Genomic DNA, 55,624 nt, shown 5'->3' on the forward strand with positions numbered 1-55,624 from the left:
GAAGATGAAGATGTAGGCGATCGGCACCAGCAGGTACACGAAGGCCAGGCCGCCCAGCACGGGGATGGCCCACCGGCCCAGGAACCGCCCGAGGCGGGCGCCGGCGGTGTCCGGGCGGACGCTGGTGGCACTGGAGTCGGCGCCCGCGGAGGTCCGGGGTGCCTGCTGGGTGGTGCTCATCGAGGATGCTCCTGTGGTCTGATCGGACATCGGGCTCACACCAGGTCCTTGGTGCCGAACCGGCGGACGTACAGGCTGACCAGGATCAGGATGGCCACCATGAGGATGAAGGACAGCGCCGCGGCACCCGGGTAGTCCAGCACGCGCATGAACTTCGAGTCGATCACCTGACCGATCATCGTGGTGTTGCGGTTGTTGCCCAGGATCGCGGCGTTCACGAAGTCACCGGCGGCGGGGATGAACGTCAGCAGCGTTCCGGCCAGCACGCCCGGCAGCGACAGCGGGAAGGTGACCTTGCGGAACGTGGTCACCCCGTTGGCGTACAGGTCCTGACCTGCCTCCAGCAGCCGTCCGTCCAGGGCCTGCAGGTTCGCGTAGATCGGCAGCACCATGAACGGCAGGAAGTTGTAGGTCAGGCCGGCCACCACGGCCACCGAGGTGGTGGTCAGCGAGGCCCCCGCCGGCATGAGGTGCAGGGTCTTGAGCGCCTGCACCACGAATCCCTCGTCCGCCAGGATCTGCTTCCAGGCCTGGGTGCGCAGCACGAAGGACGTGAAGAACGGGGCGATCAGCAGCACCAGCAGCAGCCCTTGGAGGAAGGAGTGCCCGCGCAGCCGGACCGCGATCAGGTAGGCCATCGGGTATCCGATGATCAGACACAGGATGGTGGCCAGCAGGGCGAACCAGAACGACCGCAGCAGCTCAGTCCAGTAACCGCTGATCACCACGGCGTAGTTGCCGAACTCCAACGCGGGGGCGAACTGCCCGATGTCCGCTCCCGGCGGCTTCACATACAGCGAGGTCGCCAGCAGGGTGAAGACCGGCAGGATGAAGAACAGGGCCAGGTAGACCAGGCCGGGGGTGACCAGACCGTAGCCGGCCTTGCCGCGCCGACCCTCAGGTTCGGTGACTGCGTTGGTCTTCCGCCGCCGTCGGGAACCGCCTCCGCTTGGCTGCGAGGAGGCGGCCTGGGCCTGGGCCACGCGTGCCAAGGCGCGGGTCTCGGTGCCCGCACTCATGCCGCATCCTCACCGGCGGCGGCATCCTCCGCGCCGTCCAGCCCGAAGGCACGGGACGGATCCCAGCTGAGCTCCACAGCGTCACCGGGGCGGATCCGGGTGGCGTCCCGGTTCTGGGCGAAGACGCCCAGCTCGCCCAGTCCTGGCACATCCACGCGGTATTCGGTAGAGACGCCGGTGAAGGAGACGTCGGTGACGGTCCCGTCCACCTCGTTGACCACTCCGGAGGTCCCGACGACGACCGGCTCGCCTCCAGCGCGGGTCCCGGCCGGGCGCAGGGCGATCTTCTCCGGACGGACGCCCACCAGCACGTCACCGGTGGTGGAGACGGCCCGGGAGGAGTCCAGCAGCAGCCGGTGCCCGGAGGCGTCGATCTCCAGCATGCCGTCTGCTCCGGACCCGCCGGTCACGCTGCCGGCCATCAGATTGGACCGGCCCAGGAAGTTGGCCACGAACGCCGTCTGCGGCAGGTCGTAGAGGTCCTCAGGAGCGCCCATCTGCTCGATCCGCCCTGCGTTCATCACGGCCACGGTGTCAGCCATGGTCATGGCCTCCTCCTGGTCATGGGTGACGTGGATGAAGGTCAGGCCCACATCGGTCTGGATGCGCTTGAGCTCGGACTGCATCTGCCGACGCAGCTTCATGTCCAGAGCACCCAGCGGCTCGTCCAGCAGAAGGATCTCCGGCTGGTTGACCAGGGCGCGGGCCAGAGCCACACGCTGCTGCTGACCACCGGAGAGCTGGCCGGGCTTGCGGTCGGCCAGGTGGGTCAGCTCCACGAGTTCGAGGAACTCATCAGCCTGGGCCTTCCACTCCTTGACCTTGCGCCGACGCAGGCCGAAGGCCACGTTCTCCCGCACTGACATGTGGGGGAACAGGGCGTAGGACTGGAACACCGTGTTCACCGGACGCTTGAACGGCGGCAGGCTGGTCACGTCCGTCCCGCCGATCCGGATGGATCCTCCGGAGGGCTTCTCCAGCCCGGCGACCATCCGCAGCGTGGTGGTCTTCCCGCAGCCGGAGGGCCCCAGCAGGGCGAAGAACTCGCCGGCCGGGACGGTCAGGTCCAGCGGCTGCACCGCATGGAACTCGCCGAAGGTCTTGCTGATCTGGTCCAGGGTCAGCTCGGAGCCGCGCGACTCCTCGGTCTGGGTCCCGGACTCCGTGGTGGACGCGGTGGTGGGGGTGGTGTCCTGTGCAGTCATGGATTCAGTTGCCGATCGCCTGCTGGAAGGCCTGGTTGTAGCGGGTGTCCTCTTCAGGGGTGAGCGAGCGGATGATCTGGACGTTCTCCAGGTACTCGTCCGTGGGGAAGATCAGCGGATCCTCGGCCAGCTCCGGATCGATCTTCTCCATCTCCTCGCGTGCGCCCTCCACCGGGCAGATGTAGTTCACGTAGGCGGCCACCTCGGCGGCCACCGCCGGATCGTAGTAGTAGTCGATGAGTGCCTCGGCGTTCTTCTTGTGGGTGGCGCCCATGGGCACCATCATGTTGTCCGCCCACATGTCGCCGCCGGACTCCGGGAGTCCGAACTGCCAGCGGTCGCCATTCTCGAAGTTGAGCTGGGTGATGTCCCCGGACCAACCGATCACGGCCAGCGCGTCCCCGGAGATCAGGTCCTCCTTGTAGGAGTTGCCCTTGACCTGGCGGATCTGCCCGCTGGCGATGTGCCCCTTGAGCGTCTCCAGGGCGTTGTCGAACTCGTCGTCGCCCCAGTCCCCGGCGATGTCCACACCGTCGGCCATCATCAGCAGGCCCATGGTGTCCAGCATCTCGTCCAGGACCACCACGCGGCCCTTGAGCTCGGGCTTCCAGAGGTCGTCCAGGGTCTTCAGTCCCTGGGGGACCTCCTGCTTGTTCCAGGCCAGGCCAGTGAATCCGCCCTGCCAGGTCATGGAGCGGCTGCGTCCGGAGTCCCATTCGACGTTGCGGTAGTTCTCCAGCAGGTTGGCGGTGTTGGGCATGTTCGCCGAGTCCAGCTCCTGGACGTAGCCCAGGCGGATGAGCCGGGCGGCCATCCAGTCGGTGAGGGTGATGATGTCCGCACCGATGTCCTGCCCGCCGGAGAGCTGGCTCTGGTACTTGCCGAAGTAGGAGTCGTTGGAGTCGATGTCCTCGGTGTAGGAGACGTCGATCCCGGACTGCTCCTTGAAGGCCTCCAGAGTGGGGTAGGTCCCGGCCTCGTCGTCATAGTCCAGGTACAGGGTCCAGTTGGACCAGCGCAGGGTCTTCTCGGAGTCGGAGAGGTCCTGGGCCGCGGAGAGCGCCGCCGACTCTCCGCCTCCGCCGGAGGGGGTGGTCCCGCCGCCGGTTCCGCAGGCGGCCAGCAGGGAGGCCAGTCCCAGCCCGCCGGCGCCGGCCAGCAGCGAACGGCGGCTCAGCCGTGAGCCCGAGGCTGTGCGGGAGAGCCGGACCAGGGCCTGGACGGCCGGATCCTGCGGCCCTGGCCGCAGCGCTGCGGAGTTCTGACGGGGATCGGTGTGACGACGGGACATGACGGCTCCTCGAGACGGATGGGGACGACGGTCCGTGGCCGAGGGCGGCACACGGTGTGTCGGTGCGAATCCAGCATTCGTGTGGACACGAGTGTGTCAGAGGGCACATCAGGGCACAAGGGTTTTCGTTGTTACATTCTTGTTTCACCTCGAAATCCGTCTCTTGCAATCCCCTCTGGCTCAGGATTCAATGGGGACACCCGCGAAGGGTGACGGAGATCGCATTCCGTTGCGTCGTCGTCGGGATGTCCTGGAGCCGGCCCGCCTGCTCACCGCCGCTGAAGAACCCTCGGAGGTCCGATGACCGATCCGGCACGCAGCCTGGCCGTTGCAGGTCAGGAATCCCACGAGCCCACGCACCTGGACGAGCGGGCCAAGGCGATCATCGAGCAGCTGCAGCAGGACGGGCGGCGCTCGTACTCCGCGATCGGCCGGGCCGTGGGCCTCTCCGAGGCGGCGGTGCGCCAGCGGATGACCCGCCTGCTCAACGACCAGGTGGTCAAGATCGTGGCCGTCACCAACCCCATGCAGCTGGGGTTCCCGCGTCAGGCCATGGTCCACGTCAAGACCGGGCCGGACCTGACCGAGACCGCCGACCGCCTCGCCGCCATCCCCGAAGTGGACTACTGCGTGGTGGTGGCCGGGCGCTGGGACGTGCTGCTGGAGGTCGTCTGCGAGGACGACCAGCACCTGCTCGACGTCCTCACCACGATCCGCGCCACCGACGGCGTGGTCGAGACCGACACACTGACCTATCTCTCACTGCGCAAACAGGAATACGACTGGGGAACACGATGACCGAGAACAGCTACGCCACCACGCCCGCCGGCACCTCCCGCCAGGACGCCGCCCGTGACCACCTGTGGATGCACATGACCGCCATGGGGCCGATCCAGCGCGGCGCGAACGTGCCGATGATCGTGCGCGGTGAGGGCCACATGATCTACGACGACGCTGGCAAGGGGTACATCGACGGCCTCGCCGGGCTCTTCACCACCCAGGTGGGACATGGCCGCGAGGAGCTGGCCGAGGCCGCCGCACGGCAGATGCGCGAGCTGGCCTTCATGCCCCTGTGGTCCTACTCCCACGCACCGGCGATCGACCTGGCCGAACGGCTGGCCGCCTACGCACCGGGCGACCTGAACCGGGTGTTCTTCACCACCGGCGGCGGCGAGGCCGTGGAGTCGGCGTGGAAGCTGGCGAAGAACTACTTCAAGGAGGTGGGCAAGCCGATGAAGCACAAGGTCATCTCCCGCGCGGTGGCCTACCACGGCACGCCGCAGGGCGCCCTGTCCATCACCGGCATCCCCGATCTGAAGCAGCAGTTCGAACCGCTGACCCCGGGCGGGTTCCGGGTGCCCAACACCAACTTCTACCGGGCACCGGAGTTCTGCGCGGACAACGAGAAGGACTTCGGTCTCTGGGCTGCGGAACGGATCCGGGAGGCGATCGAGTTCGAGGGTCCGGAGACCGTGGCGGCCGTGTTCCTCGAGCCGGTCCAGAACGCCGGCGGCTGCTTCCCGCCGCCCGAGGGGTACTTCCAGCGGGTGCGCGAGATCTGCGACGAGTACGACGTGCTGCTGGTCTCCGACGAGGTGATCTGTGCGTTCGGGCGCGTGGGCGAGATGTTCGCCTGCAACGACTTCGGCTACGTGCCGGACATCATCACCTGCGCCAAGGGCATGACCTCCGGCTACGCCCCGATCGGCGCGATGATCGCCTCCGAGCGCCTGTTCGAGCCCTTCGGCAAGGACGCCACGTTCTACCACGGCTACACCTTCGGCGGACATCCGGTCTCGGCTGCGGTGGCCATGGCCAACCTGGACCTGATGGAGCGCGAGGGACTGAACCAGCGCGTGCACGAGAACACCGACGCGTTCCGGGCCACCCTGGAGAAGCTGCTGGATCTGCCGATCGTGGGCGATGTGCGCGGCGCCGGCTACTTCTTCGGGATCGAGCTGGTCAAGGACAAGGTCACCAAGGAGACCTTCGAGGGCGAGGAGGCCGACAGCCTGCTGCGCGACTTCGTCACCCCCAAGCTGTGGGACGCCGGACTGTACTGCCGCGCCGACGACCGCGGCGACCCGGTCATCCAGCTCTCCCCCGCGCTGACCATCGGACAGTCCGAGTTCGACGAGATCGAGCAGATCCTGCGTGGCGTGCTCACCGAGGCCGCGAACCGGATCTGATCGAGGCTGCTGTCCACCGGCGGCACGCGGACGGACCGGTTCAGTCCGCGTGCAGCCGGTGCACCAGCAGGGCCACCTGCAGCGAGGCCAGCGACTCAGGGCCCTCCAGGGACACCCCGAGCCTGCGCTGGAGCCGCGCCAGCCGGGCATAGAGGGCCGGGCGGGACACGTTCAGGCTCTGCGCCAGGGCGCTCTTGTTGCCGCCGCTGGCGAGCAGTCGCTCGAGCAGCTCGAGATCCGCGGTCCGCTCCGGTCCCAGCACCGGCTCCAGTTCGGCCGCCGCGAACTGACGCACCCGTTCATCCCCGCGCAACGAGGCCAACAGTCCGCGCAGTCGGACATCCCGTGCCCGGTAGTAGGTCCGCCGCGCACCGGCCCTGGCATCGTCTCCGCCCACCGGCCCGAGGCCCGGCGCGGACCCGAGCGCCTCCGCCGCCTCGGCCACCATGGCCGCCTCGTCCAGTCGCGCCGCCGCGGTCAGCAGCAGTGGCTCGGCAGGTCCGGCGCCGGCCACCGACCCCGCCTCCGCGCCGAGACGTCGACGCACTCCACCCAGCACCCGTTCCAGGACCGATCCCTCCAGGGCCCGTGCAGCCACCGGGATCAGCAGGGCCAGTCCGGCGGCGTTCAGCCGGCCGGCCAGCGCCGTGGTCCGCGCCTGGCGCAGCGACCAGGTCAGCGCGTCCAGCACCTCCCGGTCCGTGCGCCGTCCGGCATCCCACCGCAGCACCACCGGGACCCACGCCGCCGCGACCGGACCGTCCTCCGGCCGGCCGCGCACCACCCCGATCCCCAGAGCCCGCGCCCGCCGCAGGGCCTCGTCCTCCTCCAGATGCCAGGGCCGGCGCAGCTCGTGCAGCAGGGTGGACTCGGCCTGCCGCGCCTGGTCCTGGCGGCTGCGCTCGGTCAGCAGGCCCAGGGCCACCGCCTGGGCGGCGCGCTCCAACACGGTGGAGCACAGCTCCCGCGGCGGCACCGGCCCCCGTTCCGGCACCTCCACGGCCAGCACTCCCGCAGGCTCGCCGGCCACCACCACCGGCACCTGCGGGACCGCCGGTCCCCCGTCTCGGATTCCCGACGACGGCCCCTCGGCGTCTCGATGCCAGTGCACCCGGGTGCCCAACAGCTTCCCCGCCTCCTCCACGATCCGCGGAGCCGGTGCGGCTTCCAGGGAGAGGTCGGTGAAGACGTCGTGGATGCGCCGGTCGGTGGTGAGCTGTTCGAGCTGACGCTCAGAGATCCGGCGGTGCACCTCCTGGGTGATGGCCACGAACCTGACCTGACGGCTGAGCCGATAGACGGGCAGGCTCCGGTGTGCGGCCGCCTGTGCCAGCGCCCGAGCCACCTGCTCACGTTCAGGCAGGACCTCCACCGCCACGGCGGCCACCTGCGCGGCCTCCAGCTCGTCCAGCATCCGCTCGGCCTCGCGCACCCCCTCCTCGGCGGAGGCCGGTCCGTCCAGCAGCCGCCCGGTGGACAGCACGAACTCCCCGCCCTCCAGCAGGGTGGTGGCCTCCAGGGTCTCGGCCACGTGGATCCACCGCACGGGGACGGGGTCCGAGCGCTCCGCCACAGGCCGCGCTGCGGAGATCAGTTCGGGGGCGCCGGCCTGGAACGCCTCCATGGTGAGGATCTCGTCCAGGATCAGGGCCGCACGGGGCATCGGTTCAGGCGCACGGGGAGCGGTCACGGCGCCAGTGTAGCCCTGATCTGACACTGTGTCAGAGATCAGCCAGCCGAACGTGACACTGTGTCTCTGGCCGTCGTCGTGGTCTGCCTCCAGCATGGAGGAAGAACGCCTGCGCACCCGAGGCGCAGTGCCCCCAGCCCTGCCGACGAGAGGACACACTCCGTGGAGACCATCCGCCACTGGATCGACAACGCACCCGCCGCCGGAGCGGACTCCGATCCCACCGCCGACGTCACCAATCCCGCCACCGGTGAGGTGACCGGCCAGGTCACGCTGGCCTCCGCCCAGACGGTGGATCAGGCCGTGGCAGCGGCGAAGAAGGCCTTCCCCGGCTGGCGGGACACGTCCCTGTCCAAGCGCGTCCAGGTGCTCTTCCGCTACCGCGAACTGCTCAACCAGCGCAAGGAGGAGCTGGCCGCGCTCATCACCGCCGAGCACGGCAAGGTCCTGGACGATGCCCTGGGCGAGGTGAACCGTGGCCTGGAGGTCGTGGAGTTCGCCTGCGGCATGCCACATCTGCTCAAGGGGGCCTACACCGAGAACGCCTCCACCCAGGTGGACGTCCACTCCGTGCGCCAGCCCCTGGGGCCGGTGGCCATCATCTCCCCGTTCAACTTCCCCGCCATGGTGCCGATGTGGTTCTTCCCCATCGCCATCGCCACCGGCAACACCGTGGTGCTCAAGCCCTCGGAGAAGGTGCCCTCGGCCGCCAACTGGGAGGCCGAGCTGTGGAAGGAGGCCGGCCTGCCGGACGGCGTGTTCAATGTGGTGCACGGCGGCAAGGAGTCCGTGGACCGGCTGCTGGAGCACCCGGACATCGCCTCGGTCTCCTTCGTGGGCTCCACCCCGATCGCCCAGCACGTCTACCGGACCGGCACCGCGCACGGCAAGCGCGTGCAGGCGCTCGGCGGGGCCAAGAACCACATGCTCGTGTTACCCGACGCCGATCTGGACCTGGCGGCGGACAATGCCATCAACGCCGGCTTCGGCTCGGCCGGTGAACGCTGCATGGCCATCTCCGCCCTGGTGGCCGTGGGCGAGATCGCCGACGAGCTTGTGGAGAAGATCGCCGAGCGGGCACGGGCCCTGCGCACCGGCGATGGGCTGCGCGGCTGCGACATGGGTCCGCTGGTCACCTCCCAGCACCGGGAGAAGGTGGCCGGCTACGTGGACGCCGGCGAGCGGGAGGGTGCCACCGTGGTGGTGGACGGCCGCACCGGCGAGTTCGACGCCGACGGCTCGGGCTTCTTCCTCGGCCCCACCCTGTTCGACCATGTCACCCCGGAGATGAGCATCTACACCGATGAGATCTTCGGTCCGGTGCTCTCGGTGATCCGGGTGGACTCCTACGACGAGGGCCTGGAGCTGATCAACGCCAACCCGTACGGCAACGGCACCGCGATCTTCACCAACGACGGCGGCGCGGCCCGGCGGTTCCAGAACGAGGTCACCGTGGGCATGATCGGCGTGAACGTGCCGATCCCGGTGCCGATGGCCTACTACTCCTTCGGCGGATGGAAGAACTCCCTGTTCGGGGACTCCCACGCCCACGGCGTGGAGGGCGTGCAGTTCTTCACCCGCGGCAAGGTGGTCACCACCCGCTGGGCCGATCCCTCCCACGGGGGCATCAATCTGGGCTTCCCGCAGAACGACTGACCCCACGCTGCACCTGCACCATCCCTTCCCTGTCCGTCCGCGTGCCGGTCTGGCACAGTGGTCAGCAACGACCTCCAAGGAGAGATCATGAGCATCGAGCCCATCACCCCTGACCCCGAGATCGGCGAGGAGCTGCTCTCCGCCGGACGCAAGGCCCGCGACCTGGACCGTGCGCACGTCTTCCACTCGTGGAGCGCGCAGGCCAGCCTGGATCCGATGACGGTGGTGAAGACCGAAGGGCCGCACGTCTGGGACGGCGAGGGGCGGAAGCTGATCGACTTCTCCTCCCAGATGGTCAACACGAACATCGGGCACGGCCACCCGGCGGTGGTGGCGGCGATCCAGGAGCAGGCCGCGCGGATCGCCACCATCGCCCCGGCGCACGTCAACGACGCCCGGTCGGAGGCGGCCCGGCTGATCAGCGACCTGACGCCCGGGGATCTGAACCACGTCTTCTTCACCAACGGCGGCGCGGACGCGGTGGAGCACGCCGTGCGCATGGCCCGCGTGCACACCGGCAAGACCAAGATCCTCTCCGCGTACCGCTCCTACCACGGCGGGACCGACCTGGCGATCAACATCACCGGCGGTGCCCGCCGCATCCCGGTGGACCGGGCGGCCGCAGGCACTGCACACTTCCTGCCGCCGTTCACCTACCGCAGCAGCTTCCATGCGGAGGATGACGCGCAGGAGGGCCAGCGCGCACTCGAGCACCTCGAGCAGGTGATCACCCTGGAGGGTCCGTCCACGATCGCCGCCGTGATCCTGGAGTCGGTCCCCGGCACCGCCGGCATCTTCGTCCCCCCGGCGGGGTACCTGGAGGGCGTGCGGGAGCTGACCCGCCGGCACGGGATCTTGTTCATCGCCGACGAGGTCATGGCCGGCTTCGGCCGGACCGGCCGCTGGTTCGGCGTGGACCACTGGGGTGTGGAGCCGGACCTGCTCACCTTCGCCAAGGGCGTGAACTCCGGCTACGTCCCGCTGGGCGGCGTGGCGATCTCGGACGAGGTCTACCAGACCTTCGCCGAGACCCCCTACCCCGGCGGACTGACCTACTCCGGCCACCCGCTGGCCTGTGCGGCGGCCGTGGCCACCATCACCGCCATGCAGGACGAGGGGATGGTGGAGAACGCGGCCCGGCTGGGCACCGAGATCTTCGGCCCCCGCCTGCGGGAGCTCAAGGACCGCCACCCCTCGGTGGGGGATGTGCGCGGCCTGGGCGCATTCTGGGCCGTGGAGCTGGTCAAGGACCGCACCACCAAGGAGCCCCTGGACATCGGCGAGCTGGTGGCCGAGTGCAAGAAGCTGGGCCTGCTGCCGTTCGTGGCCGAGAACCGCCTGCACCTGACTCCGCCGCTGAACACCCCGGACGAGGTGGTCCGTCAGGGACTGGACATCCTGGACCAGGCTCTGGAGGTCGCCGACCGCGCGGTGCAGGGCTGAGCGGCAGGGTCACCGCCGCGTCAGGTCACCCGGCCAGAGATTCCCGACGACGGCCCCTCACCGCCCGCTGATCAGGTCGGCCAGGGTGGCCAGCGGGTGGGTGTTGGGCCGTCCCGCTGACTCGCGCGCGTCCGCCAGGTGATAGGCGCGGTACAGCCCGTGGACCCCGGCGTAGCGCAGGGGTTCGGGCTCCCACCGGCGCACGGTGTGGCCCACCCACGGGTGCCGCGTCCGGGCGGTGCCCTCCCCCAGGACCAGGTCGGCCAACGTGCGTCCGGCCAGGTTCGTGGCGGTCACTCCTGTGCCCACATAGCCCCCGGCGTGGCCGTGCCCCGTGGCGGGGTCATAGGTGACGGTGGGCCGCCAGTCCCGCGGGACGCCGAGCACCCCTGACCAGGCGTGCGCCACCGGGACGCGGCCGTCGTCGTGCCTCACCGCCGGGAAGAACTCGGCGAGGATCCCGCTCAGCGCGGCCACCGTCTCCGGAGCGGTGCGGCCGTCGGCGTCCACCCTGGAGCCGTAGCGGTACGGGACTCCGCGCCCGCCCAGGGCGATCCGCCCGTCCGAGGTGCGCTGCAGGTACACGTAGGCGTGGGCCAGGTCCTCCACGGTCTCCATGCCGTCCCACCCGATCCGGTCCCACACGTGGCGCGGCAGCGGATCGGTGACGATCATCGAGGAGTTCATCGGGATCCAGTCACGCCGGTGCCCGGGCAGCAGCGCGGTGAAACCCTCCGTGCAGCGCAGGATGTGGCGCGCACGCACGGTGCCGTGGTCGGTGACCAGCCGGTCCCCCTCGATCCGCCGGACGGGGGTCTGCTCGTGGATGCGCACGCCCAGCCGGCGCACGGTCTCGGCCAGTCCGCGCACCAGTTTGGCGGGGTTGAGCCGGGCGCACTGGGGCAGATGGATGCCGCCGAGCGCACCGGCCACCCGGATGCGGTCGGCGAGCTCATCGGCGTCCAGCACGCGGTGCCGTTCAAAGGGCCAGTCCTGCAGCTGCGCGTCCAGGGCGTGCAGACGGGAGAGCTGCGCGGGATTCCGGGCCACCAGCAGCTCGCCGCCCTTGACGATGTCCGCCTCGATCCCCTCCGCTGCGGCCACCGCGATCACCTCATCCACCGCCGCGTCCAGATCATGCTGGAAGGCCTCGGTGGCTGTCCGGCCGTGGGCCTTGACGTACCGATCGGTGCCTCCGGTCATGGAGTTGGCCAGCCATCCGCCGTTGCGTCCGGAGGCACCGTAGCCGGGGAACCGCGCCTCGAGGATCTCGATCCGCAGGTCCGGGCGGGCCTGGGCCAGGTAGTAGGCGGTCCACAGTCCGGTGTATCCCGCGCCGATGATCGCCACGTCCGCGTTCCGGTCTCCCTCCAGCGGCGGGCCGGGCTCGGGCTGACCGAGCTGGGCATGCCAGAAGGAGACCTGCCCGTTGGCGGGTCCGCGCAGAGGGGTCTGGTCAGAGTGGCGGGTCATGGTGCTCTCTCCAGTTCGGTGGCCAGCCCGGCCAGTTGCAGCTGGAGTGCAGTGGCGAAGGCTTCCTCCAGCTCCACGGCAGTCATCGGGCCAGCGTGGGTGGCAGAGAAGGGGTGGGTGCGTGGATCAGCGGCACGGTAGGTCTGCTCCCACTTGCGCTGATCCGCCTCGGCCTCCGGGTGCAGCTCCACGGCGGCGCGGAATCCCGTCCAGGCCAGCACGGTGTCCTCCAGTGCGCGGTAGACCAGCACGGCACGGGGCTCGTCCAGGCCGGCCCGGGTGAGGATGCGCAGGAGGGTCTCGGTCAGGTCCATCTCTGCCGGCAGCCGGGTCACACGGGGGGTGGCGGCCACGGCGACCTGCGGATGGTCCAGATACGCCCGGTGCACCCGGTGCAGCAGCTCGGTCAGGTCCGCCCGCCAGTCCCCCGTCTCGGCGAACCCGCTCATCGCCTCGCCGATGATCCCGTCCGCCACCGCCAGCAGCAGCTCGTCCTTGGACGCCACGTACCGGTACAGCGCCGAGGGGTCCACCCCCAGGCGCGCCCCCAGGGCACGGAAGGTGAGCGGCTCGCCCTCCGCGGTGGAGGTCATCCCGACGGCGGCCCGCACCACGCGCTCTCGGTCCAGGGGCGCGGCCCCGGACTTGGCAGGGCGCCCCCGGCGTCCGGCGCCGGCTGGCACCGGCCCAGGTGCGGTGTGCGGTGCGGTCGGGTGGACGGTCATGCAGGCAGTCTGACGCCGGAGGGGTCGATAGTCAACACCGTTGACAACGCCTTGGAGGGACCGAGAGAATGAGGCCATGACCGACTCCCTACTGCTGCACTCCGGCCACGTCTTCACCGGCACGGAGCTGCATCCCACGGCCACGGCCGTGCTGGTGCAGGACGGACAGATCGCCGCCGTGGGCACGGACGCGGAGCTTGAGGACGCCTGCCCCCGGGCCGTCCGCCGCATCGACCTCCAGGGAGGGCTCATCACTCCCGGGTTCGTGGATGCGCACGTGCACCTGGTGATGGGCGGCGTGGAGCGAAACGCCTGCGACCTCACGGAGGCCGACGGACAGGATGAGGTCCTGGAGACTATCCGCGCCTACGCCGAGGCCCACCCGGTCACCGACTGCCCGGGTTCCGAGTGGATCGTGGGCGGGGGCTGGACCAACGGGGACTTCCCGCCGGGCGCAGCCACCGCTGAGCTGCTGGACACCGTCACCGGCGACCGCCCCGCCTACCTGATCAACGCCGATCACCACGGTGCCTGGGTGAACACCGCCGCCCTGCAGCGGGCCGGTGTCACGGCGGACACCCCCGATCCGGCGGACGGGGTGATCGAGCATGCCCCGGACGGTTCCCCCAGCGGCATCCTGCACGAGGGCGCCATGAACCTGGTGGGCGACCACCTGCCCGAGAACACCCCGGAGGAACTCGCAGCGGGACTGTCCGCAGGCGTGGAGTACCTGCACTCGGTCGGCGTGACCGGTTGGCAGGAGGCCATCCTGGGCGACTACGCCGGCTACTCGGACGTCTCCACCGCCTACCGGCGGGCACGGGAGCAGGGCGTGGTGACCGAGACCGCCACGGGAGCCCTCTGGGTTCCGCGGGAGATCACGGTGGAGTCCGTCCCCGCCCTGGTGGAGGACTTCGTGCGACGCCGCGAGGAGAACGCCCGCGCCGGATTCACCAGCCGCGCGGCCAAGATCATGGTGGACGGCGTTCCGGAGAACCGCACCGCGGCCATGCTGGAGGCCTACTGCAGCTGCGAGCGCCTGACCGGCGGCTCCACCAACGCCGGGCCGGACGGGCGCGGCCTGGCGTACCTGGACCATGAGGTCCTGCTGGCCGTGGGCACCGCCCTGGACGCCGCCGGATTCGACCTGCACTTCCACGCGATCGGCGACCGCGCCGTCCGCTGGGCCCTGGACACGGTGGAGGCGGTGCACGCCGCGAACCCGGACACCACCGCTCGGCATCACATCGCCCACATCCAGATCGTCCACCCGGATGACGTGCCCCGCTTCGCCAGCACCGGCGCCGCCGCCAATCTGCAGGCACTGTGGGCGTGCAACGACGCCCAGATGCAGGACCAGACCGTCCCGCTGATCGGGCAGGAGCGCGCCGGGTGGCAGTATCCGTTCCACTCCATCCAGGCCGCCGGCGCCCGGCTCTGCATGGGCTCGGACTGGCCGGTGAGCACCCCGGATCCCTGGCAGGCCCTGCATGTGGCCGTGAACCGGACCTATCCGCCCACCCTGGACGCCGCCGTCGGGAAGAATCCGCCGCTGGAGCCGGGCGAGGCGCTGGAGCTGACCACCGCGCTGGCCGCCTACACCGCCGGCTCCGCCTGGCAGCTGCACCTGGAGGACCGCGGCCGGATCGAGCCGGGGATGGTGGCCGACCTCGCGGTGGCCGACCGCAACCCGCTGGCGCCGGACGTCGACCCTCTGGAGATCTGCCAGACCCGCACCGTCCTGACCCTGAGCAACGGAGAGGTGGTCCATGATGGCCGCTGACCAGACCGACACAGACCGAGCAGACCGCGCCGACCAGCAGACCGTCTACGAACGGGCTGAGCAGCAGGTCCCCACTGCGGTGGTGGACGCCGCCCTGGCCGGGGCTCGTGACACGTCCTACTGGCTGGACTCTCCTGACCGGCCCAGCCCCGAGCCCCCGCTCACCCAGGACACCACCACGGACCTGCTGGTGGTCGGCGGCGGCTACACGGGGCTGTGGACCGCCCTGATCGCCAAGGAGCGCGACCCTGCCCGGGACGTGTTGCTGCTGGAGGGCAACGAGGTCGGTTGGGCCGCCTCCGGACGCAACGGCGGGTTCGTCTCCACCTCCCTCACCCACGGGCGCTCCAACGGCCTGCAGCATGTCCCGGACGAGGTGGACCGGTTGGATGAGCTGGGCCGGCAGAACGTGGAGGAGATGCGCCAGACTCTCGAGCGCCACGGGATCGACTGCGACTTCGAGTGGAACGGCACCCTGACCGTGGCGATCGAGGACCACCACGTCCAGCAGCTGCGGGCCGCGCACGCCGAGGACCCGGACACCACCTACTTCGACCAGGAGCAGATCCAGGCCGAGATCGCCTCCCCGCTCTACCGCGCGGGGCTCTGGGACCACCACGAGTCCGCCCTGGTGGACCCGGCCCGCCTGGCCTGGGGCCTGAAGCGCGCGTGCCTGAAGCTGGGTGTGCGGATCCACGAGCACACCACGGTCAGCGGACTCCAGCGCACCGGCTCCGGTTCGGCCGCCCGCATGGTCGCCACCACCGGGGGCACGGTGGAGGGCATCCCCGCTCCCCCGGCCCCGCTGCCGGAGGAGACCTACGACGGCGGCCACCAGACCCCGCAGGGCGCCGCCCCGGACGCGGTGGTCACCGCGCGCCGGGTGGTGCTGGCCACCAACGTGTTCCGTTCGCTGCTGCCCACCACCGGCCTGTTCACGGTGCCCGTCTACGACTACGCGCTGATGACGGAGCCGTTGACCGAGGAGCAGGAGCGGGCGATCGGGTGGGACCGCCGGCAGGGACTGGATGACCCCGACTCGCGGTTCCACTACTACCGGCTCACCACGGACCGGGAGACCGGACGGCAGCGCATCCTGTTCGGCGGATACGACGCCGTCTACCACTATGGTCGGCGGGTGCTGCCCGAGTACGACCAGCGCCCGGAGACCTTCCGCCGGCTCGCCGCGCACTTCTTGGCCACGTTCCCGCAGCTGGAAGGCATCCGCTTCACCCACCAGTGGGGCGGGGCGATCGACACCTGCTCTCGGTTCTTCTCCTTCTTCGACACCGCCCACGGCGGACTGACCGCCCGGGCCGCCGGGTTCACCGGACTGGGCGTGGGAGCCAGCCGCTTCGCCGCCCAGGTGCTGCTGGATCTGGTCTCCGGGGAGAAGACGGAGCTGACCGAGCTGCAGATGGTGCGCAAGCGTCCCCTGCCCTTCCCCCCGGACCCCATCGCCTGGGCCGGGATCGAGCTGACCAAGCGGGAGATGATCCGGGCGGACCGCCAGGGTGGCAAGCAGGGGCTGTGGCTGAGGTTCACCAGCGCCCTGGGGATGGGCTTCGACTCATGACCGGGTGGAAGGCACTGCCTCCGGGCGTGCCCGTGGACCTGAGCGCCCTGCCCCTGGACCAGGACCACGAGGCCGTGCCGGACGCTCAGCTGGGGTCCCCCGGGACCACCACGGCAGCCCGTCCACTCGGCTCAGCCGCCGGACTGGACGAAGCCGGCGTGTGGGAGATGTCCGTGGGCGTGATGACGGACACCGAGGCCGATGAGCTGTTCCTGGTGGTGGCCGGCGAGGGCACCGTGGAGTTCCTGGACCCAGACCTGCCTGCGGCCGAGCTCCGTCCAGGGACCCTGATGCGACTGGCCCAGGGCATGCAGACCCGGTGGACCGTGCGCAGACCGCTGCGCAAGCTCTACCTGGCCTGAGCATCGAGCGATTCCGTCCACCCCAGACCACCACTGACCCAGCCATCTATCCCGGAGGACACCACGATGACCGAGCAGACCGGATTCCAGTACATCGACGGCGAGCGCCGCACCGGACGCGGCGGGACGCTGGAGCGCCGAGACCCCGCCACCGGGGACACCGGATTCACCGTGGACCTGGCCTCGGCGGAGGACGTGGCCGAGGCGGTGGCGGCGGCACAGCGTGCATTCGCTGACTGGTCACGCACCACCCCGGTGGAGCGCTCGGAGCTGATGCTCGCCTGGGCCGGTGAGCTGGAGCAGGTGGCCGAGGATCTGGCCGCGCTGGAGTCGGCCCAGACCGGCAAGTCCCTGCGCCTGGCCACCGAGTTCGACGTCCCGGGCTCCATCGACAACGTCCGCTTCTTCGCCGGGCAGGCCCGCAGCCTGCAGGCCGTCTCCGCCGGCAGCTACATCGAGGGCACCACCTCCATGGTCCGGCGCGATCCGATCGGCGTGGTGGGCTCGATCTCCCCGTGGAACTACCCCCTGCAGATGGCCGCCTGGAAGATCCTGCCCGCGGTGGCCGCCGGCAACACGATCGTGCTCAAGCCCTCCGAGATGACCCCGGGGACCTCGGTGATGTTCGCTGAGGCGGCCACCCGGGCCGGGATCCCGGCCGGGGTGATCAACATCGTGACCGGCACCGGCCCGGTGGCGGGTGAGGCCCTGGTGCGCCACCCCCAGGTGCGGATGACCTCCTTCACCGGGTCCACGGCAGTGGGCCGGCACATCATGGGGATCGCCGCGGAGCAGGGCAAGCGAGTGCACCTGGAGCTGGGCGGCAAGGCGCCCTTCGTGGTGTTCGACGACGCCGACCTCGAGGCCGCCGCTCGCGGTGCGGTGGCCGGCTCCCTCATCAACGGCGGTCAGGACTGCACCGCGGCCACCCGCGCCTACGTCCAGGGCGATCTCTACGAGCCGTTCGTGGCCCGTGTGGCAGAGCTGATGGCCGGTGTGCGTATGGGAGTCCCCTCCGACCCGGAGACGGACCTGGGCGCCCTGATCAGCCACGAGCACCGGGACCGTGTGCATGGCATGGTGACCCGCGCCGTGGAGGCCGGCGCCACCGTGGTGACCGGAGGGATGCTCCCCGGAGCCGGCCAGGCTGGGTCCGCACCCGGACAGCCGGGTGAGGTGCCGTCGTCGGGGGCGTTCTACCCGCCCACCCTGGTGACCGGGGCCGCTCAGGACTCGGAGATCGTCCAGGACGAGGTCTTCGGTCCGGTGCTGGTGGTGCTGCCCTTCCAGACGGACGACGAGGGCATCGAGCTGGCCAATGACACCCCCTACGGTCTGGCCGCAAGCGCGTGGTCGAAGGATGTGAATCGCTGCTTCCGCGCTTCAGCGGAGATCCAGGCCGGCTGTGTGTGGCTCAACGACCACATCTCGATCACCTCGGAGATGCCGCACGGCGGGTACAAGGCCTCCGGGTTCGGCAAGGACATGAGCGTGTTCTCCCTGGAGGAGTACACCCAGGTCAAGCACGTGCTGGCGAACCACGACCCCCACCCCACCCGGTTCTGGCACGAGGCCGTGTTCCGGGGCTGAGGCGGCTGATCCGCGCCTGCGGTCAGGCGGTGAGGTCCCGGGCCCGGGTCTCGGGGAGGGTGAGGGCGACCCCCGTGGAGATCAGCAGCAACCCGATCACGTACATGGAGAAGGCGGTGACCGAGTAGGTGATGCTGATCCAGTTCTGCAGGTACGGGGCTGTCCCGCCGAACACCGCCACCGCCACAGTGCGGTCACTATGCTCATCAACGAGCACCGATCGTCTCGAAGGAGTCCCCCATGCCCGATCCGGCCGCCGAACTGCCGGAGCTGAGCCCTCTGGACCTCTCCCTGATCAACCTCCTCCAGTTCGCACCGCGCATCACCTGGGGTGAGGCCGGCGAGATCCTGGGCACGCACCCCACCACGCTGGCCGTGCGCTGGGACCGGCTGCGCGAGTCCGGCGCGGCCTGGATGACCGCCCAGATCCAGATCGACCCCGGTCCGGCGGGACTGGCGTTCATCGAGCTGGAGAGCCGTTCGGATCTGATCCCGGAGACCCTGGCGGCCCTGGTGGCCATGCCCGAGGTGGTCTCGGTGGAGTCCTTCTCCGCTGAGCACAATCTGGGCCTGACGGTGACGGCCTGCAACCTGGCGGAACTCAGCACCCTGGTGGAGGAGAAGATCTCACGGGTCCCGGGGGTGAAGGGCCTGCGCGTGCTGCTCGCCTCGCAGCTGCACTCCACCGGGGACAGCTGGCGTCTGAAGGTGCTCTCTCCCGAGCAGGTCGAACGGGCTCAGGCCGCCGCCGCTGCCGAGGCCAAGTCCCTTCCGCGCCGGTCGGGGCTGACCGAAGAGCACTGGGCGGTGGCCCAGGTGCTGATGCGTGACGGCCGCGCCTCTGCCGCGGAGATCGCCCGCTCCACGGGACTGCACCCGGCCACGGCCCGCCGTCACCTGCAGAAGGTGCTGGCCAGCGGGGCGATCCGTCTGCGGTGCGACCTGGCCCAGTCACTCTCCGGGCATCCGCTGACCGTGCAGTGGTTCACCCGGCTCAGCGCCGCCGATCACGCCGCAGCGGCGGCCCGGCTCTCCGAGGACTCCCGCACCCGAGTGGTCGCCTCGATCACCGGTGACGCCAACTTCCTGGTGGTGATGTGGCTCAAGAACGTCGCCGAGATCATGGAGGCCGAGCAGTTCATCCAGTCCTGCGCGCCGGAGATCTCCATCCAGCAGTCCGTGGTCTCGCTCCGTCCGGTCAAGCGCATGGGATGGGTCCTGGACCAGCAGGGACTGAACAGCGGCGAGTTCGTCCTGCCGCAGCTGCCGCTGGACTGAGTCCGACACCTCGTGAGGACACCAGGGGTTCCCGTCGACGGCCCGTCACCTTCTCAGCGCCCCGCGCCATCGCGTGGGGTGGGCAGACGGGCCGGGCTGGCCTTGGCCGCAGTGGTGACGATCGCACTGGGGCTGGGCATCCGCACGCTCGTGGATGCCGCGTGGGCGGGGCCGGCCGGGGATGTGCTGTACGCCGTGATGGTCTACCTGGCCGTGGCGTTCCTGCTGCCCAGACGGCCGCGGTGGGTGACCGTCGTCGTGGCATTCTGCCTGTGCGCGGCCATCGAGCTGTTCCAGGCCACCGGGATCCCCGCCGAGCTGGCCCAGCAGTGGCCGCTCGTCCGCCTGGTCCTGGGCACCACGTTCGTGCCTGTTGACCTGCTGGCCTACGCCGCCGGAGTGGTGCTGGCGGCGCTGGCGGACGCGGTGCTCAGCCGAACCCGGCCGGCTGGTCAGCCGCCGAGGAGCTGACGCAGCTCGGTGGGAGGCTCAGTGCCCTGTTCGCGGTAGCCGTCCATCAGCCGGCGGGCCCGCTCCTGGCGCAGTTGGCTGCGGGGGTCCAGTGTGCCCTGGCGGTCGGCGGAGCCGTAGATGGACGTGGCGATGTAGGACAGCCGCCACCCGATCCGGTATCCGAGCCCGAGTCCGGTCCGGTCGCTGGTCACGCTGTACGCCTTCTGACTCATCTCACTCCTCATTCCTGCACCGGCACGCTGCTGCGCGGGGGCAGCAGGGTCATCACCGCGATGATCACCACGGCCGTGGCGCCGGCCACGATCCACCCGATCACGTCCGGCAGCACCAGGTGGGTGATGAAGGTGACGCAGCCGATCAGCAGCAGGGCCAGTCCGGCCAGGCAGATCTTCACGAACAGGTTGCCCCAGGCCACCGTCTGGTTCTTGATCTGCCGCCCGAAGTAGCGGCGGTGAGCCACCACGGGCATCAGCATCAGCACCGTGAGCAGCACGGCGCTGATCAGCAGGGCCACGTACCAGCCCTCCAGTCCGCCCACCAGCTCCTCGAACCGGGACTGGAACGGCAGGATGATCAGGAACGCGGTGACGATCTGCGTGCCGGTCTGCATCACGCGCAGCTCCTGCAGCAGGTCGCCCCAGTTGCGGTCCAGCTTCTCGAACGCGGTCTCGTTCCGCCGGGCCTCCGGATGCCCTTGGACCGTCTCGATCACGCCGGTGTCCGGCACGTCGGCCTCGCCGGCCAGGACCTTCTTCAGTTCTCCCACGCCACGTCCTCCACGCTCAGGTCCGGGCGCCAGCCGCGCCAGACCGCCTGCCGCAATCGTCCCTCACGAGTGCGCCCGGCCAGGGACACCTCGCCGACCAGCTGCGGTCTGACCCACCAGGCATCGGCCTGGTCCTCCACCGGGACATCCTCCACGGGCGGGGTCTTCCGTTCCAGCCTCCGCAGCTCCTTCTCGATCTGCTTCAGCTGCGCGGCACTGAAACCGGTCCCCACGCGCCCGGCGTACCGCAGCTCACCGTCGTCCCCCGGGACGGCTGTGAGCAGGGACCCGATCCCTCCGGCCCGTCCGCCCTTGCCTTCCCGCGCCCCGATCACCACCACGGACTGGTGCGCCTGGGTCTTGAGCTTGACCCACGCGCTCCCCCGCCGCCCGGGCAGGTAGACGGCGTCCATCCGTTTGGCCACCACGCCTTCCAGCCCCAGCTCGCGGCTGGCCCGCTCCGCCTGGGCGAGGGTCCCGGTGTGGGCCGGTGGCACGGCCACGGTCCCGTTCCCTGCCCCGTCCTCCACCGCCTTCCCGACGACGTCACGCAGGATCTCCCGACGCTCGCCATAGGGGGTGCGCAGCAGGGATCGGCGATCACCGTCCGTAGCACCGGGAGGTCCCAGATACAGGATGTCGAAGACCATGTAGCGCAGCTCGGTCTCTTCGCGGAGGCGATCGAGTTCGGCCTGCTCGGCGGCAGTGCGTCGGGCGCGGGACCGGGTGCGGCCTCCCGGCCCGTTGCGGAAGCTGTCCCCGAGCACCGCCTGCAGCAGTCCGAAGTCCGGCCGGCCCTGCTCGTCCAACGCCACCAGCTCCCCGTCCAGCACGGCCCCGCCCAATTCGCGCGCCTCCCCGGTCAACACCTCGGCCAGCCCGCCGGGGCCGCTGAGGGCCGGGATGCGGTTCGTGAGGTCCTGGCCGTTGCGGCTGGAGAGCACCACGGTGCCGCCCGAGTCAGGACCCAGGCCGATCCCGGCGATCACCCGGTAGCCGTCCCACTTCATCTCGAACGCCCAGTCCTCACCATCGCGCACGGCGTGCTGGACCTGCGCGGGTGTCCCTGCAGTGGCGAGCATGGGTGCGGGCAGGTCGTCGAGTGTGAACGCGGCGGGGGTCTTCGCTGCCGACGTGTCCTTCCGCTGCTTCTGCTTCCCCCGCGTCCGCTGGGAGGTTTCCTGGGGCACCGGTGGCGAGGGGCCGTCGTCGGGCTCTGGCTGGTCCTTCATCAGGTGGAGCAGCCAGTTCTTCTCACCGCCCATCCCAGGAGCGTTGATCAGCGCGTAGCGACGCGGGACGCCGCCCAGGCCACCGTCCGGACGGCCGTGCAGGACGCCGATGACCTCCTTGCCCTCGCGCCACTTCTCCCGCTCGTAGACCCCGGAGTCCCAGATGGTGACCTCGCCGGCACCGTACTCGCCCTTCGCGATGGTGCCCTCGAACGTGCCGTACTCCAGGGGGTGGTCCTCGGTCATCACGGCCAGGCGGTTGGTGTCCGGGTCCAGCGGTGGTCCCTTGGGCACTGCCCAGGAGACCAGCACACCGGAGTGCTCCAGGCGGAAGTCCCAGTGCAGCCGCCGGGCGTGATGCTCCTGGATGACGAAGGTGGGCAGCTCCCCCTCGGCCTGCTCGCGGGGTGCGGGGGGCTCGGCGGGGACGGGTTCGGCGGTCTTGGCCGGGTCGCGCATGGAGCGGTAGGTGGCCAGGCGGTCCAAGGTCTGGGCGGGGACGGCGTCCGGGGCGTCTGTCTCCCCATCCGCGTCAGAGTCAGCGTCCGCATCACCGTCCGGCGTCCAGCCCAGCGGGCCGATGGGATCCAACCCGCTGGACACCCGCTCGAGCACCTGGTCCAGCTCCAGCTGGGTCAGGTCCGGGTCCTCCAGCTCCTCCCAGGTGCGCGGGGCGGCCACCCAGGGACGGGATCGGCCGCGCAGGGAATAGGGACTGACGGTGGTCTTGGCGCCGCTGTTCTGGCTCCAATCCAGGAACACCTTGCCGGCGCGGTCGGCCTTCTTCATGCTGGAGATGACCAGGTCCGGGTGGTCGGCCTCCAGGGCGCGGGCCAGTTCGTGTGCGACCTTCGAGATCGCCTCCGCGTTGTGCTTCCCGTCCAAGGCGGCGTACAGGTGGATGCCCTTGGAGCCGGAGGTCACCGGGAAGGACTCCATGCCCATCCCGTCCAGGACCTCCCGGCACCATCCGGCCACCTCGGCGCACTCGGCCAGGCCCACACCCTCCCCGGGGTCCAGGTCCAGCACCAGCCGATCCGGGTTGCGGGGCTGGCCGTTGCGGCCGAACCGCCACTGCGGGGTGTGCAGCTCCAGGGCCGCCACCTGGGCGAACCAGGCCAGCACGGCCGGCTCCTGCGCCAGCGGGTAGGTGTTGGTGCGCTCGGAGTGCTGGATCCGCCCGGTGGGGATCCAGTCCGGCGCCGAGTCCTCCAGGTCCTTGCGGAAGAACACCTCGCCCGGGTTCTCCTCGGTCCCCACGCCGTCCACCCACCGCTTCCGGGTGACCGGCCGCCGCGCGACCTGCGGGATCAGCACCTCGGCCGCAACCAGGTAGTAGTGCATGACATCGGCCTTGGTGGTCCCCGTCTCCGGGTAGAGCACCTTGTCCAGGCTGGACACGGACAGCGTCCGCTCCCCCACCTGGAACCGCTGCCTGCCGGACCTGTCTGCGCGCGCCATGCTCGGAACACTAGCCCCGCACGCCTGCGTGGTCAGCCCCGTCTGCGGTGCGCGTCCCCACACCGTCCGCCCCAGCCTCTCCCACCGCTGGCCGCCGGGGCCTAGGCTGATCGCCATGCGCGCAGTGTGGTCAGGATCCATCTCCTTCGGTCTCGTCAACGTCCCCGTGAAGGCGTACAGCGCCGTGGAGGACCATGACATCCACTTCCATCAGGTCCACAACGCCGACGGCGGCCGGATCCGGTATGAGCGACGCTGCGAGGTGTGCAACAGGAAAGTCGAGTACGAGGACATCGACAAGGCCTTCGAGGAGGACGGGGACACGGTCGTGATGACCGACGAGGACTTCGAGGCCCTCCCCGAGTCCGACAACGATGAGATCGAGGTGGTCCAGTTCGTCCCCTCGGAGCAGGTGGACCCGATCATGCTCGAGCGCAGCTACTACCTGGAGCCCGAGGGCAAGTCCCCCAAGTCCTACCTGCTGCTGCGTCAGACCCTGCAGGACACCGACCGCACCGCGATCGTCACCTTCGCCCTGCGCCAGAAGACCCGGCTGGGAGCCCTGCGGGTGTGCGGCAAGGTCCTGCTGCTGCAGGCCATGCTCTGGCCGGACGAGGTGCGGGACGTGGACTTCCCCGGGACCAAGTCCCGCGCGAAGATCGGCGATAAGGAGCTCAAGCTCTCGGCCGCGCTGGTGGAGCAGTACGCCTCGGACTTCACCCCGGAGGCGTTCGAGGACGAGTACCAGGTGGAGCTGCGCAAGCTGATCGACGCCAAGCTCGAGGTCGGCGACACTCTGGACACCGCCGCCACCTTCGGCGAGACCGTCGACGCCAAGGACGGCTCCGGTGACGGGGACGGCGAGGACGCCGATGTCATCGACCTGATGGAGGCGCTCAAGGCCTCCCTGGACCGCAAGCGCGGGAAGAGCGAGAAGTCCAGCGAGAAGACCGAGGTGGGGACGTCGTCGGGAACCAAGAAGCCGGCGGCCAAGAAGTCCGGAACCTCCGCCAAGAAGTCCGGAACCTCCGCCAAGAAGCCGGCCAAGAAGAAGAGTGCCTGATGCCCCGCAGCGTGGGCCTGGTCTCGGTCACCCCCGGTGAGGGCGGGTACACGCGGCGCCGCGCGGGCAAGGGCTTCACGTACCAGGGCGCGAACGGACGCCGCATCACCGACGAGAAGATCCTGGAGCGGATCCGTGCGCTGGTGATCCCGCCGGCGTGGAGTGATGTGTGGATCGCGCGGGAGGAGAAGGCGCACATCCAGGCCACCGGCGTGGACGAGGCCGGGCGCACCCAGTACCTCTACCACCCCGACTGGCGTCGCAAGCAGGATGCGGCCAAGTTCGAGAAGTCGCTGGCGTTCGCCGCCACGTTGCCCGCGCTGCGCAGTGCCGTGACCAAGGACCTCAAGGCCCCCAGCGGCAAGAGAAAGCACGACGACGGCCCTCGCCGGCGCGCCCTGGCGGCGGCGGTCCGGTTGATGGACAAGGGCTCCCTGCGCGTGGGCGGATCCGAGCAGAAGGGGCAGCTGGAGGCGTTCGGGGCCTCCACCCTGCAGCGGCGCCACGTGGAGGTGGATGCCCCGCACGTGCATCTGAGCTTCCGGGGCAAGTCCGCCAGCGAATGGGACCTGGTGCTCAAGGACGCGGCCCTGGCGCAGTTCTTCTCCGAGGCGCCCCAGACCCCGCGCACGGCCCCGGCAGTCTGCTACCCGGTGCAGAACGGACGGCGGCGGGAGTGGAAAGGCGTCTCCGCGCAGGACATCAACGACTACCTCACCGAGATCGCCGGGCTGGAGTTCACCGCCAAGGACTTCCGCACCTGGCAGGGCACCCTGGCCGCCGCCCGGTCACTGGCCCGCGCCCACAAGAGCGGGAGTTCCTCGCCCGAGGCCGTGAAGGTGGCGGTGGAGGCCGCCGCCGAGCTGCTGCACAACACCCCCACGGTGGCGCGGGAGGCGTACGTCAACCCGCGCGTGATCGACCTGTTCGAACAGGGCAAGGTGGTGGAGCTGCGCGGGCAGCCGGACCAGGCACTGCTGAAGCTGCTCGGCGGGGACTGAGCGGGTTCGGGCGTTCGCGACCGTACCCCGTTCCCCGTCCCACCCCACACACACGCCGAGCCAGAAGCAGTGGTGACCATCAGGGCCGATGCTCACCACTGCTTCTGGCTCGGCGTTGAACCGGAGTGCGCCGCCAGGGCGTCAGTGGTTGCGCAGCTTCTCGATCAGCTCGTCCTTGGTCAGATCGGAGTAGCCGGTCAGGTCCAGCTCCTTGGCCCGGTCCTTCAGCTCCTCGACCGTCCAGTCCTCATAGGACTCGGACTCGCCCCCGCGCTCGCCGATCTTCTTGCGCCCGTCGCGCGCGGCGGCATTGGCGATCCGGGCCGCCTTCTCCTTGCTCGCACCGTCTTTGCGCACCGCCTCGTAGACCTCCGGGTCCTTGATCTGCGGTGCGTCGGAGTCCTTGCTCGATGAGCTCTTCTTCTCAGCCATGGGGTCAGTCTTCTCGCGCGCCGGCGGGCCTGGCAAGGGGTCGGGGCGGAGGGGTCAGTCGACCAGGCTCAGCACGCCGTTGACCAGGAACCCAGCCCCGATCAGCACGAACGCCCACGAGGTCAGCTGCTCGATCAGGCTCCAGTGCCGCCCCAGCCAGCGTTCGGCCGCGGCACTGGTCACCAACAGGGCGAACCCGCAGAACCAGGCCACCCCGATCACCATCAGCACGCCCAGCAGCAGCGCGACCTCACCGAGCGGCCAGCCCGCACTCATGAACGGGGCGAACAGGGCGGTGAAGAAGATCAGCGCCTTGGGGTTGGCCAGGTTCGTGGCGACTCCGGTGGCGTAGGCGGCCCCGAGGCCTGCTCCGCTCCCGGTCAGAACACCCCCTCGGTGTCTGTCAGCATCTCTGCGACTCGTCATCACGGTGTCCGGTCTGACGGGTCGCAGCAGGTCTGACGGGTCGCTGCCCCCGCCGGAGGCGGCCTGCGCAGCTGACGTCCGCATCGCCCCGCGCAGCCCGGACACGCCCATCCACACCAGGAACGCCCCGCCCAAGATCTTCAGGACGGGCAGCGCCGCCGGGAACAGTGCCACCACGGCTCCCAGGCCCAAGGCGGCACCGGTCATCCACAGCAGGTTGCCGGTCATGATCCCCAGCGCGGCGGCCAGTCCGCGAGCGCGTGCGGCCGCTCCAGCATCCTCGCTCCCGCCACCGTTCCGCACGGAGGTCAGCCGCAGGATCATCAGCAGGTCCGGCCCCGGGGAGGCGATCGCCACGATCCAGGCGGCCACGATCGGCAGCACCGCTGTGAGCGTCATGGTCCTCCTCCCGAGTCGCTGATGATGGGTGCTCGCCCATGATGCCACCGCTGCAGGGGGCGTCCGCGCACTCGTCCCCTGCGTTGAGCCAGAAGCAGTGGCGGGCATCAGGGGTCATGGTCGCCACTGGTTCTGGATCAACGATGGGGGGTGAACCGCACGCGCGCACCGGGCGGCAGCTGCGCGGCCAACGGCAGGTCTTCCGGCACCACCACCGCGATCACGGGGTAGCCGCCGGTCACCGGATGGTCGGCCAGGAACAGCACCGGTTCCCCGGACGGAGGCACCTGCAACGCCCCGAGCACCATCCCCTCGCTGGCCAGCTCGCCGCCCCGCGAGCGCTCCAGCACCGTCCCGCCCTCCACCGGGATCAGCCGCACGCCCACCCTGTTCGAGGCACTGGACACCTCCCATTCCTGCCCCACGAACGCCTCCCGGCTCCGTTTCGTGAACCAGTCCTCCCGCGGCCCCAGCACCACGCGCAGCTCCGTGAGTTCCCCGGCCGCCGGCAGGTCCGGCATCGGCTCGGGATGCCCGACGGCGGCTCCCTCACCGAGGGTGCCCACCGGCAGGCGGGTGCCCCGCATCAGGGGTGACGGGCCGATGCCGGAGAGCACGTCCGTGGACCGGGAGCCGAGCACGGGCGCAGCCTCCACTCCCCCGCGCACGGCGAGGTACGTGCGCAGCCCGGCAGCGGGCACCTCCAGCATCAGGCGCTGCCCGTCGGCCAGGACGAACGGCTCACCGTGCGGGGCCCACTGGTCCGGCGACTCCTCCGCTGAGACCACGGTGGCGGCAGCGGGCGCACCGGTCAACGCCACGATCTGCTCTCCCACCGCCTGCACCTGCAGTCCGCCCAGCGTGCACTCGATCAGCGCCGGACCGGAGGGATTGCCCACCAGGCGGTTGGCCAGCGCGGCCGATCGGGAGTCTGCCGCACCGGAGGCTCCCACACCCAGGTCGGCCAGGCCGGACCGCCCGCGGTCCTGGACCAGCGACTGCAGCCCCGGATCCTCGACCACCAGCGCTCCCGCCGCCCAGGCACCTGGGGAGGCGGCCGTCGTCGGGACGTGGGGGGTCTGAGGCGGGGAGCTGATCTCCACACGCTCGCGGACGGCCGTGTACCGCACGAGATCGCCGGGACGGATGAGGGCGGGCGGGTCGCGGTGCAGGTCCCAGAGCACGGCATCCGTGTGTCCGATCAGCTGCCATCCGCCAGGCGAACGGCTGGGGTAGACCGCGGAGAAGCCGCCGGCCACGGCCACGGACCCGGCGGGCACGGCGGTCCGCGGGCTGGACCGGCGGGGCACGTCGATCCCCTCCCACGGGCTGCCCGGCTCCGGCGTCAGGTAGGCGAACCCGGGTGCGAAGCCGCCGAACGCCGCACGCCAGATGGTGCCACTGTGGGCGGCGATCAGCTCCTCGCCGCTGCGGCCGGTCAGGTGGGTCAGCTCGGCGAGGTCCTCACCGTCGTAGACCACCGGAATCTCTACGGCACGGGCGTCCTGGTCGCGGGCGGCGTCCGGGGTCAGCTCGCGCAGCGTCCCGACGGCGGCCCTGGCACGTTCTACGGACTCGAAGGTGACCAGCACGGTCCCCGCGGCGCCGGTGGCCTCGAGCTGACCGCGCAGGGGGTGGGCCGCGAGATGGGCGTGCAGGGCGAGGACGTCGGGCAGGCCTACGCACTCGACGAGCAGGGCGCGGGTTCCCGCCCAGCGGACGCTACGCGGCTCGGGCCCACTCACGGGACGAACGAGCGGACGGCCACCCCGGCGTCCTCCAGCCCGGATCTCACCGCTGCCGCCAGGGACACGGCTCCAGGGGTGTCCCCGTGCAGGCAGATGCTCTCAGCCTCCACCCGGACCTCGGACCCGTCCACCGCGGTCAGCGTCCCCCCGGACACCCAGCGAACCATGCGCCGCACCACCTCGGACTCGTCCTGCAGGAGCGCTCCGGGATCACGCCGAGGGACCAGGGTGCCCTCCGGGGTGTAGCCGCGATCGGCGAAGACCTCGCCCACCGCTCGCAGCCCGGCGGACCGGGCACGCTCGGCGGCCACCGAGCCGGGCAGCACCAGCAGGGGCAGGTCCCCGCCGAAGGCCTTGACCCCGTCCACCACGGTCTGAGCCTGTGCCTCATGGTGGACGATCGCGTTGTACAGGGCACCGTGCGGCTTGACGTAGGAGACCCGTCCGCCGGCGGCCCGGGCCAGGGCGTCCAGGGCCCCGATCTGATAGAGCACCTCGTCGGCGAGCTCGGCCGGGTCCACGTCCAGGAACCGCCGTCCGAACCCAGCCAGGTCCCGGTACCCCACATGCGCCCCGATGCCCACCCCGGCGGCCACGGCCTCCCGGCAGGTTCGGGCCATCCCGTGGGGGTCACCGGCGTGGAACCCGCAGGCGATGTTCGCACTGGAGATCGAGCGCATCACGGCGGCATCGTCCCCCAGAGTCCACGTGCCGAAGGACTCACCCAGGTCCGCGTTCAGGTCGATCTGCTGGGCCATGTGCTCCTCCTGGGCGCTGTGACGACGCCTCTGAGCGTAGTCTGCGGTGCCAAGCCTCACTGATGTGCGTCATGCCTGAGATAACAGTGACTGAGGCCCGCGCCCACCTGTGGGAGGTGAGCGGCCGTCGTCGGGCCCCTCACCTCCCTCACCTCAGCGTGCCTCAGGAATGAGGGACGACGACGGCCCGGCCGGAGATCTTCCCGTCCACCAGTGCCTGGTAGGCCTCCAGGGCCTGGTCCATGGTGTAACGGGTGACCTGCGGGACGATCTGGCCGTTGCGGTACATCTGAGCGACCTCGTGCAGCTCCTCGATGGTGCCCCAGTAGGTGCTGGTCAGCTCCACCTCGTAGGGGGCGGTGTAGAAGGACCAGGAGTGCGGCTGACCGGCGATGCCCACCACGGTCAGGCGACCCTGCACGGCCATCGCACCCATGGCGGCACCGATGGTGGGGGTGACGCCCACGAAGTCGAAGGCGGCGTCCACGCCACGGCCCCCGGTGATCTCACGGATCTTGGCCACCTGGTCCTCGCCTCCGGGGACGGTGATGGCACCGAGCTTCTCGGCCTCGGCCATCGCCTCCTCCTTCATGTCGGTGGCGATGATGGTGGCGCCGGTGAGGGCCTTGAGGATCTGGACCGCGATCAGACCCAGACCGCCCAGGCCGATCACCAGGGCGAACTTCCCGCCGCCGTCCAGGTGTCCGAGAGAGAGCTTGATGGCGTGGTACGGGGTCAGCGCAGCGTCCGAGAGCGGGGCGGCGTTGATGGGGTCGGCCTCGCCCAGGGGCACCAGGTTGCGCGCGGGCACGGTCATGTACTCGGCCATGCCGCCGTCCCGGCCCAGCCCCGTGGCCAGGTACGGGTTGGTGGCGGCGTTCTCGCAGTAGGTGTCCTGACCGCGCGAGCAGGCCTTGCAGCGGCCACAGCCGATGGGGCCGTAGACCAGGTAGGCATCGCCCTTCTCGAACCCGGTGACGCCCTCGCCGACCTCCTCGACCCAGCCGGAGTTCTCATGGCCGAGGGTGAACTCGGGCTTCAGGCCGGCGGGGTTGTTCTCGTCGAAGTCCTCGAAGATGGCCACATCCGAGTGGCAGGCACCGGCGCCGGCGACCTTGAGCAGGACCTCGCCGGGTCCGGGGGTGGGCTTCTCCACGTCCTTCAGGGAGGGGAAGGTCTTGAAGTTCTCGAAGACGACAGCGCGCATGGTCTCGGTCATGATCAGCTCCTTGCGAGGGGATGACTATGCCCGGCCGAACCGACCCGGCACAGTGACCCGCACCGTTCCGTGAGGGTCACTGTCTTCTCTACAGGCCGGGGCGGACACGCACAAGGACGGGCTCACAGCGGCTGCTCTCAGCCCGGTTCCCGCCCGTCCGGAGCCGGGTCAGACCACCCCGGAGGCGCCGAGCCAGGCACCCACGCCGAACGTCACGGCCAGTGCCAGCGCACCGCCCACCACCACACGGAGGGTGGCCGGCAGCACCCTGGCCTGCCCCAGCCACGCGCCCACGGCACCGGTGAGGGCCAGCGCCACGAGGGTGATGCCGAAGGTGACCGGGATGCGGATCGGCTCGGGGGTCAGGATGATCGCCAGGAACGGCAGCAGCGCTCCGATCAGGAAGGAGATGAACGAGGCTCCGGCTGCGGCCCACGCGCTGAGCACCTCGTCTTCGTGCAGGTTCATCTCGGCACGCAGATGCGCACCCAGGGCGTCCTTCTCGGTCATCTCCTCTGCGGCCGCACGGGCGGTCGGCGCGCTCAGACCCATGTCCTGGTACATCTGCACCAGCTCTTCGAGCTCACCCTCAGGGTCCTCGGCCAGCTCCTGGCGTTCCTTGGCGATCAGCGCCTGCTGGCTGTCCGAGGAGGAGGACACCGAGACATATTCGCCCAGCGCCATGGAGATCGCCCCGCCGATCACCGCCGCCGCACCGGCCACCATGACCGGTCCGTTGCCGGTGGTCGCCCCGGCCACGCCCACCACGGTGGCGGCCACGGAGACGATCCCGTCGTTGGCCCCGAGCACCCCGGCGCGCAGCCAGTTCAACTTCTGGGCCAGGTTCCTGCCGCCGTCGCCGTTGCTGTGCGGTTCGGACCGCTCTGCGTGGTCGGCTGAGGCGGGAGTGGAGGTCTGTGCGCTGCTCATGGCGATCAGTGTCCTCCCGCCGCACCAGGACGCGCCAGCAAGGTCAGGCTGTCCTCACCTGGCAGGCGGGTCCCGACGACGGCCGGCGCCTCCCAGCACCGCGGATCGGCGGGCAGGTTGTTCAGACCCGGACGGTCAGGTCCTGCCCGCCCTCCAGCCACGGCGCACGCACCTGGCCGCTGCGCTTGAGGTCCGCCACGGTGGCCTCCCCCATGAGCATCATCGCCACGCGGGTCTCCTCGGCCAGCAGCTCGATCGCCCGGGTCACGCCTGCGCGGCCACCGGCCATCAGGCCGTACAGGTACGCGCGTCCGATCAGTGTGAAGTCCGCGCCCAGGGCCAGTGCCGCCACGATGTCCGCCCCGGAGGTGATGCCTGAGTCCAGGATGATCTCCACGTCCGGTCCTGCCTCCGCGCGCACCTCGGCCAGCGCCTTGAGCGAGACCGGTGCACGGTCCAGCTGCCGCCCGCCGTGGTTGGAGACCACCAGTCCGTCCGCCCCGGCGTCCAGCGAGCGCCGCGCATCCTCGGCCGTCAGCACGCCCTTGACGAACAGCTTCCCGGGCCACACGCTGCGGATCCACTCCAGGTCCTGGATGGACAGCGTGGGGTCGAACATCGAGTTGATCAGGCTGGGCAGGTCGGTGGCGCTGCCGGAGAGGGAGGCGAAGGTCAGCGGGTCGGTGGTGAGGAAGTTGAACCACCACTCGGGCCGGTAGCTGGCATCCAGCACGGTCCGGGCGGTCAGCTTCGGCGGGATGGTCATGCCGTTGCGGACATCGCGCAGCCGCTGCCCGGCCACCGGGGTGTCCACGGTGACCATCAGCGTGCTGAACCCGGCCGCCTGCGCCCGCTGGATCAGCTCCAGGGACCGCTCCCGCTCCTTCCAGAGGTAGAGCTGGAACCACCGCGTGCCGGGAGCCCCGTACTCCTTCCCGACGGCGTCACTCACCTGGGCGACCTCCTCCAGCGAGCGGGTTCCCATGGTGGAGAGGGTGAAGGGGATCCCGGCCTGCGCCGCGGCTGCGGCGCCGCCGTCCTCCCCTTCGGCGTGCATGAACCGGGTGAAGCCGGTGGGAGCGATGCCGAACGGCACGGCCGAGGCGCTCCCGGCGATCTGCACGGAGAGGTCCGCCGCGGCGGTGCCGTGCAGGATGCGCGGGAGCATCTCAGTGGCGGCGAAGGCCTCCCGGGTGCGCTGTGCTGTCAGCTCCTGCCCGGCGGCGCCGTCCACGTAGTCGAAGGCCGGGCGCGGGGTGCGGCGCTTCGCGATCCGGCGCAGGTCGCCGATGTCCGCGGCGCCCTCCAGGCGGGCGGCTCGGCGATCCAGGCGGGGGCGGCTGAACTGCATGAGGGGACGCAGTTCGGAGAGCTGGGGCAGCTGACGCTTCATGGGGAGTGTTCAGGACCTTTCAGTGGATGGTCTTGCGGGCGGAGAGGGCCACCGGGATGGCCGAGATCAGGCAGCACAGGGCCACGAAGGCCGCCGCGGTCCAGACCTGCCCGCCGCTGACCTGGATCAGCCAGGCGGCCACGAGCGGGGTGAACCCGGCGACGATCGCCCCGTTGGCCTCACGGGTCAGGGCGATGCCGCTGTACCGCTCCCGGGCGGGGAACAGGCTGGCCAGGTACGCACCCTGGGCGCCGGAGGTGCAGGCGATGATCAGACCGTAGCCCACGGCGATGGCGGCGCCGGCCAGGAACGCGTCACCGGAGGCCAGGGCGGAGAACAGCGGGAAGGCGAACAGGGCGCCCAGGCCCGATCCCAGGGCCAGAATCCGGGAGGCGCCGAACCGGTCGGCGGCCAGTCCGCCGAAGGGGGTGCCGATGATCCCGAAGATCGAGCCGATGGTCACGGCAGCCAGGGCCGAACCACGGTCCAGTCCCACCGCCTCCGAGGTCATCAGGGACAGGGCGAACACGGCCATCGCGTAGTTCAAGGCATTGTGCCCGGTGACGGAGAGGAACCCCAGGCCCAGGGCGGCCTTGTGGCGGCGGAACAGCTCGGCGGCGGGGACGTGCTGCCGCTCGCCCCGCTCGGCGGCGCGCTGCTGGGCCTCGACGTACTCGGGGGTCTCCTCCAGGCGCCGCCGGATGAACACGGCCAGCACGAACAGCACCACGGAGACCAGGAACGGCAGACGCCAGGCCCATTCGAGCAGTGCGTCCTCGCCCAGGGAGGAGGCCCACAGGAAGGCGCCGGTGGCCAGCACGATGCCGGCCGGCGGGGTGGCCAGGACCAGGGAGGTGAGGAACCCGCGCTTCTGCTTCGGCGCGAACTCAGCCACGATCGTCATGGCTCCGGCCAGCTCGGCACCGGCGCCCAGCCCCTGCAGCAGGCGCAGCAGGATCAGCAGGACGGGGGCGGCCACGCCGATCGCGGCGCTGGTGGGCAGCAGGCCGATGCCCACGGTGGCCACGCCCATGATCAGGATGGTCAGCAGCATGGCCGGACGGCGCCCGAAGCGGTCCCCGATGTGACCGATCACCAGTCCACCCAGGGGGCGTGCCACGAACCCGACGGCGAAGGTGGCGAACGCGGCCAGTGTGGCACCAGGGCCCACGCCGGCGAAGAACAACGGCCCGATCACCAGCGCCGCCGCGGCACCGTAGAGGGCGTAGTCATACCACTCGATCACGGTTCCGGTGATGGCCGCGAACAGGGCCCGGCGAGCGCCGGGAGTCATGCGCTGCTCGGTGGAGGCAGGCGCGGAGCCGTCGGCAGGGACGACGGTCGGGGAGGTCATATCCATGAAGTATATTTCTAGCATCCTGTGATATGGTTCACAAGTGTCCAGCTCAGTCCCGTCTCGCGCTCAGCCCATCGGCGTCCGCCTGGTCGAGGAACTGCGTCAGTTGATCCTGACCGGCGAGCTGGCCCCCGGCGAGATCGTGGTGGAGCCTCGCCTGGCCGAGCGCTTCAACATCTCCAAGACCCCGGTCCGGGAGGCGCTGCGCATCCTGGAGGCCCAGGGCCTGGTCTCGGTCCTGCCCAAGAAGGGGTACCTCGTCCAGACCATGACTCCTCAGGACCTCTCGGAGGTGCTGGACCTGCGCATGCTGCTGGAGCCGCACGCGGCGGCGGAGGCCTCACGGTTCGCCGGGTCGCAGGAGGTGGCGCAGATGCGCGCCGCGGTGGAGGCCCAGCGGGAGACCGCCGAGACCGATCAGCTGGCCAGTATGCGCAGTGCCCGGGACTTCCATTTGGCCGTGGTGCGTGCAGCCCGCAACACCCGGCTGCTGGGGACCTTGACGCACTGCTATGACGAGACCGCCCGGGCCCACCACATCATCACGGAGCTGCGGGACCATATGGCCCACCCCCTGGAGGTGGAGGAGCACGAGGCGATCATCGCCCAGATCGAGTCCGGCCGTCCGGCAGAGGCGGCCGAGGCCATGCGGGCACATCTGAGGACCATCCACCGGGCCACCAGCCAGCGCCTGGCCGGCGGCTCCGGTCTCTGGTCCGACTGACCCGACTGGTCAGGCCGGATACATCGGGTTGTGGCCGGCCTCAACACGCTCGTCCTCACGGACCGGGTCCGGGGCGGTGCCGTCGCCGAACGGCGAGCCGCCCAGCTCCTCACGCCGATGCTCGGAGAGCCACCCGGACAGGTCCGGCCCCTGCGGGACGATCCCGGTGGGATTGATGTCCCGGTGGACCTCGTAGTAGTGGCTCTTGATCTGCTCGAAGTCGATGGTGTCCCCGAACCCGGGAGTCTGGAACAGGTCCCGGGCATAGCCCCAGAGGGCCGGCATCTGGTCGAGCTTGGTCCGGTTGCACTTGAAGTGCCCGTGGTAGACCGGATCGAACCGGGCCAGGGTGGTGAACAGACGGACGTCGGCCTCGGTGATGGTCTCGCCCATCAGGTACCGCTGGCCGCTCAGGCGCTCCTCGAGCCAGTCCATGGCGGTCCACAGTCGCTCGTACGCGGCGTCATACGCCTCCTGGGAGCCGGCGAATCCGCAGCGATAGACCCCGTTGTTGACCTCGGTGAAGATCCGGGTGATGACCTCGTGCATCTCATCCAGCTTCTCCTCCGGCAGCAGGTCCGGGGCGCCGTCGCGGTGGAACTGCGTCCACTGGGTGGAGAAGTCCAGGGTGATCTGCGGGTAGTCGTTGGTGACCACACCGCCGGTGGGGATGTCCACGATCGCCGGCACGGTGATGCCGCGCGGGTAGTCCGGGAAGCGGGTGAAGTAGTTCTCCTGGAGACGCTCGGTGCCCAGCACAGGGTCCGTGCCGCCCTCGTCCAGGTCGAAGGTCCAGGACCGCTCGTCATGGGTGGGTCCGGGGGTGCCCAGGGAGATGGCGTCCTCCAGGCCCAGCAGGCGGCGCACGATGATCGTGCGGTTGGCCCAGGGGCAGGCGCGGGCGGCCACGAGGCGGTACCGGCCGGCCTCCACGGGCCAGGCCTGGGCGTCCTCGGTCAGCCCGCCGTGCACGCGCCCGACCTTGTCCACCTCCTCGCGGGGCATCGCCTCCACGGCCGCCGGATCAGCCACGATCCGGTCCATGATGTAGTTCGTGTCCCGGGCGAACTCCTGGCCGTCCATCACGTAGACGCCCTGCTTCTGCGGCTGATCCTTCTGCTGCTCATCCATACACTGAGCCTATGACCTCTGCCGCCTCCACCCCAGAGCCCACCGATCTGACCCGCTGTGTCCTGGCGGACAACCCCTCCGGGATGACCCTGGCCGGGACCAACACCTACCTGCTGTCCGCACTCGAGTCCGGGACCGTGACCGTGGTGGATCCAGGCCCGGTGGAGGACTCCGAGCGGCATTGGGACGCGGTGCAGGAGGCGGCGGCCGGCAGGCGGGTGGAGCTGATCCTGGTCACCCACCACCACGGTGACCACACCGGCGCGGTGGACGTGTTCCACGAGCGCAGCGGCGCCCCGGTCCGGGCTCACAGCCCCGAGTGGTGCCGCCAGGCCGAGCCGCTCTCCCCCGGCGAGCAGATCGAGGCGGCAGGCGTGCGCGTGCAGGTCCTGCACACCCCCGGCCACACCTCGGACTCGGTGTGCTTCCACCTTCCCGACGACGGCCCGGCCGGCTCGGTCCTGACAGGAGACACCATCCTGGGACAGGGCACCACCATGCTGGACCATCCGGACGGCACCCTGGCCGACTATCTGGACTCCCTGGACCGCCTCGAGGCGCTCGGCCAGGCTCGCGTTCTGCCGGCCCATGGCCCGGCCCTGGGCTCGGTGGCGCAGGTGGCCGCCCACTACCGGGCGCACCGCCAGGAGCGGCTGGAGCAGGTCAGTGCTCTGCTGCAGTCCCGCCCGGAGGCCGAACGGAACGCGGTCACCGCCGAGGAACTGGCCGCCGAGGTCTACCCAGGCCTGTCCGGCACGGTGCAGCGCGTGGCCACCCAGACCATGGCCGCCCATCTGCGCCACCTGCGGGAGGCCCCTGCCACCGGGCACTCCGGCGCGCCGAGCGCCTGAGGTGAGTGACGTCGTCGGGGCCTCGGAGCCGGTCCTGCCGGACTTCTCGCTCAAGCCCACGCTGCGCGGCGAACGCGTGGTGCTGCGGCCGATCCGTGCCGAGGATGCCCCGCTGCTGGCGGTGATCTTCCAGGACCCGGAGGTCGCCGAGCTGACCGGGTCGGTGCACCGCAGCGGGGAGCGAGACGGGCCGTACGCCCCGCAGCGGCTGCGTCAGATCTACGCGGACTGGGCCCAGGCCACGGACCGGATGGTGTTCGCCGTGGAGGACCCGGACACCGGTCAGGTGGTGGGCGAGACCGTGCTGAACGAGCTGGACGGACCGAACCTCTCCTGCGGGTTCCGGATCCTGATCGGGCCGGAGGGGCGCGGACGCGGGATGGGCACCGAGGCCACCCGGCTGACCGTGGAACACGCCCTGCACACGGTGGGACTGCACCGGGTGAGCCTGGAGGTGTACGCGTTCAACCCGCGGGCCCGGCATGTGTATGAGTCGGTGGGCTTCCGCCATGAGGGGACCGGCCGTGACGCCCTGCGGTTCGACGACTCCTGGGTGGATGTGGAGTACATGGCGGCGCTGGCCACCGATCCTGCGTGGTCCGTGTCCAGACCGTGACCTTTCCCACCCTCAGTGCGTCCGTGCCTCGACCTAGCATGGAGGGGCATCATTCGATTCGCCGTCAGGCTGCTGCGTCAGGATCACCGCGTGCCCCAGAACGACCTTCCCCAGTCCCCCACTCCTGCTCCGCGCCAGCAGGCCCCCGTGCGTGCCCGGCGGACCGGGCAGACGGTGATGATCACGGGCGCCACCTCCGGGATCGGCGCCGAGTTCGCCCGGCAGCTGGCCGGACAAGGCCATGACCTGGTGATCGTCTCGCGCCACCGGGAGCTGCTGGCCGGGAAGGTGCAGGCGCTGGAGGCCCAGTACGGAGTCAGCGTGGAGGCCATCACCGCGGACCTCTCCACGCAGGAGGGCATCCAGTGGACGGCCGACCGCCTCACGCAGGCCGACCGGCCTGTCAGCATGCTGATCAACAATGCCGGCTCCGGCCTGGCCACGGACTTCCACGCCTCGGACCTGCAGGACGAGCTGGCCATGATGCGGCTGCTGATCGAGGCGCCGCTGGCCCTCTCGCACGCCGCCATCAACGCCTTCCTGTCCCGCGGGGGCGGACGCGTGCTGAACGTGGCCTCGGTGGCCGGACTGATCCCGGACGGCTCCTACGGGGCGGCCAAGGCGTGGGCGGTGAGCTTCAGCCGGTGGGCCAATGTGCGCTACCGCGCGGACGGCGTCACGGTGACCGCGCTGTGCCCGGGACTGGTGCGCACCGAATTCCATCAGCGCGCCGGGATCAAGACCGCCTCGCACCCCAAGTGGATGTGGATGGACGTGGATGATGTGGTCCGCGAGGGACTCACCGCCGCCGCCCAGGGGCAGAGCGTCTGCATCCCCTCGCGCCGTTACCGCTCCCTGATGCGCGCCGCCCGGTTCAGCCCGGACGCCGTGCTCGAGTGGTTCTCCCGGCACGAGGCCAAAGAGATGAAGGACTCGAAGGCATCCAAGGACCCTCAGGCGTCCACCGTGTCCACGGTGAGCGCGCAGCAGTCCGCCCCCGCTCGCCCTGCCGATCGCACCGGAGAGAAGTCCCGCTCATGACCATCCTCGTCGCCTACGCCCCGTTCGAGGAGAGCCGGGCCGCCCTGGATGAGGCCATCCGTCTGGCCCACCTCTCCCACGAGGACCTGGTGGTGGTCAATGCCACGCCCGGCGGAGACCACAAGCACGACGCCGCGGTGGACGAGGCCGAGGCCGAGCGCCTGCAGCAGGTGCTGGACGCCTCCGGACTGCGCACGGAGTTCCGTCAGTTCGCCCGCGGCCGTTCCACGGTGGAGGAGATCCGGGACGTGGCCGCCGAACTGGACCCGTCCCTGGTGGTGGTCGGCATCCGCCGCCGCGGCTCCTTCGGCAAGTTCCTGATGGGATCGGTCACCGACGACGTCCTCAAGGAGATCGACCAGCCGGTGCTCTGCGTCAAGGAGCCGCTGAAAGGCGCCCGCAGGGACTGACCCCGCCGCGGTCGGCCCGGCGCCTCCGCGAGTCAGCGCGTCAGCCGGCTCGGCCCTCGGACTCCGGCTGATGCTCCGGCCTGGCCTGCACCGGCAGCTGCCCGGTGTCCTTGCGGTCCTGCCGCTCCTGCCGCTCCTTGCGCTCCTGGTAGGCCGCCTCGCCCGGCCCGGCGAACTCCCGGTTGCGCTCCACGGCGGTGATGGATCCGGTGAACATCGAGGAGTCCTCGCTCACCTGCGCCAACGGGGAGGTCTGCGTGATCGGCCCGGGCACGGTGTCCCCGGTCCGGTCGGGACGGGTTCCGGCTCCGGCCTGTCCCGACGACGTCCCCTCACCGGGCGCGCTCGGCTGCGGCTGCTGCGAATCCTCACCGGGTGCAGCTCCCGTCCTGCCCTGCCCGCCCTGGCCGTGGGCCTGCCCGCGGGCCAGCCCGGGGACGGCCTCGAGCATCCGCTGGGCGTAGATGCCCTCCGGGTGGTCAGCGCGCAGGAAGGTCACGAAGTCCTCGCGGACCAGGCAGCGCAGGTCCCAGAGGTCACCGGAGTTGCGGGCCGAGACCACCGCGCGGATCTGGACCATGCCGCCCACGGCGTCGGTGATCTGCATGGAGCACTCGCGCCCGTCCCAGAGCTCCGTGGACTCCACCAGGGCCCGCAGCCGTTCCCGCATGGCGTCCAGGGGCACATTCCAGTCCACGTCCATCAGCACGGTCCCGGACAGCGCTGAGCCGGTGCGCGTCCAGTTCTCGAACGGGGTGGTGGTGAAGTGGCTGGAGGGGTAGATCATCCGGCGGCCGTCCCAGATCTTGACCACCACCGAGGACAGGGTGATCTCCTCGATCGTGCCGAAGGTGTCCTCCATGTCCACCACATCGCCCACGCGGATGGCGTCGGTGAAGGCCAGCTGCACGCCGGCGAAGACGTTGGTCAGGGTGGACTGCACGGCCAGGCCGGCCACCACGGAGAGCACACCGGCTGAGGCCAGCAGGCCGGCGCCGACCGCCCGCACGGAGGGGATGGCCAGCAGGATGGCGGCCACCGCGATCACGATGATCACCGCGTTGAGGATCCGCCGCAGCAGCATGGTCTGGGTGCGGATCTTGCGGTCCCGGCGGTCGTCCACTCCGGCCGCCTGGTACTTGACCAGCAGCCGTTCCTCCACGATCCGCACCACGCGCAGGGCCAGCCACCCCAGGGCAGCCACCACCCCGGCCAACAGCAGGAACCGCACAGCGTCGAACCAGGGCTCACCCTCGGCCGTCAGTCCCAGGGCCACCCGGGCGGCCAGCAGCGCCAGGGCCGTCATCACGGGGATCCGCACCCGCCGGATCTGCTGGCGCAGTTCGGGCCGGCGGCGCAGCACCACGTTGAGCACCAGGGCCACCACGGCCACCAGGGCGATGGCCGCGGCCACCCCGATCAGCATGTTGACCAGGATCCCCAGCACGGGGCCCATCGCCTCCACGGTGCCCTCAGCGGACTCCTGCACCGGGTCAGGGACGGCCTCCTCCACGGGACCGGTGGGATCGGGCCCGGGTTCGGCGAGGGCCACCGGGGCCAGGAGGGACTGAACAGGTGGGGTCAGCAGGGGCATGACCCCAGTCTGACACCGTTCACTCACCGCTCCCTGGACAGGTGGAGAATGGAGACTGAGTCACTCTCACCCGTCTCAGCACCGTCTCCGGAAGGACCCCATGCTCTCCCTCACCGATCTGCGCGGCCAGGACGTCGATCCCCTCTCCGTGCTGCCCCGGGCCGAACTGGATGTGAGCTCCGCGGTGGAGACCGTCCGCCCGATCCTGGACCAGGTCCGTGACGGCGGCGTCCAGGCGGTGCTGGACCTGGGAGAGCGTTTCGACGGTGTCCGCCCTCCCTCCCTGCGGGTGCCGGCTGAGGCGCTGGAGCGTGCGCTGGAGCAGCTGGACCCCACGGTCCGTGCGGCCTTGGAGGAGTCCATCAGCCGTGCCCGCCGCGTGCACAGCGCCCAGATGCCGGAGGACTCCACGGTCGAGCTGGGCGAGGGGGCCGTCGTCGTGAACCGCTGGGTGCCGGTGAACCGGGTGGGTCTCTATGTCCCCGGAGGCCGCGCCGTGTACCCCTCCTCGGTGGTGATGAATGTGGTGCCGGCCCAGGCCGCTGGTGTGGCCTCGCTGGCGGTGGCCTCACCCCCGCAGGCCGAGCACGGCGGGCTGCCGCACCCGGTCATCCTGGCCGCCTGTGCCCTGCTGGGTGTGGACGAGGTGTACGCGGCCGGCGGCGCCCAGGCGGTGGCCATGTTCGCGTACGGCGTGAGGGACGACGACGGCACGCAGGTCTGCGCCCCGGTGGACCTGGTGACAGGTCCGGGCAATGTGTATGTGGCCGCGGCCAAGAGGGCGCTGCTGGGGACCATCGGGATCGACGCCGAGGCCGGGCCCACGGAGATCGCCGTGCTGGCTGATGCCACCGCGGACGCCGCCTGGGTGGCCGCGGACCTGATCAGCCAGGCTGAGCACGACCCCCTGGCCGCCTCCGTGCTGATCACCACCTCCCCGGAGCTGGCGGCGGACGTGGTCCGGCAGATCGAGCAGCAGGTGCCCGGCGCGGCCCAGGAGGAGCGGATCCGCCAGGCCCTGGGTGGGGAGCAGTCCGGGATCCTGGTGGTCTCGGACCTGGACACCGCGATCACCGTGGCGGACGCCTACGCCGCCGAGCACCTGGAGGTGCACACCGAGAACGCCGCTGAGGTGGCGGACCGGATCTCCAACGCCGGCGCGGTGTTCGTGGGCGGGCACTCCCCCGTCCCGCTGGGCGACTACTCCTCCGGGTCCAACCACGTGCTGCCCACCGGCGGCTCAGCACGGTTCTCCTCCGGACTGAACACGGTGACGTTCCTGCGCCTGCAGCAGCAGATCCGCTATGCGGAGACCGGACTGAAGGAGCTCGCGGACAACATCTCCGCCCTGGCCGACTCCGAGGGCCTGCCCGCCCACGGCGCGGCCGTGCGGCTGCGGTTCAGCTGAGTGTGACGTTCTGTGGCGTGAAGGCGGCCCCCGTTTCCGGCACCGCGTTCCGGCATGTGGACGGGGCTTTGACCTGCCCCGGGCCGCTGTCCTAGCGTCATACCCAGAATCACGAGTCCCCGCCGATGCAGCCCTGGCTGGCGGGACGGCAACCCTCTCACGCAGTAGTGGGGTGCTCCAGGTGATGATTCGGTCGCTCGGACCACCCCGGGTGACAAGTACAGCGTCACTGAGTCCAGCGGTCCCGTCCGGGCCGCCGGACAGCCCGGACGGGACCGCTCAGCTGAGCAGAATCGCCCTGGCACAGCCGCGCACGTTCAGGAAGGCCTGACCATGACCGCCTTGGCCACTCACGAGTCCACCGCACTGGAGACGGACACCGTCCTCTGCACCGACCTCTCCGCGCTCTCCCTGCGCAACGCGTTCTCCCATTTCCCCTCCGGCGTTGCCGCCCTGGCCGGCTATGCCGACGGCGTCAAGGAGGGGCTCGTGGCCTCCTCCTTCACCGTGGGCGTCTCCCTCGACCCGCCGCTGGTCTCCTTCGCCGTCCAGAACTCCTCCCGCACCTGGCCTCGGCTGCGCCGCGCCGAACGGATCGGCGTCTCCGTGCTGGCCGAGGGGCATGACCAGGTCTGCCGCCAGATGGCCAGCAAGGACGGAGACCGGTTCGCCGGACTCGGCCTGCAGGTCACCGAGGACGGCGCCGTGCTGCTGGAGGGGGCCGCCCTCTGGCTGGAGACCTCCGTCTACGCCGAGCTGCCGGCCGGGGACCACCAGATGGTGCTGCTGCAGGTCCACGGCGTCTCGGACCAGTCCGGCGAGCACGAGCCGCTGGTGTTCCACCGCTCGGCCTTCCGCAACCTGCGCACGGCCGAAGGCAACCAGTGACGAATCAGTAGGACGTCCTGCATCTTTCCCAGCGACCTCCCAGCTGGCTCCAGGCCCACTCCCACACCCGACTCCTACAGTGGTGACTACCTCATCAAGGTGCGAGTGATGACATAGAGGCCCCGGGCCCGGCGAGAATGCGTTCCCCTCACGCAGCCGGCCCGGGGTCTCTCACTGTCTGCCGCCAGGGCACCGAGACACCTGTGCCTGGCCGCTGACTACGATGTCGGAGATGACTCCTCCACCTCCTGCTTCCAGAACCCCGTCCGGCCCCGTCCGCCTGGACGCCTGGCTGTGGGGCGTGCGCATGTACAAGACACGCTCTGCCGCCACCGCCGCGGTCCGTGCCGGCCACGTCCGAGTCAACGGCGCCCCGGTCAAGGCCGCACAGTCTGTGACGGTGGGAGACACCATCCGCCTGCGCCAACCCGGCCGGGAACGGATCCTGGAGGTGACCGGACTGCTCTCCAAACGGGTGGGAGCACCGGAGGCGGTCCGGCACTACATCGACCACTCACCACCGCCTGTCCCCCGGGAGATGATGGCCGTCCCGGTGCGGGAGCGCGGGGCGGGGCGTCCCACCAAACGCGACCGTCGGCAGATGGATCGGTTGCGCGGACGGGACTCCGAACCACCCCTGTGAGAGCAGACGGGTGAACTCTGGGCGAACTCCGTGTCTGCTCTTTTCGGACGGTGTCCAATCACTGAGGAAGCCAGTACCATCGATCTCGAAGTTGTAGTAGCTGTCCGTCTTGAAGCGGTCCACCAGCCGGCCCCCCGGGCCTGTCGGAGTCGTGCAAGCGGTGCAACACATCGCTTCATCCCGCCGGAACACCGGTGGGCGACACCGAATGAAAGGGGCCATCATGGCTACCGGTACCGTCAAGTGGTTCAACGCTGAGAAGGGCTACGGCTTCATCTCTCCGGACGACAACTCCGCTGACATCTTCGTGCACTTCTCCGCCATCGAGGGCTCCGGCTTCAAGGAGCTGCAGGAGGACCAGAAGGTCGAGTTCGAGTCGCAGCAGGGCCCCAAGGGCCTGCAGGCCGCCTCGGTCCGCCCTCTCTGATCTGACTCGACCGCCCGGCTCGCTCTGAGCCGGCACCGGCACACCACGGCCGCTCACCCACCCGGGTGAGCGGCCGTCGTCGTAGTATCCCTGTCCGCCAGAGCACATTAGGGTGGATCCATGGAATTCAGGTATCTCGGCAACAGCGGACTGAAGATCTCAGAGATCATCTACGGCAACTGGCTCACCCACGCCTCCCAGGTGGAGAACGAGATCGCCCACCAGTGCGTGGCCACCGCCCTGGAGCAGGGCATCACCACCTTCGACACGGCGGACACCTACGCCAACACCCAGGCCGAAGTGGTGCTGGGCGAGGCCTTGAAGGGGCAGCGCCGCGAGTCCCTGGAGGTGTTCACCAAGGTCTACTTCCCCACCGGCCCCAAGGGCCCCAATGACACGGGGCTGTCCCGCAAGCACATCATGGAGTCGATCAACGGCTCGCTGCAGCGCCTGCAGATGGACTACGTGGACCTCTACCAGGCCCACCGCTATGACGTGGAGACCCCGCTGGAGGAGACCATGCAGGCCTTCGCCGATGTGGTGCGTGCCGGCAAGGCCCTGTACATCGGCGTCTCCGAATGGCCGGCGGACAAGATCCGGGAGGCCCATGGGATGGCCCGGCAGCTGGGCATCCAGCTGATCTCGAACCAGCCCCAGTACTCCATGCTCTGGCGGGTGATCGAGCCCGAGGTGGTGCCGACCTGTGAGGACCTGGGCGTCTCCCAGATCGTGTGGTCGCCCATGGCCGAAGGCGTGCTGACCGGCAAGTACCTGCCCGGCCAGGAGCCGCCGGCCGGATCCCGCGCCACCGACGAGAAGGGCGGCGGGAAGAAGATGATCGCCGGCTGGATGCGCGACGAGGTCCTCACCGCCGTGCAGAAGCTCAAGCCCGTGGCGGACAACGTGGGCTGCACCATGGGTCAGCTGGCCATCGCCTGGGTGCTGAAGAACCCCAATGTGGCCGGCGCGCTGGTGGGCGCCTCGCGTCCGGAGCAGCTGGTCGAGAACGTCAAGGCCTCCGGCCTGTACCTGGACGACTCGACCATGGCGGCCGTGGATGCCGCCGTGGGCCACATCGTCACCGACGATCCGAGCAAGGTGGCCGTGCCGGAGGGGCGTCTGACCTGAGGCCCTGGTCACATTCGCTCACATGAGACCTTGCCGAGACGCCAGATCACAGTAAGATAACTCTTACGCCGGTGCTGTCCGTTCCGCTGGACGGAGCGGGCAGCACGGGGCCAACCCTGCAGAGGGACTCCGGCTGATCAGGGGGAGATCATGCCACGCGTCGACTCGACCGTGTCACCCAGCCCCAGCCGAGCGAGCGCGATTCGAGCGCAGTCATCCCCCAGGACCTCTCCTCGCCGCACCGCCTCCGCCCTGACCGGTGCCGCCCTGCTCTGCTCCGCCCTGGTCACCGGCGCCCTCCCGGCCGCGGCCGACACCCTGCCTGAGCCCTCCCCCTCACCGTCCGAGAGCATCACCCCCACCACGGCCCCGCCCCTGGTGAGCTGCCCGGGTCTGCTGGTGATCAGCGGCCGCACCGAATCCGCGCGAGTGGAGGTCGGCGACGCCTCAGTGACCATCACCGCCGGACGCTCCACCGCCGGCGGACAGGTGAGCGTGTCCGGGCTGACCGTCACCTACACCGCCCCCACCGACTACGCCGGAGAGGATTACATCCCGGTCACGGCCACTGACACAGAGGGCACCACGAGCAGCTGCGAGATCACGGTCAAGGTCGAGGCGGCCCCCACCCCCACACCGGAGCCGGAACCGGAGCCGACCGTCTCTCCCACGCCGGAGCCCCCCACTCCCGCCCCTGCTCCGAGCACCACTCCGGCGCCCACGTCCGCACCGCCGTCCACCGGCACGCCGTCCTCCCCGGCACCGGCGCCCACCACCACGTCTGCGCCCACCCCCACCTCGGCTCCCACGGCCACCGCCCCTGCGCCGACCACCTCACCCGGCACCCCCGGCCCCGCGCCCACCTCGGCCCCAGCCCCGTCGCCCGCGCAGCCCAGCCCCGACTCCCCTGCCGAGTCGAACCGTCAGGACGGACCCCTGCTGCCGATCGCCCTGGGCTCAGGTCCGGGGGCCGGCTCTGCAGACGGTGGCACCGCCCCGCTGGCTCCAGGCAGCCCACCGGACAGCACCATCGCCCCGGCGGCACCCACGGTCCAGGAGCCCACGCTGGCACCGGAGACGGTGATCGTGGAGACCCCTCAGGACCAGGCTGGACCGGACGCTTCAGACACCCGTGACCTGGTCTCAGACTCCCAGAGCTCGTCCCTGGTCTGGGTGGTCCCGCTGCTGCTCCTCGCCGCCCTGGCCGTGGGTCTGATCGGCCTATGGCGCAGCCGCCGCGAGGTCTAGACTGGGCGCACACGGCCGGGTTCGGCACCAGCGCCACACCCAGGCCGCCTGACCCACTGGAGGTGCGTGATGTCCCGTTACGAGGATGAGCTCGACCAGCAGTTCGTGGACGAGGTCGAGGACGATCTGGAATCGCCGGAGGACGGCCGTGACGGCTCCCCCGCCGAAGGCTCCTCGGACGATCCTGACTCTTTGGACGCCATCGATCCGCTGCGCCGAGACACCTACCTACTGGACGGGGACGAGGACTACAACCGCGTCCCGGACTATCAGGAGCGCGGCGAGTACTCCGAAGACGATGAGCCCGAGGAGGACGAGGACGATCTGGCCTTCGAGGACGACGGCTCCGAGGCGTTCCGCGACCCGGACAATCCGGACGATGACTGGACCCCGCGCGACCTCGAGGATGAGGACGAGGACGAGCGCTGAGCCCCGGGGCCGTCCCCCAGCTCACCTCACCTAGCTGCGGTCCGGACCGGTCCTGCCGCTGATCACCCGTTCCACCCCGGAGGCGGCCAGCACGAAACAGGCGAACCACACGCCGGCCGCTGGCCCCAGGGGTGCGGCCACCAGACCGGCGAGGGCCGGCAGTGCCACCTGCCCCACCCGGTTGCCCACCAGGCGCAGTGCCAGCGCCGGTCCGCGCCAGGCGTACGGGACGGCCTGGGAGATCTGGGTCATGGTCAGCGGCTGTCCCAGTCCCAGCACGAATCCGCCCGCCGCCATGAACAGCACCGCGAGCAGCATCGACTGCCACACGGTCAGCGCCACCGGCACCAGCCCGATCCCCACGGCGGAGACCAGCAGCGAGACCAGGATCAGCGAGTTCCTGGTCCACCGGCGCGAGATCCACGGCAGGAACACGCGCGAGAGCACCGAGAACCCGCCGCGCACAGCCAGCAGCACGCCCACCCAGAACGGGGCCACTCCGGCCCGCTCGCCCACCAGCGGCATGAACGCGGTGAGGATGTCCAGCATGGCAAGCAGCGCCAGGGCGGCGAACATGTGGGACGGGATCCCCGGCACCTTCAGGATGGCGAGCATCGTGGGCCTGCCTTCAGCACCGGCGGCAGACGCGGTTCCCGACGCCGTCCCCTCTCCTGAGGTGCCTCGGGTCGCCTGAGCTGCCAGGCCGTCGTCGGGGTCCGTGGTGGACCTCCGGCGGGCGGAGCCGCCGTCCGGGCGCAGGGCGAGCATGACGGGGACCGCGAGCAGGGAGATGCCGGCGCCGAGCCAGAGTGAGGCGGTGATGCGGTCGTCGAATCCGGCGTCGGTGGCGGACTCGGCCAGCGTGGTGTTGCCCAGGATGAGCCCGGAGAGCAGCGGTCCAGCCATCTGGCCCACGGAGAACGCCGCCGTGAACCAGCCGAAGGCGGCGTCCATCAGGTGGGCGGGGGCGCGCCGGCCGATGGCGGCCTGGCCGGCGATGGTGAAGACCAGGTGACCCATGCCCAGCACGGCCGAGGCGACCATGATCACCAACACGGACTGGCCCAGCGCCAATCCGACGCCGCTGATCGCCATGACGGCCGCGCCCAGAGCGATGATGCCGCGCAGGGAGGGCAGCCGTGCGGTGGACCGACCCAGCCACATGGCGGTGAACAGCGGCAGGATGGCGTAGGCGGCGGTGGCCAGGCCGATCGCGGCCTCGTCCGCCCCGATCTCGATCAGCCGGTAGCTGGTGACCGGGCGCAGCAGGTTCAGGGAGGTCTGGGTCAGGATGGCGGCCACCACCATCACCCACAGCCAGGTCAGGTCTCCACGGGCGGGCCTGCTGCTGGCGGTGGAGCCGCTGGAGCCGGACCCGGTCACCGGTGCAGTGCCGCCGAGGACGGGGGCGCGAGCAGCGCGCGGGCGGTCAGAGCGAGCATCAGCACCAGGGCGATGATCAACAGCCCGTCCACCGCGATGTACGCGTAGTGCAGGTTGGAGCCGCCGGCGAACTCCCCGGCCAGCACGGCGTCGGTGCGCTGGTTCAGGAACGGGCGGATGGCGGCGAACTTGATCAGCAGCAGCCCCCCGGAGATGAGCCCGAGCAGCCAGAGCCGGTTCGTCCCGGGTGCGGTCAGCCGGGCCCACGGAGGACGTCCGAGGCTGCGCACCAGGGCGACCAGCAGGACCAGGACCAGCACCACTTCGACGATGTTCATGGCGAAGAACACCCGGCGGCCGATGCCCAGTCCCAACGGGATGGTGATGCCCGGCGCGGTGAACTTCAGCGGCGCCTCGATCAGCGAGATCCCGATCAGCAGTCCGAGCCAGACGGCCGGGGTCACCAGCAGCAGCGCCCGCGCCCAGACCGGGCCGCCCGGCCCGGCGGGAGGGGCGGCGGCGGCATCAGCGGCAGCCGCGGTGCGGGGAGCGGACTCGGGTGCGGGGGTCATGCCTCCAGGGTAGACCTGCGGACGGGCGTTCAGCCCTGCTGGCCGCGGGCGGCCGGATGCCGCTGGCCGTAGCCGCGCAGCACCAGGGCGGTCAGCACGCACGCCACGTACACCCCCGCCACCGTGATCCAGCCCAGGGTGAAGTCCCCCGTGCCGTCCCGCAGCGCGCCCATCACCAGCGGACCCAGCGCGAACCCGGTGTACATGCCCATCGAGTTCACCCCGGAGGCCGTCCCGATCCGATGCGCGGGGACCACCTGCATCAGCCCGGCGTTGATCACCACGTTCGCGCCCAGCACGGTGATGCCGTGCAGCGCCGCCCCCACCCAGATCAGTGCGGGGGCGTGCCAGGCCGCCGCACCCAGGAAGGCGGCCACACCCAGAATGGCCCCGGCGGTGATCATCAGCAGCAGGGTGGAGGCCCGCCAGCCTGCCGCCATCCGCCGTCCCCACCAGATCCGGGAGATCACCCCGATCACGCCCGAGGCCGCCGCGGCCACCCCGCCCAGCACCAGGGAGAACCCCAGCTCCTCCACCGCGAACAGGGGCAGGTACACGTTGGTGGCCTGCATGCCGAACCCGGAGAGCATCCCGATCGCCGCGAAGATCCACACCGTGGTGGGCAGACGCGTCGGTGAGGTGGGAGCGTCAGGTGACGGAGCCGGCGTCGGGCCCTGCTGTGAAGGGGCGGCCCTGCCGCCTGCTTCCCGACGACGGCCGGTCACCTGAGGTGAATCCGGCACCACGCGCAGTCCCACGGCCAGCAGGATCAGGGCGACGGCCGCCGCTCCGAGCGCCGCGCCGGTCCAGCCCAGCCAGAGGGCCACCGCGGGGAAGAACAGGCCGGAGAACAGCTGGGAGGCCTGCACGCCGGACTGCTTCACGCCGATCACCCCGGACCGCTTCGCCGGCGGGACCTGCTCGATGATGATGCGGTTGGTGGTGGGGTTGGAGATCGACTGGGCCGGTCCGGCCAGGATCGCGGCGATGATCAGCGCCCAGTACGTGGGGGCGAACGCGCCGACCACGAGCGCGAGCGCCGTGCCCAGGAAGATCAGGATCAGCTGGGCGCGCGGGGTCATCCGGTCGGCCAGGCGGCCCAGCCACATGCTGGAGACCGCGGCGGAGGCGAACACCACGGTGACCACTAGGCCGAGCTGGCCGGCGGTGATGCCCATCTGATCGATCACCAGCGCGGAGGAGACCGAGATGCCGTAGTTGAACAGTGGGCCCACGCCCATGGCGCACAGCAGCACGAACAGCAGCGCCCCGGAGGTGCGGGTGCGCTGGGAGTGCTGCTCGTGCGGCTGGTCTGGCTCGGCGGGGCTGGTCACGGGTTCAGGGTAGCCCCGCCGGCGGACAGGTCAGGACCGGTGACCCACCCGGGACAGGATGGCGGTCAGAGCGGCCCGCGCGGCGGTCCACAGGGTGGGCTCGGGGACCGGGACGAAGCGGGGCGAGTGGTTCACCGGCATGGTGCCCGAGTCCACGGTCTGCTGATCGAACCCGCCGTAGAACCAGAACACGGACGGGACGCCGAGCGCGGTGGGCAGATGGCCGAAGTCCTCCGAGCCCATCTTCGGCTCGGTCTCCAGCACGTTCTCCTCGCCCAGGGTGCTGCGCAGGGCCTCGGTGAGCGCCTGGGTGGCCTCCGGGTCGTTGAGGTTCTTGGGAAAGGTGTAGAGCTCCTCGATCTGCGGTTCCGGGGCACCGGAGGCCTGTGCCTCGGCCAGGATGATGCGGCGGATGGCCGCCAGGACCTGCTCACGGACGTCGTCGTCCATGGTGCGCACGTTCAGGGTGAACTCCGCCCGGTCCGGGATGATGTTCTCCTTCAGGCCGGCGTGGAAGGTGCCCACGGTGACCACGGCCGAACGCAACGGGGCGACCTCACGGGAGACGATCCCCTGCAGGCGGGTGATGATGTGCGCGCCCTGGACGATGGGGTCGATCGAGTCCTGCGGCTGGGACCCGTGGGACTGCTCGCCGAACAGGGTCACCTTCCAGGAGTCGGCATAGGCCATGACCGGCCCGGAGACCAGGCTGACGGTGCCGGCCAGGCCGGGCATCACATGCTGGCCGTAGACGATCTCCGGGTGCGGGGCCTTGTCCCAGAGTCCGTCCTCCACCACGGCCGCGGCTCCGGCCCCGGTCTCCTCGCCCGGCTGGAAGATCAGCACCACGGTGCCGGACCACCGGGCGGTGTCTGCGGCCAGGACCTCGGCGGCGGTGAGCAGGGCCGTCACGTGGGTGTCATGACCGCAGCCGTGCATGACCGGGACCTCGGTGCCGTCCGGGAGGGTGCCGCGGGCCGTGCTGCGGTAGGGCACCTCCGACTCCTCCTCGATGGGGAGGGCGTCCGAGTCCGCACGGAAGCCGACCACAGGTCCGTCCCCGTTGCGCAGGATCCCGACCACGCCGGTGCCGCCGCAGCGGACGTGCTCGATCCCGAGCCGGTCCAGCTGGGTCTCGATGAACTCGGCCGTGCGGTGCTCCTGCATGGACAGTTCCGGGTGGGAGTGCAGGTGCTGGTACACCTCGAGCATCCGCTCGCGCACCTCGGCGGGGATCTCGGGGACCTGGGGGACGGAGGTCTGGGTGCTGGGTGAGGTTCCGGCAGAGGTGCTCATGGGCGCCAGCGTAACCGTCAGTTCAGCGCACCGACCAGAGGTCGATCACCACACGGTCCGGCTCCCGGCGGCCGGATCCGATCACCACGGTGGACTCCAGCCAGGACAGCTCCGCGCCGGACACCTCGAACCGGGGCGCGCAGCGGAAGTAGATGCGCTCAGCGGGCACCTGCTCGCCCCGGACCAGCGCGGCCACGTCCTCGGCGGATCCTGTGCGATAGGCCAGGTTGGTCACGAACACCCGTTCGCCGGTGTCCGACTCGATCACGTACCGGGCGTCCAGGTCCGTCACCGTCTCGGAGCGCAGCACCTGGAAGTCCGCGCCGCCGGGCAGGATGGTGCCGGTCAGCTCCGGTCCCGTGGCGCTGCCGCCGAGGATGGGGATCATCCGGCGCAGTCCCGCGTGGGTCTGCCCGACCTCCACCGGGGTGCCCACCAGGATCTCCAGGTGGGTCAGGTACTCCAGCTCTGGGGCAGCGAGCCCGCCGCTGTGCGGATCAGCCATCAGCCGCGGCGGCCCTCGGGGCGGGTGGAGTCGTCCACGATCGGGGTGGATCCGGTGTCCGTGCGGCGCGAGACCGGGTCCTGGTCCGTGCCGTGGGTGGCCGGATCCGCATCCCGCACGGGCTTGACGCCACCGGTGCGCTGCTGACCGCCGGTTCCGGACGAGCCGCGTCCGCCACCCTCCACCGCGTCGCCGCCCTGCTCAGCGACCCCTGCTCCCCCGGCCCCCTGGCCGCGGTGAGCCGAGGCACCTGCCAGAGCGTCGTCGTCGTGGTGTCCGTTCTGACCGCCCTGGGCCAGAGCGGCGCGCAGCTCATGCAGCGGCAGCGCAGAGGTCTCGGTGGAGACCGCTCGGCGGGTGCGGGTCTGCTGCCTCTCCGGGACCAGCTCGTCGCGCCACTGGGGGTTGCGGTCCAGGTAGCCGATGGGTGCGTGCTCGCCGAAGTGGTCGGCGTCGGCCTCGTCCCAGTCGGCGGCCCAGCCGCGCGGGGGCTCGTTGAGCAGCTCGTCCTCGCGCAGCCAGTGGTAGATCGAGGCGTAGGAGCGGGTGTTCAGGTGGTCCACGCGGCGGCGCAGCATGCGGGTGTTCAGCTGCGAGGGCTCGGTGACGCCCATGGACGCCATGATCTGGACCGCCTCGCGCACGGTGAGCTTGTGGTAGTTGTGCACGCGGTGGGACTTGTCCTCCACGTCCAGGGCCTTCATCAAGCGCTCATCCTGCGTGGCCACGCCCACCGGGCAGTGGTTCGTGTGGCACTTCTGTGCCTGGATGCAGCCGGTGGCCATCATCATGGCGCGGGCGGACATGGTGAAGTCCGCGCCCTGGATCAGCCGCTTGACGATGTCCGAGCCGGAGACCACCTTGCCGGCAGCACCGATCTTGATCATGTGGCGCAGACCGGCGCCGACCAGGGCGTTGTGCACCAGCATCAGGCCCTCGGTCAGAGGGGTGCCCACGTGGTCGGAGTACTCCAGCGGGGCCGCGCCGGTGCCGCCCTCGGAGCCGTCCACGATGATGAAGTCCGGGGCGATCCGCTCCTCCCACATGGCCTTGCACATGGCCAGCACGTCCGTGCGGGAGCCCACGCAGAACTTGATGCCCACGGGCTTGCCGCCGGAGAGCTCGCGCAGCTGGCCGATGAACCGGACCATCTCCCGGGGCGTGCGGAAAGCGGAGTGCGAGGCTGGGGAGACGCAGTCCTCGCCGACCGGGACTTCACGGGCCTCGGCGATCTGCGGGGTGACCTTGGCGCCGGGCAGCACACCGCCCAGTCCGGGCTTGGCGCCCTGGGAGAGCTTGATGGTGATGCCCTTGACCTCCGGCAGGGTGGCTTTCTCGGCGAACCGCGCCGGGTTGAACTTCCCCTCCGGGGTGCGGCAGCCGAAGTAGCCCGAGCCGATCTCCCAGAACAGGTCCGCGCCGTTGCCCTGGTGGTACTTGGTCAGTCCGCCCTCGCCGGTCTCATGGATGAATCCGCCCATGCCGGCGCCCTTGTTCATGGCGAGCACGGCATTCTTGGACAGCGAGCCGAAGGACATCGAGGAGATGTTCATCAGCGAGATCTCGGCCGGCTGGGTGCAGTCCGGACCGCCGATCCGCACGGTGGGGATCTGCTCCGGCGGGTTCACGGGGGCGGTGGAGTGCAGCAGGAACTCGTAGCCGATCTCGCCGGTGTCCCGTTCGGTGCCGAAGGCCTTGTGGTCGTCCTGCCCCTTGGAGCGGGAGTAGACCAGGGAGCGGGAGTCGCGGTCGAAGGGCTTGCCGTCGAAGTTGCGCTCGATGAAGTACTGCTGGATCTCCGGCCGGATGGACTCCAGCAGGTAGCGCATGTGCCCGAGCACCGGGAAGTTGCGCAGGATCGCGTGGCGCTTCTGGGTCATGTCCCAGATCCCCAGGATCAGCAGCGCCACCACCACGGCGGCCAGGATGTACCAGCCCGCAGAACCGAGGTTGGCGGCCAGCAGCGTGGCCACGGCGAGCAGGGACAGACCAGCGATGATCAGCAGACGGTTGTTCACCCGTCCATCTTGCCCCGGTTCAGGTGATTTGTCTCACTGGGTGGACGGTGTGCTCCTGGCTGCCCCGATCAGATCAGTTCGTCGCCGTCAGGTCCAGGTACGTGGGAAGAACGGCCACCAGCACACAGGCCAACCACATGACGACGCCCCACGCCAACACTCTCCACGGCACCCAGGTGCCCCGCGCCGTCGCGCGGCTGAAGTGCACCGGCAGGACCGAGTAGAGCAGTGAGAAAGCGAACAGGCCGGCCGCAGAGAACGGGAACGCCTGGATTTGGGCAGCTGCAGCCGTGGCCTGGGCGACCGTGAGGTCCAGGCCGACCCCCGTCAGGCTCCGCATGCCTTCTGACCAGGAGTCGAACAGCCCAGTCGACGAGAACATCATGCCCGCCAGCATTCCCAGCACCACTAGCCAGCCGAGCAGGCGCATGCTCATCAGCGCTCTTCGGCGTTTCGGGGACATGGGGGTCATCCGGGCGATATCGGCGCCCTGACCCGTACCCTGTGCCGCGTCCCCGAGGACCCAGGCGACGAACGCCACCGCTGCGGGGACAGAGGCCAGCTGTCCACCCAGCGTCATGGTGACCATGCTCCAGGCCGGGGCGGGACTGGCGGCGTCGGCTGGCGAGAGTCCACTGAGACCTGCCAGCATCCCCACGAACGGCACACCCCAGAGGGCGTAGGTCAGCGAGAGGACCAGCCCGATGATCAGGGATATGAATCGGCGTGCCTGCCAGGGCAGATGCATAGGTTGTGCCTTTCCGTGGCCGCCTCGGCCGGCCTGGTTCGTACGCGATGGGGAGTTCTCCCCATCGCGCTGGTCCCCCCCCCCCCCAGAGAGGAAAGGAGGTCGAACGACATGACCACGTACAACTTGATTCCTGACCAGGTCGGGGTCGTTGCAACGAACACCCAGGCGGGGCTGTCGGAGATGGAGACCCACCGCAGCTCTGCAAGCACGGGCATCGATGAGGCTGCAGCTTCGTCTGAAAGCCCCGAGGTCGCTGCAGCGTTGTTCAACGTCTGGAACGTCCTCCTCGCACCCCAGTTCGAGGGTGCTGAACAGCGGTTGTCCACCATGGTGAGCGGATTGACGAACCTGGCCTCTGAGTACGACAACGCCAACAGGGTGATGATGGACCGGGCCGTTGCCGAAACAGGTCAAGTTGTCGACGTGGTGATCGAGGACGGCAAGCAGGCATGAGCGTTGCACCCGGACCAACTGAGAGGGCACCGACATGGCATTGAAGACCGATGGCCTCTACGCAACCTGGCCGATCGGCTCTGAGGTGCGCGCAGACGGCGAGAAAATCGCCAAGGCAGGTACGGACTACTCCAACCTGATCAATGACGAACAAGGAACGTGGGATGCCGTCGAGGGCTGCTTCTTTCAACCTGCTGATCAAGTGGAGACGGTGAAGTCCGCCTATGACGACCTGATTGTCCATGGCTTGGTCGTTGCCAATGCCCCGGGCGAGATCAGGGACGCGCTGACGGCCTACGGTGACACTGTTGACGAGTTGCAGAGTGATCGTCGCCACATCACGGGGAGGGTGATCGACTATAACCAGTCGGTCAGAAACTGCGAAGTCAGTCCCGACTCTGGACCGCTCTCGGAAGCCTCCATCCAGGCTGAGATCGACCGGGTGGTGAACGCGTTGCAGACGGCCAAGGATTCTTGCGCCAAAGCAATTGCCGAGATTCAGGCCAGCGTCGACACCCAGATTCTGAACGGACCCGTTCCTACGGCTGTGCAGTTCGCAGCCGGTGAGGGCCTGGACGCCCTGGATTTCAAATCTGTCAGTTACACGACGTTCACGTCGGTCGAGACTCTGCAGAACCGCAATTGGGCCAATCGA

The 55,624-nt window shown here is 70.1% G+C and carries 54 protein-coding genes and 1 riboswitch (2 of these 55 running past the window's edge); of the genes, 26 read left to right on the forward strand and 28 right to left on the reverse strand.

The window, feature by feature from the left end; genetic code table 11:
- The 4 genes in view from ACEXHE_RS08570 to ACEXHE_RS08585 are tightly spaced (at most 35 nt apart) and all read right to left on the reverse strand, a layout consistent with a single transcriptional unit that may run on beyond the window.
- Positions 1–180 carry the beginning of an ABC transporter permease gene (locus ACEXHE_RS08570; protein ID WP_374785483.1) on the reverse strand. Its footprint begins 708 nt before the window's first position, so only the first 180 of its 888 coding nucleotides appear in the window; it begins with the start codon at positions 178–180; the stop codon falls past the left edge of the window.
- A gap of 35 nt (positions 181–215) precedes the next feature.
- Positions 216–1,199 (reverse strand): ABC transporter permease, encoded by a 984-nt coding sequence (locus ACEXHE_RS08575; protein WP_374785484.1) that lies wholly within the window; start codon positions 1,197–1,199, stop codon positions 216–218.
- On the reverse strand, positions 1,196–2,404 hold the full coding sequence (locus ACEXHE_RS08580; protein ID WP_374785485.1) for an ABC transporter ATP-binding protein: 1,209 nt from the start codon (positions 2,402–2,404) through the stop codon (positions 1,196–1,198). Before ACEXHE_RS08580 ends, ACEXHE_RS08575 begins: the two co-directional genes overlap by 4 nt.
- A 4-nt stretch (positions 2,405–2,408) precedes the next feature.
- The gene (locus ACEXHE_RS08585; protein WP_374785486.1) at positions 2,409–3,695 is read right to left on the reverse strand and encodes a PotD/PotF family extracellular solute-binding protein; all 1,287 of its coding nucleotides are present in this window, start codon (positions 3,693–3,695) and stop codon (positions 2,409–2,411) included.
- A gap of 300 nt (positions 3,696–3,995) precedes the next feature.
- Between ACEXHE_RS08585 and ACEXHE_RS08590 the strand changes: the two genes are divergently transcribed.
- Complete coding sequence (locus ACEXHE_RS08590) at positions 3,996–4,493, forward strand: Lrp/AsnC family transcriptional regulator (RefSeq protein WP_091695769.1); 498 nt, start codon at positions 3,996–3,998, stop codon at positions 4,491–4,493.
- A complete protein-coding gene (locus ACEXHE_RS08595; protein WP_277245050.1) occupies positions 4,490–5,884 on the forward strand; it encodes an aspartate aminotransferase family protein in 1,395 nt (464 codons plus the stop codon). The genes ACEXHE_RS08590 and ACEXHE_RS08595 overlap by 4 nt, the downstream gene beginning before the upstream one ends.
- Before the next feature lie 40 nt (positions 5,885–5,924).
- Here ACEXHE_RS08595 and ACEXHE_RS08600 read toward each other — a convergent pair whose 3' ends face one another.
- Positions 5,925–7,574 carry a PucR family transcriptional regulator ligand-binding domain-containing protein gene (locus ACEXHE_RS08600; protein ID WP_374785487.1) on the reverse strand — a complete coding sequence of 550 codons (1,650 nt, stop codon included), beginning with the start codon at positions 7,572–7,574 and terminating at the stop codon, positions 5,925–5,927.
- A 162-nt stretch (positions 7,575–7,736) separates the two neighbouring features.
- Between ACEXHE_RS08600 and ACEXHE_RS08605 the strand changes: the two genes are divergently transcribed.
- Both ACEXHE_RS08605 and ACEXHE_RS08610 read left to right on the forward strand, forming a co-directional pair.
- Positions 7,737–9,230 (forward strand): CoA-acylating methylmalonate-semialdehyde dehydrogenase, encoded by a 1,494-nt coding sequence (locus ACEXHE_RS08605; RefSeq protein ID WP_374785488.1) that lies wholly within the window; start codon positions 7,737–7,739, stop codon positions 9,228–9,230.
- Between the two features lie 87 nt (positions 9,231–9,317).
- Positions 9,318–10,673 (forward strand): aspartate aminotransferase family protein, encoded by a 1,356-nt coding sequence (locus tag ACEXHE_RS08610; RefSeq protein WP_374785489.1) that lies wholly within the window; start codon positions 9,318–9,320, stop codon positions 10,671–10,673.
- A 57-nt stretch (positions 10,674–10,730) separates the two neighbouring features.
- Here ACEXHE_RS08610 and ACEXHE_RS08615 read toward each other — a convergent pair whose 3' ends face one another.
- Together ACEXHE_RS08615 and ACEXHE_RS08620 are read right to left on the reverse strand one after the other, a co-directional pair.
- Complete coding sequence (locus tag ACEXHE_RS08615; RefSeq protein ID WP_374785490.1) at positions 10,731–12,146, reverse strand: NAD(P)/FAD-dependent oxidoreductase; 1,416 nt, start codon at positions 12,144–12,146, stop codon at positions 10,731–10,733.
- Positions 12,143–12,871 (reverse strand): TetR/AcrR family transcriptional regulator, encoded by a 729-nt coding sequence (locus tag ACEXHE_RS08620; RefSeq protein WP_374785491.1) that lies wholly within the window; start codon positions 12,869–12,871, stop codon positions 12,143–12,145. Before ACEXHE_RS08620 ends, ACEXHE_RS08615 begins: the two co-directional genes overlap by 4 nt.
- Positions 12,872–12,947: 76 nt before the next feature.
- Here ACEXHE_RS08620 and ACEXHE_RS08625 point away from each other — a divergent pair, with 76 nt between their 5' ends.
- From ACEXHE_RS08625 to ACEXHE_RS08640, 4 genes are all read left to right on the forward strand, one after another.
- The gene (locus ACEXHE_RS08625; RefSeq protein ID WP_374785492.1) at positions 12,948–14,654 is read left to right on the forward strand and encodes an amidohydrolase; all 1,707 of its coding nucleotides are present in this window, start codon (positions 12,948–12,950) and stop codon (positions 14,652–14,654) included.
- Positions 14,644–16,230: an NAD(P)/FAD-dependent oxidoreductase gene (locus ACEXHE_RS08630; protein ID WP_374785493.1), complete on the forward strand. Its 1,587-nt coding sequence runs from the start codon at positions 14,644–14,646 to the stop codon at positions 16,228–16,230. The genes ACEXHE_RS08625 and ACEXHE_RS08630 overlap by 11 nt, the downstream gene beginning before the upstream one ends.
- The gene (locus ACEXHE_RS08635) at positions 16,227–16,592 is read left to right on the forward strand and encodes a cupin domain-containing protein (RefSeq protein WP_374785494.1); all 366 of its coding nucleotides are present in this window, start codon (positions 16,227–16,229) and stop codon (positions 16,590–16,592) included. Before ACEXHE_RS08630 ends, ACEXHE_RS08635 begins: the two co-directional genes overlap by 4 nt.
- Before the next feature lie 66 nt (positions 16,593–16,658).
- Positions 16,659–18,182 carry a gamma-aminobutyraldehyde dehydrogenase gene (locus ACEXHE_RS08640; protein WP_374785495.1) on the forward strand — a complete coding sequence of 508 codons (1,524 nt, stop codon included), beginning with the start codon at positions 16,659–16,661 and terminating at the stop codon, positions 18,180–18,182.
- 22 nt (positions 18,183–18,204) lie between these two features.
- Here the strand turns inward: ACEXHE_RS08640 and ACEXHE_RS08645 are convergent, their stop codons facing one another.
- A complete protein-coding gene (locus tag ACEXHE_RS08645; RefSeq protein ID WP_374785496.1) occupies positions 18,205–18,399 on the reverse strand; it encodes a hypothetical protein in 195 nt (64 codons plus the stop codon).
- Positions 18,400–18,422: 23 nt separating this feature from the next.
- On the opposite strand from ACEXHE_RS08645, the gene ACEXHE_RS08650 reads away from it, so the two are divergent.
- Together ACEXHE_RS08650 and ACEXHE_RS08655 are read left to right on the forward strand one after the other, a co-directional pair.
- On the forward strand, positions 18,423–19,460 hold the full coding sequence (locus ACEXHE_RS08650) for an Lrp/AsnC family transcriptional regulator (protein WP_374785497.1): 1,038 nt from the start codon (positions 18,423–18,425) through the stop codon (positions 19,458–19,460).
- A gap of 114 nt (positions 19,461–19,574) precedes the next feature.
- Positions 19,575–19,931: a DUF2809 domain-containing protein gene (locus ACEXHE_RS08655; RefSeq protein WP_374785498.1), complete on the forward strand. Its 357-nt coding sequence runs from the start codon at positions 19,575–19,577 to the stop codon at positions 19,929–19,931.
- Here ACEXHE_RS08655 and ACEXHE_RS08660 read toward each other — a convergent pair.
- The 3 genes from ACEXHE_RS08660 to ACEXHE_RS08670 are packed head-to-tail and all read right to left on the reverse strand — an operon-like array spanning position 19,913 to position 23,393.
- Positions 19,913–20,146 carry a hypothetical protein gene (locus tag ACEXHE_RS08660; protein ID WP_091695751.1) on the reverse strand — a complete coding sequence of 78 codons (234 nt, stop codon included), beginning with the start codon at positions 20,144–20,146 and terminating at the stop codon, positions 19,913–19,915. The genes ACEXHE_RS08655 and ACEXHE_RS08660 overlap by 19 nt on opposite strands.
- 8 nt (positions 20,147–20,154) lie before the next feature.
- On the reverse strand, positions 20,155–20,700 hold the full coding sequence (locus ACEXHE_RS08665) for a DUF6328 family protein (RefSeq protein ID WP_356967255.1): 546 nt from the start codon (positions 20,698–20,700) through the stop codon (positions 20,155–20,157).
- On the reverse strand, positions 20,688–23,393 hold the full coding sequence (locus ACEXHE_RS08670) for an ATP-dependent DNA ligase (RefSeq protein WP_374785499.1): 2,706 nt from the start codon (positions 23,391–23,393) through the stop codon (positions 20,688–20,690). Before ACEXHE_RS08670 ends, ACEXHE_RS08665 begins: the two co-directional genes overlap by 13 nt.
- A 115-nt stretch (positions 23,394–23,508) precedes the next feature.
- Between ACEXHE_RS08670 and ACEXHE_RS08675 the strand changes: the two genes are divergently transcribed.
- Together ACEXHE_RS08675 and ACEXHE_RS08680 are read left to right on the forward strand one after the other, a co-directional pair.
- Entirely contained in the window at positions 23,509–24,456 is a 948-nt protein-coding gene (locus ACEXHE_RS08675; RefSeq protein WP_374785500.1) for a Ku protein, read from the forward strand.
- Positions 24,456–25,457, forward strand: a complete 1,002-nt coding sequence (locus ACEXHE_RS08680) for a DNA topoisomerase IB (protein ID WP_374785501.1) — start codon at positions 24,456–24,458, stop codon at positions 25,455–25,457. Before ACEXHE_RS08675 ends, ACEXHE_RS08680 begins: the two co-directional genes overlap by 1 nt.
- 141 nt (positions 25,458–25,598) lie before the next feature.
- Here the strand turns inward: ACEXHE_RS08680 and ACEXHE_RS08685 are convergent, their stop codons facing one another.
- The 8 genes from ACEXHE_RS08685 to ACEXHE_RS08720 form a co-directional block, all read right to left on the reverse strand.
- Positions 25,599–25,889 (reverse strand): Rho termination factor N-terminal domain-containing protein, encoded by a 291-nt coding sequence (locus tag ACEXHE_RS08685; RefSeq protein ID WP_374785502.1) that lies wholly within the window; start codon positions 25,887–25,889, stop codon positions 25,599–25,601.
- 54 nt (positions 25,890–25,943) lie between these two features.
- The gene (locus tag ACEXHE_RS08690; protein ID WP_374785503.1) at positions 25,944–26,714 is read right to left on the reverse strand and encodes a LysE family translocator; all 771 of its coding nucleotides are present in this window, start codon (positions 26,712–26,714) and stop codon (positions 25,944–25,946) included.
- 137 nt (positions 26,715–26,851) lie between these two features.
- Positions 26,852–28,459, reverse strand: a complete 1,608-nt coding sequence (locus tag ACEXHE_RS08695; RefSeq protein ID WP_374785504.1) for a 5-oxoprolinase/urea amidolyase family protein — start codon at positions 28,457–28,459, stop codon at positions 26,852–26,854.
- Positions 28,456–29,220 carry a LamB/YcsF family protein gene (locus ACEXHE_RS08700; protein ID WP_374785505.1) on the reverse strand — a complete coding sequence of 255 codons (765 nt, stop codon included), beginning with the start codon at positions 29,218–29,220 and terminating at the stop codon, positions 28,456–28,458. Before ACEXHE_RS08700 ends, ACEXHE_RS08695 begins: the two co-directional genes overlap by 4 nt.
- 163 nt (positions 29,221–29,383) lie before the next feature.
- Positions 29,384–30,427: an NAD(P)-dependent alcohol dehydrogenase gene (locus tag ACEXHE_RS08705; RefSeq protein WP_356967604.1), complete on the reverse strand. Its 1,044-nt coding sequence runs from the start codon at positions 30,425–30,427 to the stop codon at positions 29,384–29,386.
- 180 nt (positions 30,428–30,607) lie between these two features.
- Complete coding sequence (locus tag ACEXHE_RS08710) at positions 30,608–31,369, reverse strand: VIT family protein (protein WP_091695738.1); 762 nt, start codon at positions 31,367–31,369, stop codon at positions 30,608–30,610.
- Positions 31,370–31,490: 121 nt separating this feature from the next.
- Positions 31,491–32,762 carry an alpha-hydroxy-acid oxidizing protein gene (locus ACEXHE_RS08715; RefSeq protein ID WP_374785506.1) on the reverse strand — a complete coding sequence of 424 codons (1,272 nt, stop codon included), beginning with the start codon at positions 32,760–32,762 and terminating at the stop codon, positions 31,491–31,493.
- Between the two features lie 19 nt (positions 32,763–32,781).
- Positions 32,782–34,116 (reverse strand): MFS transporter, encoded by a 1,335-nt coding sequence (locus ACEXHE_RS08720; protein WP_374785507.1) that lies wholly within the window; start codon positions 34,114–34,116, stop codon positions 32,782–32,784.
- Positions 34,117–34,159: 43 nt separating this feature from the next.
- On the opposite strand from ACEXHE_RS08720, the gene ACEXHE_RS08725 reads away from it, so the two are divergent.
- Positions 34,160–34,843, forward strand: coding sequence for a GntR family transcriptional regulator (locus tag ACEXHE_RS08725; protein WP_356967277.1), 684 nt, complete (start codon positions 34,160–34,162; stop codon positions 34,841–34,843).
- 9 nt (positions 34,844–34,852) lie between these two features.
- On the opposite strand, the gene ACEXHE_RS08730 is transcribed toward ACEXHE_RS08725, so the two are convergent.
- Positions 34,853–35,974, reverse strand: a complete 1,122-nt coding sequence (locus ACEXHE_RS08730; RefSeq protein ID WP_374785508.1) for a glutathione S-transferase family protein — start codon at positions 35,972–35,974, stop codon at positions 34,853–34,855.
- An 11-nt stretch (positions 35,975–35,985) separates the two neighbouring features.
- On the opposite strand from ACEXHE_RS08730, the gene ACEXHE_RS08735 reads away from it, so the two are divergent.
- The 4 genes from ACEXHE_RS08735 to ACEXHE_RS08750 all read left to right on the forward strand — a co-directional run bounded on the left by ACEXHE_RS08735 (position 35,986) and on the right by ACEXHE_RS08750 (position 38,892).
- Positions 35,986–36,825 carry an MBL fold metallo-hydrolase gene (locus ACEXHE_RS08735; RefSeq protein ID WP_374785509.1) on the forward strand — a complete coding sequence of 280 codons (840 nt, stop codon included), beginning with the start codon at positions 35,986–35,988 and terminating at the stop codon, positions 36,823–36,825.
- A gap of 1 nt (position 36,826) precedes the next feature.
- A complete protein-coding gene (locus ACEXHE_RS08740) occupies positions 36,827–37,441 on the forward strand; it encodes a GNAT family N-acetyltransferase (RefSeq protein ID WP_374785510.1) in 615 nt (204 codons plus the stop codon).
- Between the two features lie 90 nt (positions 37,442–37,531).
- Positions 37,532–38,482 (forward strand): SDR family NAD(P)-dependent oxidoreductase, encoded by a 951-nt coding sequence (locus ACEXHE_RS08745; protein ID WP_374785511.1) that lies wholly within the window; start codon positions 37,532–37,534, stop codon positions 38,480–38,482.
- Positions 38,479–38,892 carry a universal stress protein gene (locus ACEXHE_RS08750; RefSeq protein ID WP_260061466.1) on the forward strand — a complete coding sequence of 138 codons (414 nt, stop codon included), beginning with the start codon at positions 38,479–38,481 and terminating at the stop codon, positions 38,890–38,892. Before ACEXHE_RS08745 ends, ACEXHE_RS08750 begins: the two co-directional genes overlap by 4 nt.
- A 40-nt stretch (positions 38,893–38,932) precedes the next feature.
- Here the strand turns inward: ACEXHE_RS08750 and ACEXHE_RS08755 are convergent, their stop codons facing one another.
- Positions 38,933–40,486 (reverse strand): mechanosensitive ion channel family protein, encoded by a 1,554-nt coding sequence (locus tag ACEXHE_RS08755; protein ID WP_374785512.1) that lies wholly within the window; start codon positions 40,484–40,486, stop codon positions 38,933–38,935.
- Positions 40,487–40,586: 100 nt separating this feature from the next.
- Between ACEXHE_RS08755 and hisD the strand changes: the two genes are divergently transcribed.
- From hisD to ACEXHE_RS08790, 7 genes are all read left to right on the forward strand, one after another.
- Positions 40,587–41,894 carry a histidinol dehydrogenase gene (hisD, locus tag ACEXHE_RS08760; RefSeq protein ID WP_374785513.1) on the forward strand — a complete coding sequence of 436 codons (1,308 nt, stop codon included), beginning with the start codon at positions 40,587–40,589 and terminating at the stop codon, positions 41,892–41,894.
- A 107-nt stretch (positions 41,895–42,001) separates the two neighbouring features.
- Positions 42,002–42,121: riboswitch (SAM riboswitch) on the forward strand.
- Positions 42,122–42,227: 106 nt separating this feature from the next.
- Positions 42,228–42,782 carry a flavin reductase family protein gene (locus tag ACEXHE_RS08765; RefSeq protein WP_091695723.1) on the forward strand — a complete coding sequence of 185 codons (555 nt, stop codon included), beginning with the start codon at positions 42,228–42,230 and terminating at the stop codon, positions 42,780–42,782.
- 232 nt (positions 42,783–43,014) lie between these two features.
- Positions 43,015–43,425 carry an RNA-binding S4 domain-containing protein gene (locus tag ACEXHE_RS08770; protein ID WP_260061469.1) on the forward strand — a complete coding sequence of 137 codons (411 nt, stop codon included), beginning with the start codon at positions 43,015–43,017 and terminating at the stop codon, positions 43,423–43,425.
- A gap of 223 nt (positions 43,426–43,648) precedes the next feature.
- Positions 43,649–43,852, forward strand: a complete 204-nt coding sequence (locus tag ACEXHE_RS08775; RefSeq protein ID WP_091695721.1) for a cold-shock protein — start codon at positions 43,649–43,651, stop codon at positions 43,850–43,852.
- Positions 43,853–43,972: 120 nt separating this feature from the next.
- Positions 43,973–44,980, forward strand: coding sequence for an aldo/keto reductase family protein (locus tag ACEXHE_RS08780; RefSeq protein ID WP_260061470.1), 1,008 nt, complete (start codon positions 43,973–43,975; stop codon positions 44,978–44,980).
- Between the two features lie 171 nt (positions 44,981–45,151).
- Positions 45,152–46,228, forward strand: coding sequence for an Ig-like domain-containing protein (locus ACEXHE_RS08785; RefSeq protein ID WP_374785514.1), 1,077 nt, complete (start codon positions 45,152–45,154; stop codon positions 46,226–46,228).
- A gap of 69 nt (positions 46,229–46,297) precedes the next feature.
- Positions 46,298–46,657 carry a hypothetical protein gene (locus tag ACEXHE_RS08790; protein ID WP_091695711.1) on the forward strand — a complete coding sequence of 120 codons (360 nt, stop codon included), beginning with the start codon at positions 46,298–46,300 and terminating at the stop codon, positions 46,655–46,657.
- Between the two features lie 30 nt (positions 46,658–46,687).
- Here ACEXHE_RS08790 and ACEXHE_RS08795 read toward each other — a convergent pair whose 3' ends face one another.
- The 7 genes from ACEXHE_RS08795 to ACEXHE_RS08825 all read right to left on the reverse strand — a co-directional run bounded on the left by ACEXHE_RS08795 (position 46,688) and on the right by ACEXHE_RS08825 (position 54,513).
- On the reverse strand, positions 46,688–48,040 hold the full coding sequence (locus ACEXHE_RS08795) for an MFS transporter (protein WP_374785515.1): 1,353 nt from the start codon (positions 48,038–48,040) through the stop codon (positions 46,688–46,690).
- Entirely contained in the window at positions 48,037–48,612 is a 576-nt protein-coding gene (locus tag ACEXHE_RS08800) for a hypothetical protein (protein WP_374785516.1), read from the reverse strand. Before ACEXHE_RS08800 ends, ACEXHE_RS08795 begins: the two co-directional genes overlap by 4 nt.
- Before the next feature lie 29 nt (positions 48,613–48,641).
- Positions 48,642–49,946 carry an MFS transporter gene (locus ACEXHE_RS08805; RefSeq protein WP_374785517.1) on the reverse strand — a complete coding sequence of 435 codons (1,305 nt, stop codon included), beginning with the start codon at positions 49,944–49,946 and terminating at the stop codon, positions 48,642–48,644.
- A gap of 30 nt (positions 49,947–49,976) precedes the next feature.
- Positions 49,977–51,158, reverse strand: coding sequence for an amidohydrolase (locus tag ACEXHE_RS08810; protein WP_374785631.1), 1,182 nt, complete (start codon positions 51,156–51,158; stop codon positions 49,977–49,979).
- 106 nt (positions 51,159–51,264) lie between these two features.
- Entirely contained in the window at positions 51,265–51,747 is a 483-nt protein-coding gene (locus ACEXHE_RS08815) for a DUF3237 domain-containing protein (protein WP_374785518.1), read from the reverse strand.
- The gene (locus ACEXHE_RS08820; RefSeq protein ID WP_374785519.1) at positions 51,747–53,765 is read right to left on the reverse strand and encodes an FMN-binding glutamate synthase family protein; all 2,019 of its coding nucleotides are present in this window, start codon (positions 53,763–53,765) and stop codon (positions 51,747–51,749) included. The genes ACEXHE_RS08815 and ACEXHE_RS08820 overlap by 1 nt, the downstream gene beginning before the upstream one ends.
- A 73-nt stretch (positions 53,766–53,838) precedes the next feature.
- Positions 53,839–54,513 (reverse strand): hypothetical protein, encoded by a 675-nt coding sequence (locus ACEXHE_RS08825; protein WP_374785520.1) that lies wholly within the window; start codon positions 54,511–54,513, stop codon positions 53,839–53,841.
- Between the two features lie 111 nt (positions 54,514–54,624).
- On the opposite strand from ACEXHE_RS08825, the gene ACEXHE_RS08830 reads away from it, so the two are divergent.
- Both ACEXHE_RS08830 and ACEXHE_RS08835 read left to right on the forward strand, forming a co-directional pair.
- Positions 54,625–54,969 carry a hypothetical protein gene (locus tag ACEXHE_RS08830; protein WP_277246468.1) on the forward strand — a complete coding sequence of 115 codons (345 nt, stop codon included), beginning with the start codon at positions 54,625–54,627 and terminating at the stop codon, positions 54,967–54,969.
- 34 nt (positions 54,970–55,003) lie between these two features.
- Positions 55,004–55,624 carry the 5' portion of a hypothetical protein gene (locus ACEXHE_RS08835; protein ID WP_374785521.1) on the forward strand. Its footprint extends 699 nt past the window's final position, so the window shows 621 of its 1,320 coding nt (coding positions 1–621); the start codon lies at positions 55,004–55,006; its stop codon lies beyond the right edge, outside the window.

Origin of the sequence: Micrococcus sp. IITD107 (genome assembly GCF_041927415.1) — a bacterium.
In the GTDB taxonomy this organism is placed as follows: domain Bacteria; phylum Actinomycetota; class Actinomycetes; order Actinomycetales; family Micrococcaceae; genus Citricoccus; species Citricoccus terreus.

Bases quoted from the DNA above. Each gene is read 5' to 3' on its own strand.
- ACEXHE_RS08755 (WP_374785512.1), bottom strand. From the start codon at position 40,486: ATGCCCCTGCTGACCCCACCTGTTCAGTCCCTCCTGGCCCCGGTGGCC.
- ACEXHE_RS08770 (WP_260061469.1), top strand. From the start codon at position 43,015: ATGACTCCTCCACCTCCTGCTTCCAGAACCCCGTCCGGCCCCGTCCGC.
- ACEXHE_RS08610 (WP_374785489.1), top strand. From the start codon at position 9,318: ATGAGCATCGAGCCCATCACCCCTGACCCCGAGATCGGCGAGGAGCTG.
- ACEXHE_RS08720 (WP_374785507.1), bottom strand. From the start codon at position 34,116: ATGACCTCCCCGACCGTCGTCCCTGCCGACGGCTCCGCGCCTGCCTCC.
- ACEXHE_RS08705 (WP_356967604.1), bottom strand. From the start codon at position 30,427: ATGCGCGCTGTCGTCTTCGAGAACTTCAAGACCTTCCCCTCCCTGAAG.
- ACEXHE_RS08765 (WP_091695723.1), top strand. From the start codon at position 42,228: ATGACCGCCTTGGCCACTCACGAGTCCACCGCACTGGAGACGGACACC.
- ACEXHE_RS08815 (WP_374785518.1), bottom strand. From the start codon at position 51,747: ATGGCTGATCCGCACAGCGGCGGGCTCGCTGCCCCAGAGCTGGAGTAC.
- ACEXHE_RS08625 (WP_374785492.1), top strand. From the start codon at position 12,948: ATGACCGACTCCCTACTGCTGCACTCCGGCCACGTCTTCACCGGCACG.
- ACEXHE_RS08585 (WP_374785486.1), bottom strand. From the start codon at position 3,695: ATGTCCCGTCGTCACACCGATCCCCGTCAGAACTCCGCAGCGCTGCGG.
- ACEXHE_RS08690 (WP_374785503.1), bottom strand. From the start codon at position 26,714: ATGACGCTCACAGCGGTGCTGCCGATCGTGGCCGCCTGGATCGTGGCG.
- hisD (WP_374785513.1), top strand. From the start codon at position 40,587: ATGCTCTCCCTCACCGATCTGCGCGGCCAGGACGTCGATCCCCTCTCC.
- ACEXHE_RS08615 (WP_374785490.1), bottom strand. From the start codon at position 12,146: ATGACCCGCCACTCTGACCAGACCCCTCTGCGCGGACCCGCCAACGGG.
- ACEXHE_RS08735 (WP_374785509.1), top strand. From the start codon at position 35,986: ATGACCTCTGCCGCCTCCACCCCAGAGCCCACCGATCTGACCCGCTGT.
- ACEXHE_RS08640 (WP_374785495.1), top strand. From the start codon at position 16,659: ATGACCGAGCAGACCGGATTCCAGTACATCGACGGCGAGCGCCGCACC.
- ACEXHE_RS08590 (WP_091695769.1), top strand. From the start codon at position 3,996: ATGACCGATCCGGCACGCAGCCTGGCCGTTGCAGGTCAGGAATCCCAC.
- ACEXHE_RS08775 (WP_091695721.1), top strand. From the start codon at position 43,649: ATGGCTACCGGTACCGTCAAGTGGTTCAACGCTGAGAAGGGCTACGGC.
- ACEXHE_RS08680 (WP_374785501.1), top strand. From the start codon at position 24,456: ATGCCCCGCAGCGTGGGCCTGGTCTCGGTCACCCCCGGTGAGGGCGGG.
- ACEXHE_RS08595 (WP_277245050.1), top strand. From the start codon at position 4,490: ATGACCGAGAACAGCTACGCCACCACGCCCGCCGGCACCTCCCGCCAG.
- ACEXHE_RS08825 (WP_374785520.1), bottom strand. From the start codon at position 54,513: ATGCATCTGCCCTGGCAGGCACGCCGATTCATATCCCTGATCATCGGG.
- ACEXHE_RS08635 (WP_374785494.1), top strand. From the start codon at position 16,227: ATGACCGGGTGGAAGGCACTGCCTCCGGGCGTGCCCGTGGACCTGAGC.
- ACEXHE_RS08780 (WP_260061470.1), top strand. From the start codon at position 43,973: ATGGAATTCAGGTATCTCGGCAACAGCGGACTGAAGATCTCAGAGATC.
- ACEXHE_RS08650 (WP_374785497.1), top strand. From the start codon at position 18,423: ATGCCCGATCCGGCCGCCGAACTGCCGGAGCTGAGCCCTCTGGACCTC.
- ACEXHE_RS08685 (WP_374785502.1), bottom strand. From the start codon at position 25,889: ATGGCTGAGAAGAAGAGCTCATCGAGCAAGGACTCCGACGCACCGCAG.
- ACEXHE_RS08620 (WP_374785491.1), bottom strand. From the start codon at position 12,871: ATGACCGTCCACCCGACCGCACCGCACACCGCACCTGGGCCGGTGCCA.
- ACEXHE_RS08730 (WP_374785508.1), bottom strand. From the start codon at position 35,974: ATGGATGAGCAGCAGAAGGATCAGCCGCAGAAGCAGGGCGTCTACGTG.
- ACEXHE_RS08630 (WP_374785493.1), top strand. From the start codon at position 14,644: ATGGCCGCTGACCAGACCGACACAGACCGAGCAGACCGCGCCGACCAG.
- ACEXHE_RS08575 (WP_374785484.1), bottom strand. From the start codon at position 1,199: ATGAGTGCGGGCACCGAGACCCGCGCCTTGGCACGCGTGGCCCAGGCC.
- ACEXHE_RS08580 (WP_374785485.1), bottom strand. From the start codon at position 2,404: ATGACTGCACAGGACACCACCCCCACCACCGCGTCCACCACGGAGTCC.
- ACEXHE_RS08700 (WP_374785505.1), bottom strand. From the start codon at position 29,220: ATGGCCCAGCAGATCGACCTGAACGCGGACCTGGGTGAGTCCTTCGGC.
- ACEXHE_RS08670 (WP_374785499.1), bottom strand. From the start codon at position 23,393: ATGGCGCGCGCAGACAGGTCCGGCAGGCAGCGGTTCCAGGTGGGGGAG.
- ACEXHE_RS08830 (WP_277246468.1), top strand. From the start codon at position 54,625: ATGACCACGTACAACTTGATTCCTGACCAGGTCGGGGTCGTTGCAACG.
- ACEXHE_RS08790 (WP_091695711.1), top strand. From the start codon at position 46,298: ATGTCCCGTTACGAGGATGAGCTCGACCAGCAGTTCGTGGACGAGGTC.
- ACEXHE_RS08750 (WP_260061466.1), top strand. From the start codon at position 38,479: ATGACCATCCTCGTCGCCTACGCCCCGTTCGAGGAGAGCCGGGCCGCC.
- ACEXHE_RS08810 (WP_374785631.1), bottom strand. From the start codon at position 51,158: ATGCTCGAGGTGTACCAGCACCTGCACTCCCACCCGGAACTGTCCATG.
- ACEXHE_RS08710 (WP_091695738.1), bottom strand. From the start codon at position 31,369: ATGAGCAGCGCACAGACCTCCACTCCCGCCTCAGCCGACCACGCAGAG.
- ACEXHE_RS08660 (WP_091695751.1), bottom strand. From the start codon at position 20,146: ATGAGTCAGAAGGCGTACAGCGTGACCAGCGACCGGACCGGACTCGGG.
- ACEXHE_RS08800 (WP_374785516.1), bottom strand. From the start codon at position 48,612: ATGACCCCCGCACCCGAGTCCGCTCCCCGCACCGCGGCTGCCGCTGAT.
- ACEXHE_RS08715 (WP_374785506.1), bottom strand. From the start codon at position 32,762: ATGAAGCGTCAGCTGCCCCAGCTCTCCGAACTGCGTCCCCTCATGCAG.
- ACEXHE_RS08675 (WP_374785500.1), top strand. From the start codon at position 23,509: ATGCGCGCAGTGTGGTCAGGATCCATCTCCTTCGGTCTCGTCAACGTC.